The 57,671-nt window shown below is 69.7% G+C and carries 40 protein-coding genes and 2 tRNA genes (1 of these 42 running past the window's edge); 25 read left to right on the top strand and 17 right to left on the bottom strand.

Features of this window, described 5'->3' with window-relative positions; all coding sequences use genetic code 11:
- Nucleotides 1-82 carry the final stretch of a type 1 glutamine amidotransferase domain-containing protein gene (locus ACEZHJ_RS06435; RefSeq protein WP_163143046.1) on the top strand. 608 nt of this gene lie to the left of the window's left edge, so 82 of the gene's 690 nt are visible here — the last part of the coding sequence; its start codon lies beyond the left edge, outside the window; its stop codon occupies nt 80-82.
- Between the two features lie 103 nt (nt 83-185).
- Nucleotides 186-494, top strand: a complete 309-nt coding sequence (locus ACEZHJ_RS06430) for a hypothetical protein (protein ID WP_163143044.1) — start codon at nt 186-188, stop codon at nt 492-494.
- Nucleotides 495-506: 12 nt separating this feature from the next.
- On the opposite strand, the gene recQ is transcribed toward ACEZHJ_RS06430, so the two are convergent.
- Nucleotides 507-2,321 (bottom strand): DNA helicase RecQ, encoded by a 1,815-nt coding sequence (recQ, locus tag ACEZHJ_RS06425; protein WP_375036351.1) that lies wholly within the window; start codon nt 2,319-2,321, stop codon nt 507-509.
- A gap of 87 nt (nt 2,322-2,408) precedes the next feature.
- Here recQ and ACEZHJ_RS06420 point away from each other — a divergent pair, with 87 nt between their 5' ends.
- The gene (locus tag ACEZHJ_RS06420) at nt 2,409-2,822 is read left to right on the top strand and encodes a CoA-binding protein (RefSeq protein ID WP_375036350.1); all 414 of its coding nucleotides are present in this window, start codon (nt 2,409-2,411) and stop codon (nt 2,820-2,822) included.
- A gap of 6 nt (nt 2,823-2,828) precedes the next feature.
- Here ACEZHJ_RS06420 and thiM read toward each other — a convergent pair whose 3' ends face one another.
- Together thiM and mltF are read right to left on the bottom strand one after the other, a co-directional pair.
- Nucleotides 2,829-3,650: a hydroxyethylthiazole kinase gene (gene thiM, locus ACEZHJ_RS06415; RefSeq protein WP_375036349.1), complete on the bottom strand. Its 822-nt coding sequence runs from the start codon at nt 3,648-3,650 to the stop codon at nt 2,829-2,831.
- A 34-nt stretch (nt 3,651-3,684) separates the two neighbouring features.
- Nucleotides 3,685-5,133: a membrane-bound lytic murein transglycosylase MltF gene (mltF, locus tag ACEZHJ_RS06410; protein ID WP_375036348.1), complete on the bottom strand. Its 1,449-nt coding sequence runs from the start codon at nt 5,131-5,133 to the stop codon at nt 3,685-3,687.
- Between the two features lie 74 nt (nt 5,134-5,207).
- Here mltF and ACEZHJ_RS06405 point away from each other — a divergent pair.
- The 3 genes from ACEZHJ_RS06405 to ACEZHJ_RS06395 all read left to right on the top strand — a co-directional run bounded on the left by ACEZHJ_RS06405 (nt 5,208) and on the right by ACEZHJ_RS06395 (nt 7,956).
- Nucleotides 5,208-5,297: transfer RNA gene (locus tag ACEZHJ_RS06405), tRNA-Ser, on the top strand.
- Between the two features lie 222 nt (nt 5,298-5,519).
- Nucleotides 5,520-6,362: a DUF3883 domain-containing protein gene (locus ACEZHJ_RS06400; RefSeq protein WP_018717086.1), complete on the top strand. Its 843-nt coding sequence runs from the start codon at nt 5,520-5,522 to the stop codon at nt 6,360-6,362.
- 142 nt (nt 6,363-6,504) lie between these two features.
- The gene (locus tag ACEZHJ_RS06395) at nt 6,505-7,956 is read left to right on the top strand and encodes a catalase (RefSeq protein ID WP_375036347.1); all 1,452 of its coding nucleotides are present in this window, start codon (nt 6,505-6,507) and stop codon (nt 7,954-7,956) included.
- A gap of 142 nt (nt 7,957-8,098) precedes the next feature.
- Here ACEZHJ_RS06395 and ACEZHJ_RS06390 read toward each other — a convergent pair whose 3' ends face one another.
- The gene (locus ACEZHJ_RS06390; RefSeq protein WP_259203324.1) at nt 8,099-8,437 is read right to left on the bottom strand and encodes a YkvA family protein; all 339 of its coding nucleotides are present in this window, start codon (nt 8,435-8,437) and stop codon (nt 8,099-8,101) included.
- Nucleotides 8,438-8,539: 102 nt separating this feature from the next.
- Here ACEZHJ_RS06390 and ACEZHJ_RS06385 point away from each other — a divergent pair, with 102 nt between their 5' ends.
- The 5 genes from ACEZHJ_RS06385 to ACEZHJ_RS06365 all read left to right on the top strand — a co-directional run bounded on the left by ACEZHJ_RS06385 (nt 8,540) and on the right by ACEZHJ_RS06365 (nt 12,008).
- Nucleotides 8,540-9,175 carry a TetR/AcrR family transcriptional regulator gene (locus tag ACEZHJ_RS06385; protein WP_375036346.1) on the top strand — a complete coding sequence of 212 codons (636 nt, stop codon included), beginning with the start codon at nt 8,540-8,542 and terminating at the stop codon, nt 9,173-9,175.
- Nucleotides 9,176-9,219: 44 nt separating this feature from the next.
- A complete protein-coding gene (locus tag ACEZHJ_RS06380; RefSeq protein WP_259203319.1) occupies nt 9,220-10,203 on the top strand; it encodes an MDR family oxidoreductase in 984 nt (327 codons plus the stop codon).
- Nucleotides 10,204-10,291: 88 nt separating this feature from the next.
- Nucleotides 10,292-10,762 (top strand): MarR family winged helix-turn-helix transcriptional regulator, encoded by a 471-nt coding sequence (locus tag ACEZHJ_RS06375; protein WP_375036345.1) that lies wholly within the window; start codon nt 10,292-10,294, stop codon nt 10,760-10,762.
- Nucleotides 10,759-11,214, top strand: coding sequence for a hypothetical protein (locus ACEZHJ_RS06370; RefSeq protein ID WP_018717080.1), 456 nt, complete (start codon nt 10,759-10,761; stop codon nt 11,212-11,214). Before ACEZHJ_RS06375 ends, ACEZHJ_RS06370 begins: the two co-directional genes overlap by 4 nt.
- Before the next feature lie 119 nt (nt 11,215-11,333).
- Entirely contained in the window at nt 11,334-12,008 is a 675-nt protein-coding gene (locus ACEZHJ_RS06365) for a TVP38/TMEM64 family protein (protein WP_018717079.1), read from the top strand.
- Nucleotides 12,009-12,041: 33 nt separating this feature from the next.
- On the opposite strand, the gene ACEZHJ_RS06360 is transcribed toward ACEZHJ_RS06365, so the two are convergent.
- Nucleotides 12,042-13,385: a DegQ family serine endoprotease gene (locus tag ACEZHJ_RS06360; RefSeq protein WP_163139248.1), complete on the bottom strand. Its 1,344-nt coding sequence runs from the start codon at nt 13,383-13,385 to the stop codon at nt 12,042-12,044.
- Nucleotides 13,386-13,639: 254 nt separating this feature from the next.
- Here ACEZHJ_RS06360 and ACEZHJ_RS06355 point away from each other — a divergent pair, with 254 nt between their 5' ends.
- The 5 genes from ACEZHJ_RS06355 to ACEZHJ_RS06335 all read left to right on the top strand — a co-directional run bounded on the left by ACEZHJ_RS06355 (nt 13,640) and on the right by ACEZHJ_RS06335 (nt 18,449).
- Nucleotides 13,640-14,989, top strand: a complete 1,350-nt coding sequence (locus ACEZHJ_RS06355) for an aspartate aminotransferase family protein (protein ID WP_018717077.1) — start codon at nt 13,640-13,642, stop codon at nt 14,987-14,989.
- A 76-nt stretch (nt 14,990-15,065) separates the two neighbouring features.
- On the top strand, nt 15,066-15,761 hold the full coding sequence (locus ACEZHJ_RS06350; protein ID WP_018717076.1) for an SDR family oxidoreductase: 696 nt from the start codon (nt 15,066-15,068) through the stop codon (nt 15,759-15,761).
- Nucleotides 15,758-16,762, top strand: a complete 1,005-nt coding sequence (locus tag ACEZHJ_RS06345; RefSeq protein WP_375036344.1) for an LLM class flavin-dependent oxidoreductase — start codon at nt 15,758-15,760, stop codon at nt 16,760-16,762. Before ACEZHJ_RS06350 ends, ACEZHJ_RS06345 begins: the two co-directional genes overlap by 4 nt.
- A 169-nt stretch (nt 16,763-16,931) precedes the next feature.
- Nucleotides 16,932-17,008 (top strand) — tRNA-Arg (locus ACEZHJ_RS06340).
- 565 nt (nt 17,009-17,573) lie between these two features.
- Nucleotides 17,574-18,449 carry an ABC transporter substrate-binding protein gene (locus ACEZHJ_RS06335; RefSeq protein ID WP_240466139.1) on the top strand — a complete coding sequence of 292 codons (876 nt, stop codon included), beginning with the start codon at nt 17,574-17,576 and terminating at the stop codon, nt 18,447-18,449.
- 281 nt (nt 18,450-18,730) lie between these two features.
- On the opposite strand, the gene ACEZHJ_RS06330 is transcribed toward ACEZHJ_RS06335, so the two are convergent.
- A complete protein-coding gene (locus ACEZHJ_RS06330) occupies nt 18,731-19,726 on the bottom strand; it encodes a GlxA family transcriptional regulator (RefSeq protein WP_163139244.1) in 996 nt (331 codons plus the stop codon).
- A 343-nt stretch (nt 19,727-20,069) separates the two neighbouring features.
- On the opposite strand from ACEZHJ_RS06330, the gene ACEZHJ_RS06325 reads away from it, so the two are divergent.
- Complete coding sequence (locus ACEZHJ_RS06325) at nt 20,070-20,711, top strand: class I SAM-dependent methyltransferase (protein ID WP_018717069.1); 642 nt, start codon at nt 20,070-20,072, stop codon at nt 20,709-20,711.
- A 216-nt stretch (nt 20,712-20,927) separates the two neighbouring features.
- Here the strand turns inward: ACEZHJ_RS06325 and ACEZHJ_RS06320 are convergent, their stop codons facing one another.
- The 7 genes from ACEZHJ_RS06320 to ACEZHJ_RS06290 all read right to left on the bottom strand — a co-directional run bounded on the left by ACEZHJ_RS06320 (nt 20,928) and on the right by ACEZHJ_RS06290 (nt 40,802).
- Nucleotides 20,928-21,797, bottom strand: a complete 870-nt coding sequence (locus ACEZHJ_RS06320) for a formate/nitrite transporter family protein (RefSeq protein WP_018717068.1) — start codon at nt 21,795-21,797, stop codon at nt 20,928-20,930.
- A gap of 97 nt (nt 21,798-21,894) precedes the next feature.
- Entirely contained in the window at nt 21,895-24,138 is a 2,244-nt protein-coding gene (locus ACEZHJ_RS06315) for a transglycosylase domain-containing protein (protein ID WP_163139243.1), read from the bottom strand.
- Between the two features lie 6 nt (nt 24,139-24,144).
- Nucleotides 24,145-29,955 (bottom strand): alpha-2-macroglobulin, encoded by a 5,811-nt coding sequence (locus ACEZHJ_RS06310; protein WP_375036343.1) that lies wholly within the window; start codon nt 29,953-29,955, stop codon nt 24,145-24,147.
- On the bottom strand, nt 29,952-34,985 hold the full coding sequence (locus tag ACEZHJ_RS06305; protein WP_163139241.1) for a hypothetical protein: 5,034 nt from the start codon (nt 34,983-34,985) through the stop codon (nt 29,952-29,954). Before ACEZHJ_RS06305 ends, ACEZHJ_RS06310 begins: the two co-directional genes overlap by 4 nt.
- Before the next feature lie 339 nt (nt 34,986-35,324).
- Entirely contained in the window at nt 35,325-37,841 is a 2,517-nt protein-coding gene (locus ACEZHJ_RS06300) for an EAL domain-containing protein (RefSeq protein ID WP_240466138.1), read from the bottom strand.
- Nucleotides 37,842-37,989: 148 nt separating this feature from the next.
- The gene (locus ACEZHJ_RS06295; RefSeq protein WP_018717063.1) at nt 37,990-39,468 is read right to left on the bottom strand and encodes an ABC transporter substrate-binding protein; all 1,479 of its coding nucleotides are present in this window, start codon (nt 39,466-39,468) and stop codon (nt 37,990-37,992) included.
- Nucleotides 39,465-40,802, bottom strand: coding sequence for a diguanylate cyclase (locus ACEZHJ_RS06290; RefSeq protein WP_163139240.1), 1,338 nt, complete (start codon nt 40,800-40,802; stop codon nt 39,465-39,467). The genes ACEZHJ_RS06295 and ACEZHJ_RS06290 overlap by 4 nt, the downstream gene beginning before the upstream one ends.
- A gap of 389 nt (nt 40,803-41,191) precedes the next feature.
- Between ACEZHJ_RS06290 and ACEZHJ_RS06285 the strand changes: the two genes are divergently transcribed.
- From ACEZHJ_RS06285 to ACEZHJ_RS06250, 8 genes are all read left to right on the top strand, one after another.
- Nucleotides 41,192-41,635, top strand: coding sequence for an OsmC family protein (locus ACEZHJ_RS06285; RefSeq protein WP_163139239.1), 444 nt, complete (start codon nt 41,192-41,194; stop codon nt 41,633-41,635).
- Between the two features lie 358 nt (nt 41,636-41,993).
- Nucleotides 41,994-45,206: an autotransporter domain-containing protein gene (locus ACEZHJ_RS06280; RefSeq protein WP_163139238.1), complete on the top strand. Its 3,213-nt coding sequence runs from the start codon at nt 41,994-41,996 to the stop codon at nt 45,204-45,206.
- A 312-nt stretch (nt 45,207-45,518) separates the two neighbouring features.
- Nucleotides 45,519-46,589 (top strand): HlyD family efflux transporter periplasmic adaptor subunit, encoded by a 1,071-nt coding sequence (locus ACEZHJ_RS06275; RefSeq protein ID WP_163139237.1) that lies wholly within the window; start codon nt 45,519-45,521, stop codon nt 46,587-46,589.
- Nucleotides 46,586-49,333: an ABC transporter ATP-binding protein/permease gene (rbbA, locus tag ACEZHJ_RS06270; RefSeq protein ID WP_375036342.1), complete on the top strand. Its 2,748-nt coding sequence runs from the start codon at nt 46,586-46,588 to the stop codon at nt 49,331-49,333. The genes ACEZHJ_RS06275 and rbbA overlap by 4 nt, the downstream gene beginning before the upstream one ends.
- A gap of 2 nt (nt 49,334-49,335) precedes the next feature.
- On the top strand, nt 49,336-50,457 hold the full coding sequence (locus tag ACEZHJ_RS06265) for an ABC transporter permease (protein ID WP_375036341.1): 1,122 nt from the start codon (nt 49,336-49,338) through the stop codon (nt 50,455-50,457).
- Nucleotides 50,458-50,623: 166 nt separating this feature from the next.
- Nucleotides 50,624-52,234: a tetrathionate reductase family octaheme c-type cytochrome gene (locus ACEZHJ_RS06260; protein ID WP_163143191.1), complete on the top strand. Its 1,611-nt coding sequence runs from the start codon at nt 50,624-50,626 to the stop codon at nt 52,232-52,234.
- Nucleotides 52,231-52,827 (top strand): cytochrome b/b6 domain-containing protein, encoded by a 597-nt coding sequence (locus ACEZHJ_RS06255; protein ID WP_375036340.1) that lies wholly within the window; start codon nt 52,231-52,233, stop codon nt 52,825-52,827. Before ACEZHJ_RS06260 ends, ACEZHJ_RS06255 begins: the two co-directional genes overlap by 4 nt.
- Before the next feature lie 49 nt (nt 52,828-52,876).
- Nucleotides 52,877-53,365 carry a DUF6858 family protein gene (locus tag ACEZHJ_RS06250; protein WP_375036339.1) on the top strand — a complete coding sequence of 163 codons (489 nt, stop codon included), beginning with the start codon at nt 52,877-52,879 and terminating at the stop codon, nt 53,363-53,365.
- Nucleotide 53,366: 1 nt separating this feature from the next.
- Here the strand turns inward: ACEZHJ_RS06250 and ACEZHJ_RS06245 are convergent, their stop codons facing one another.
- The 4 genes from ACEZHJ_RS06245 to ACEZHJ_RS06230 form a co-directional block, all read right to left on the bottom strand.
- Entirely contained in the window at nt 53,367-53,591 is a 225-nt protein-coding gene (locus ACEZHJ_RS06245) for a formate dehydrogenase subunit delta (RefSeq protein ID WP_018717050.1), read from the bottom strand.
- Nucleotides 53,584-54,459 (bottom strand): formate dehydrogenase accessory sulfurtransferase FdhD, encoded by an 876-nt coding sequence (gene fdhD, locus ACEZHJ_RS06240; RefSeq protein WP_375036338.1) that lies wholly within the window; start codon nt 54,457-54,459, stop codon nt 53,584-53,586. Before fdhD ends, ACEZHJ_RS06245 begins: the two co-directional genes overlap by 8 nt.
- Nucleotides 54,446-57,316, bottom strand: a complete 2,871-nt coding sequence (gene fdhF / locus ACEZHJ_RS06235; RefSeq protein ID WP_375036337.1) for a molybdopterin oxidoreductase family protein — start codon at nt 57,314-57,316, stop codon at nt 54,446-54,448. Before fdhF ends, fdhD begins: the two co-directional genes overlap by 14 nt.
- Nucleotides 57,317-57,334: 18 nt before the next feature.
- Nucleotides 57,335-57,671 (bottom strand): NADH-ubiquinone oxidoreductase-F iron-sulfur binding region domain-containing protein (locus ACEZHJ_RS06230; RefSeq protein WP_375036336.1); only part of this gene is annotated, 337 nt, incomplete at its 5' end.

Raw genomic sequence — 57,671 nt, 5'->3', positions numbered from 1 at the left:
GCGTGACGGGCGGCTTATCACCGGCCAGAATCCGCCGTCCTCCAAGGGCACCGCCGAGGCGCTGATCGAGGTGCTGAACTAATGCCTGCCGATGGCCGCGCCCGACGGGCGCGGCCGTCACGTCCGTGTAACGCGGCTTCGCCACACTGCCCGCCCGGTTCATGGGGTACAGGGAGTGAGACCCGATGCGCATCACCATTCACGCCGCCGGCTATCCACTGACGCGGAGCAGCTACCGGCTGATCCGCCGGCGCATAAAGGCCTGCCTGACGGACCCGGACTGGCCGGGCCGGCTGTGGGTGCATCCGGTCCAGGTCGGGGCGCGGGTGTCCTGCCGGCTGATGCTGGAGCGCCGCGGTGGCGGACTGCTGCGTTGCGAGGCCAGCGGGGCCACCCTCGGTTCGGCGCTGGACGCCTGCCTGCGGGCGCTGCGGGACTGGGCGCCGGGCGTGCTCGACGGTGCGCCCGCGGGGGATGTGCGTCCGGCGGTGTGAGTCGGCGGGATATCAGGACGCCCTGGCGAGGGCCTGCAGGAACGCCTCGCCGTACTTCTCCAGCTTGTGCCGGCCCACGCCGCTGACGCCCGCGAGCTCCTCCAGCGTGCCCGGGCGCTGCCAGAGCATCTCCATCAGCGTGGCATCGTGGAAGACGACGTAGGGCGGCACGCCCTCGGCCTCGGCAATCTCCCGCCGGCACTGGCGCAGCGCATCCCAGCGCTCCCGGTCGGCGGGCTGGATCTGGGCGCTGCTGCCGCGTTCGGCACTGCGGCGTTGGGGCCGCGCCGGATCCCGCCGCGCGACGAAGTGCTGCTCGCCGCGTAGCAGTGGCCGGCAGGCCTCGGCCAGGCGCAGGCCGCCGTGGCCCTCCGGGTCCGGCTGCACCAGCCCCTGGGCGAGCATCTGCCGGATCAGCGACTGCCACGTGCCCCGGGCGAGGTCGCGGCCGATGCCGTAGGTGGAGAGGCGGTCGTGGCCGAGCTCGCCGATGCGTGCGGCGGTGCCCCCGGTGAGCACCTCGATGATGTGATTGGCGCCGAAGCGCTGGCCCGTGCGGTAGATGCAGGAGAGCAGCTTCTGCGCGGCCTCGGTGGCGTCCCAGGTCTCCGGCGGGTCGAGGCAGTTGTCGCAGTTGCCGCACTCGCCCGGATGGCGCTCGTCGAACCAGCCGAGCAGGGCCTGGCGCCGGCAGCCGGTGTGCTCGCAGAAGCCGAGCAGCGCCTCCAGCCGCTGGCCCTCCAGGCGCTTGTGGCGCTCGTCCGCCTCGGAGTCCTCGAGCATGGCGCGCAGGCGGTAGACGTCGCGGGTGCCGTAGAGCAGCAGCGCCTCCGCGGGCAGGCCGTCGCGCCCGGCGCGGCCGGTCTCCTGGTAGTACGCCTCCAGGCTCTTGGGCAGGTCCATGTGCACCACGAAACGCACGTCCGGCTTGTCGATGCCCATGCCGAAGGCGACGGTCGCCACCATCACGATGCCGTCCTCGCGCAGGAACCGTCGCTGGTGCGTCTCGCGCAGGCTGGCGGGCAGGCCGGCGTGGTAGGGCAGGGCGTTAACGTCCCGGGCCATCAGCCACTCGGCGACGTCCTCGGTGGCGCGGCGGCTCATGCAGTAGATGATGCCGGACTCGCCGGGATGGGCGTCGCGGATGAATTCCAGGATCTGCTGGCGCGCCCGCTCCTTGGTGCGGACGCGGTAGCGGATGTTGGGCCGGTCGAAGCTCGCGACGAAGGTCTCCGCCCCGTCGGGCAGGAGATTGCGCTCGATCTCGCCGCGGGTGCGGGCGTCCGCCGTGGCGGTGAGGGCCACCAGCGGCACGTCCGGGAAGCGCTCGGCGATGCGGCCGAGCTGGAGATATTCCGGGCGGAAGTCGTGGCCCCACTGGGAGACGCAGTGGGCCTCGTCGATGGCGAACAGCGCGATGCGCTGGCGCTCCAGCCGCGGCAGCAGGCCACCGCCGAGCAGGCGCTCCGGGGCGACGTAGAGCAGGTCCAGCTCGCCGGCTGCGAGGTCGCGCTCGCAGCGCTCGCGCTCGTCCGGGGCCAGCCCGGAGTGCAGGCAGGCGGCGCGCACGCCGTAGTGGCGCAGGGCCTCGACCTGGTCCTGCATCAGCGCGATCAGCGGCGAGACCACCACGCCCGTGCCCTCGCGCAGCAGCGCGGGGATCTGGTAGCACAGGGACTTGCCGCCGCCGGTGGGCATGAGCGCGAGCGCCGAGTGGCCGCCGGCGACGGCGTCGATGATCTCGCGCTGGCGGCCGCGGAAGTCCTCGTAGCCGAAGGTCTCGCGCAGGATGGCGAGCGCCGCATCCGTGTCCGGGGCTGTCTGCATGATCGCGCGGGCTGGTGCCGAAAGGGTCCGCTAATCTATCGTATTCCGCCGAGAGTGTCCGCCCCCGCGGAACCGCAAGGAGGCCGAATGACCGATACCGACACGTCGCTGCGGGCGTTGCTGCAGCACACACACACCATCGCCGTGGTGGGGCTCTCGCCGAAGCCGCAGCGGCCGAGCCACGGCGTCGCGCAGTACCTGCAGGCCCACGGCTACCGCATCATTCCGGTGAACCCGGGGCACGAGACCATCCTCGGCGAGACCAGCTATCCGGACCTGCGCTCGATCCCGGAGCCGGTGGACATGGTCGACGTCTTCCGCCGTCCGGACCAGGTGGCGGCGGTGGTGGAAGACGCCATCGCCATCGGCGCGCCCTCGCTGTGGCTGCAGCTCGGCGTGATCGACGAGGCGGCGGCGCAGCGCGCCCGCGACGCCGGCCTCACCGTGGTGATGGACCGCTGCCTGAAGATCGAGCACGCCCGCCTGATCGGCGACGGCTGAGGCCGCTCAGCCCCGGGGCCGGTCCGCCCGGATGTGCGCCCCGGCGTCCAGCGTGGCCGGGTCGAGGGCGTATAGCGCGTCGATGAAGTGCACCGCGAAGCTGCCAGGGCCGGCGGCGCGCTCCCCGGCGTTTTCCCCGGCGACGGCGAAGCCGGCGAGGGCGGCGGCGGTATCCTCCAGGGGCATGCCGCCGGCGGCCACGAAGGCCGCCACCACGCCGGTGAGTGCACAGCCCATGGCGGTGACCCGCGGCATCATCGCGTGGCCGTTGGCGATGCGCAGGGCACGGACGCCGTTGGTGACGTAGTCCTCCGGGCCGGTGACGGCGACCACCGCGCCGGTGTGGCGGGCGAGGGCGTCGGCCCCTGCCTCCGCGGCGGTGACGGTGTCGCCGGTGTCGACGCCGCGGCCGGCGGCGTCCGCGCCGGCCAGGGTCAGGATCTCGGAGGCGTTGCCGCGGATCACCGTGGGGCCCAGCTCGACGAGCCGGGCGCCCAGCTCGCGGCGAAAGGCCGTGGCGCCCACGGCCACCGGGTCGAGCACCCAGGGCGTGTCCGCGCTGCGGGCCGCGTCCACCGCCGTTTCCATCGCCGCCGCCTGGGGCGCGGTGACCGTACCAATATTGATCGCGAGGGCATCCGCCAGCGCCGCGAATTCGCCGGCCTCCTCGTACGCCTGCACCATCGCCGGCGAGGCGCCGACGGCCAGCAGGACGTTGGCGAGGAAGTTCATCGATACATCGTTGGTGATGTTGTGCACCAGCGGCGCCGCCTCGCGCATGTGCGCGAGACGATCGCCGGGGCGGAAGGGGCTAGGCGTATCCGTCATGTCCGTCTCCGCTCGTGTCGCGTCCGCCGGGTTTTCAGAGAATGGACTCCAGGGGGGCCGGGATGCGCAGCGGCGCCGGCATCATCGACTCCCGTGTGACCTCCGGGGGCGAGGGCTGGCCGAGCTTTGTCACCCGGCGCAACAGTTCGTAGTAGCGGCGGATATTGGCGACGTAGCGCACCGGCTCCCAGCCACGGGCGTAGCCGTGCTGGACACGGCTGTACCAGCGCTCCTTGGCCAGCAGGGGCAGGTTGTCGCGCACGTCCAGCCATTTATCCGGGTCGCCGCCGCGCATCTCCGTGATCCGCCGGGCGTCCTCCAGATGACCGAGGCCGACGTTGTACGCCGCCAGCGTGAACCAGGTGCGGTTCGGCTCCTCGATGTCGTCAGGCAGGCGCCCGCGCAGGGAGTTGAAGTAGGCCGCGCCGCCGCTGATGCTCTGGGCCGGGTCGCGGCGGTTGTCGATGCCGACGAACTGCGCGGTGTCCTGCGTGAGCATCATCACCCCGCGCACCCCGGTGGGGGATACCGCGTCCGGGTTCCAGTGGGACTCCTGGTAGCCGATGGCGGCGAGCAGCCGCCAGTCCAGATTCTCCTTGTCCGCCGCCTGCCGGAAGGCCTGGCGAAGCGCCGGCAGCCGCTGGGTGATGTGGCGGAGGAAGGTGCGGGTGCCGACGTAGTCGAACTCGCTCAGGTGGCCGAAATACTCGTCGCGCAGCACCGCGAGCATGCCGGCATCGCGGACCGCGGCGAGGCGTTCGTTGATCGCGTCGCGCAGGGCGCCGTCACTCGCGCGCATCATGAACGCCAGCTCCCGCGGGGCGCCGAGCTTCATCCCCGCGCGCAGCTCCGGGTAGAACGGGCGGTTCAGCGCCAGGCGCAGCTTGTCCGTCACCGCATAGTCCGAGCGTTCGCGCCAGACGCGGTAGAGCAGGTCCTCCGCCGTGTGGTTGGCGAGGGGCGTCCATTCGATGCCCGGGTGCTCCGCCGCCAGCTCGGCGAGGCGCTCGGCATGCACGGAGTGGGCGATGGCCTCGATGTGCCGGCCCGACAGGTCGTCGATGGACTCCGGCGCCTTCGCGCCCTGGCGATAGATCACCCGGGGCTGGGTCTGGAGGTAGCTGTCACTGAAGATGAATCGCCGTCGGCGCTCCTGCGTCGGGCTCATCGTCGCGGCGACCAGGTCCACGCCACCGTTCTCCAGCAGCGCCGTCGCCTCCGCGGGGGTGGTGACGGGCTGGATCTCGAGCTTGACGTCGAGCCCGCTGGCGATGTCCTTGAGCAGCTCGTACTCGAAGCCGCTGGGCTCGTCTCCCGCGGCCGGGGCATAGGAGGCCGGGCCCACGCGCATGGCGACCGAGAGCACGCCGCCGTCGCGTATCCGGTCCAGGCGGTCGGGGCCGTCGAACCCGCCCGCTCCGGTGAGCGCGAGCAGGGCGAGCAGCGTCGTGGCGATCGCGAGATGTGGCGCGAGTCTCGACATGTGGTCCAGGGGTGTTCGCCAGCGAAGGCTTTATTGTAGACTACGCCACTCGTCGGGCGCAGACGTGACGGCACGGAGAGGTGGCTGAGTGGTCGAAAGCGCCGCACTCGAAATGCGGTGACCCTTTACGGGGTCCGGGGGTTCGAATCCCTCCCTCTCCGCCAGATTCCTCAAGCCCGCCGTTCGGCGGGTTTATCCTTCCCGACTAGCTCGTTGCATAGCCCTCGGCAGGCCGCCCGTACCACGCCGGAGTGGCAGAGTAACTGGCGCCCGTTGCCGGCGGAGGTGACGGCGGCGTGCTGCACCCTCTAACCTGGTCATTACGTACTGTGCGATCGGGTGTATGCCCTGTTCGTGACCGTGATCTGGCAAGGGGTTTGGGGGCAATGACGGACAGCTGGTCCCGTGCGGAGGTGGCCGCGACGGTAGCGGATTACCTGGATATGCTCGAGGCCGAGCTCTCGGGGGTGCGCTACAACAAGACGGCGCATCGGCAGCGGCTTCTCCCCCGCCTGAACGGCCGTTCGGCACAGGCGGTGGAGTACAAGCACGCGAATATCAGTGCCGCGCTCATCGATCTCGGCTTCCCGTTCATCGCGGGCTACAAGCGTCGCAGCAACTACCAGGGCGCGCTTCTCGAGGAGGTCTCGGAGCAGCTTGCGACGCGGGAGCGACTGCTGGAGATCGCGGCGGATAGCGCGGATCGGCGGGTCACCGTGCCGGAGGTCGACGACATCCTCGCCGTCCTGACAGAACGGCCGAAAGGCCGGACACGACAGCCTCGGGTCGCGGAGGCACCGGTGCGCCGGCCGCCGTTCAGCGTGAATTACCTGGAGCGCGAGGCGCGGAATCGATCCCTGGGCGAGGCCGGCGAGCGGTTCGTCATCAACTACGAGTGCGCCCGGCTCATTCAGGCGGGCAGGGAACCGCTGGCGGCACGCATAGAGCATGTCGCCAGGACCCGTGGCGACGGAGCGGGTTACGATGTCCTGTCCTTCGAGTCCTCCGGTGCCCCCCGGCTGATCGAGGTGAAGACTACCAAGTACGGCCAGGACACGCCGTTCTTCCTCTCCCGCAACGAGGTGGATGTCTCTGCGGAGGCGCAGGGGCAATATCACCTCTACCGGTTGTTCGATTTCGCGGCAGCGCCGCGGCTGTTCATCCTCGAGGGCCAGCTTTCCGGAACCTGTCATCTGTCTGCATCGACGTTCATCGCTACCGCCGCGTGAGCCGCGTATCGTCCCGCTTTTTCCCGGTTCGTCAATGGCTTTTCGCCTTGTCGACGTCCTGCGTCTGAACCATGCTGCAAGTGGTGTAGAGGATATCCCCAGGATGGTGTAGCCGCGGACAGCGGCATCAGGAGGATTCGCCATGGCTGATAAAGGAAAGCCCACGACAACGGATGCTGGCATCCCTGTCTCCAGCGATGAACACTCCCTTACGGTCGGACCGAACGGGCCGATCGTGCTGCACGATCACTACCTGATCGAGCAGATGGCGAACTTCAACCGGGAGCGGATCCCGGAGCGCCAGCCGCATGCCAAGGGGGGAGGGGCGTTCGGGCGCTTCGAGGTGACCAGCGATGTCAGTCGCTATACCAAGGCGGCGCTGTTCCAGCCGGGGGCGAAGACGGACGTGCTGATCCGCTTCTCCACCGTTGCCGGCGAGCGGGGCAGCCCGGACACCTGGCGCGATCCGCGGGGCTTCGCGGTGAAGTTCTACACCCCCGAGGGCAACTTCGACATGGTGGGGAACAACACACCGGTGTTCTTCCTCCGCGATCCGATGAAGTTCCAGCACTTCATCCGCTCGCAGAAGCGCCGTGCCGACACCAACCTCCGCGACCATGACATGCAGTGGGACTTCTGGACGCTCTCGCCGGAGTCCGCCCACCAGGTGGCCTGGCTGATGGGCGACCGGGGGATCCCGAAGACCTGGCGCCACATGAACGGCTACTCCAGCCACACGTACATGTGGGTGAACGCCCAGGGCGAGAAGTTCTGGGTGAAGTATCACTTCAAGACCGACCAGGGCATCGAGTGCCTCACCCAGGAGGAGGCGGACCAGCTCGCCGGTTCGGACGGCGACTACCACACCCGCGACCTCTACGAGGCGATCCGGCGCGGCAACTACCCGAGCTGGACGCTGTACATGCAGATCATGCCGTTCGAGGATGCGGAGACCTACCGCTTCAACCCCTTCGACCTCACCAAGGTCTGGCCGCACGAGGACTACCCACTGATCGAGGTCGGCCGGCTGACCCTGGACCGCAATCCGACCGACTACCACACCGAGATCGAGCAGGCGGCGTTCGAGCCCAACAACATGGTGCCCGGCACCGGCGTCAGTCCGGACAAGATGCTGCTCGCGCGGGTGTTCTCCTACGCCGACGCCCACCGGGCCCGGCTCGGGGTGAACTACAAGCAGATCCCGGTGAACGCGCCGCAGTGCCCGGTGCACAGCTACTCCAAGGACGGGGCGATGCGGGTGCAGAAGGTCTCGGACCCGGTCTACGCGCCCAACTCCAAGGGCGGGCCCGCCGCGGATCCGGAGCGATACCCGGAGGCGGCGACCTGGGAGGCCAGCGGTGATTTCGTCCGCCAGGCCTATACCCTGCGCAGGGACGACGACGACTTCGGCCAGGCCGGCACCCTGGTCCGCGAGGTGATGGACGAGGCCGCCCGCGAGCGGCTGGTCAGCAACGTTGTCGGCCACCTCAAGGGCGGCGTCTCGGAGCCGGTGCTCGAGCGGGCGTTCGAGTACTGGCGCAACGTCGACCCGGCGATCGGCAAGCGCATCGAGAAGGGCGTCCGCGGTGGCTGACGCGGCCTGAATCCCGGGCATGCCGGTCCGCCCGGCGTGCCCGGTATGCCCGACTTACGGTGCGACCGCGCCACGATCCCGCGGGCGGCCGTCCTTTTGCGTGACGGGGGCGGCTCGTGGCGCCGTCCGGAGACCCTCCGCCTCAGCCGCGCCTGCGCGGTCCACGCGTCAGCGCCTGCCCGTGTTCATGCCCTTTCTGCGACGCAGTTTTCCGCCGTGCCACCGCCCGGGCATCCCGAACAACGTCCCCCGGCACGAGCCAGAGGGCCAGTGCGATGAGGCCGGGGACGACGAGCACATCGTCGAGATGGCCGATCACCGGTATGAAATCCGGGATCAGGTCGATGGGCGAGAGCATGTAGCCCACGGCGACGGCGATCAGGGCGCGGGAGGCAACAGGCGTATTTGGGTGCCGCGCGATCGCCCGGTAGGTGGCGACCTCCAGTCTGATGCCCGCTGCGAATGCCCGCCATCGTCCCATCGCGACCTCCGGCCGGGTTCCCGGCGCCTTATCTCTGGCGCATATCGTGCCTTTCATGGGGGCGTTTGGGTATTTATAGACGATCGGTCTATAATTAACGGCATGAACACGACAGCCACGCCGAAACGCCGCCGCGGGCGGCCGCCGAAGGTGCCGAGGGCGTATGCGGATACGCGAGAGGCGCTTATCCGCAGCGGCACGGCGGTGCTCACGGAGCAGGGCTTCACCGCCACGGGGATCGACGGGATCCTCCGCCGCGTCGGCGTGCCCAAGGGCTCGTTCTATCACTACTTCGACAGCAAGGAGGCCTTCGGCCGCGCGGTGCTGGCGGACTACGCGGCGTACTTCGCCGGCAAGCTCGACCGCTGGCTGCTGGATGGGTCGACCCCGCCGCTGGACCGGCTCGCCGCCTTCGTGGACGACGCCAAGGCCGGTATGGCCCGGCACGGTTTCCGCCGCGGGTGCCTGGTGGGCAACCTCGGGCAGGAGGTGGGAACGCTGCCCGAGGGTTTCCGCGAGCAGCTCCTCGCCACGCTGGCGGACTGGCAGGCGCGGGTGGCGCGCTGCCTGGGCGCGGCGCGGGAGGCCGGGGAGATCGCGCCGACGGCGGACTGCCGGGCTCTGGCGGAGTGTTTCTGGATCGGCTGGGAGGGGGCGGTGATGCGTGCGCGCCTGACGCGTACCGGGCGCCCCCTCGACGTCTTCTTCGCCGGCTTCATGGCGGGCCTGCCCCGATGAGTGGCGGCGATCCATCGGCAATGCAGATCCCAGGAGGAGCACGCATGTTCAAGGGCATCCTCATCGAGAAGGACGGCGACGACTACAGCGCCCGGGTGGCGGAGCTGGATGACGGCCAGCTGCCGGAGGGGGACACGACCGTCCGGGTCGATTACAGCACCATCAACTACAAGGACGCGCTCGCGATCACCGGCAAGGGCCCGGTGGTGCGTAAGTTCCCGATGGTCCCGGGCATCGACCTTGCCGGCACCGTCGAGGAGACGACCACCCCGGGGCTATCGGTCGGTGACCGGGTCGTGCTCAACGGCTGGGGCGTGGGCGAGACCCACTGGGGCGGTCTCGCGCAGCGGGCGCGACTCGAGGGCGAGTGGCTGATTCCGCTGCCGGAGCGTTTCTCCACCCGGGATGCAATGGCCATCGGCACCGCCGGCTACACCGCGATGCTCTGCGTGATGGCGCTGGAGCGCAACGGGATGACGCCGGAGCGCGGGGACGTGCTCGTCACCGGCGCCGGCGGTGGTGTCGGCGGCTTCGCCATCGCGCTGCTCTCGCGCCTGGGCTATCGCGTCGTCGCGGCCACCGGGCGCACGCAGGAGACGGACTACCTCCACGGCCTGGGCGCCGCGGAGATCATCGACCGCGCCGAGCTCTCCGGGGCGGGGAAGCCGCTCGGCAAGGAGCGCTGGGCCGGCGCGGTGGACACCGCCGGTAGCCACACGCTCGCGAACGTCTGCGCCGGCACGCGCTACGGCGGTACGGTGGCCGCCTGCGGCCTCGCCCAGGGCATGGACCTGCCTGCGACGGTGGCGCCGTTCATCCTGCGGGGTGTGACTCTCGCGGGGGTGGACAGCGTGATGCGTCCTCGTGAGGACCGCCTGGAGGCGTGGGGCCGGCTCGCGGACAGCCTCGACGAGGGTGTTCTGGAGACCATCGCCGGGGAGATCGGTCTGGAGGCCGTGATTCCCGGGGCGTCGGCACTTATGGCCGGCGAGGTCCGCGGCCGGCGGGTCGTCGACGTGAACCGCTGACCGAGCCCGCCGTTGCCGACCGGCGGCATTTGACAACCGGTTGTCAATAACTGACGATCGACCCCATGGTCCCTACCGGAGTAACGCCATGCCCGGGTCGAGTGTCGAGCGAATCACTGAGACGGTGCTCGCCGTCTTCCGCGCCCACGGGCGCCTGATCGAGTGGGGCGACAGCTTCGTCGCCCCGCTGGGTCTCACCAGCGCGCGCTGGCAGATGCTGGGGGCGCTCGCCCTCGCGGGCGAGGCGTTGACCACACCCCGCATCGCGGATGCCATGGGCGTCAGCCGGCAGGGGGCGCGCAAGCAGCTCCAGCGGCTGGCGGCGGAGGGACTGGTGGTCGAGCGGCCCAACCCCGGCCACCGGCGCTCGCCGCTGTATGCGCTCACGCCCCGCGGCGAGTCCGCCTATGCCGCGGCGGAGGCGCAGTGGCGCGAGCATGCCGCGCGCCTCGCCGGTCACCTGGACGAGGCGGATCTCCGCGCGGCGTTGCGCGTGCTCAGCCTTCTTGAGACGGCCCACGGGCCGGCGGCGACCGCCGTCGGGGCGGGTGGGTCGTGAGCGCGCGCGTTCATGCCGGGGCGGGTGTGCTCGCCCTGGCCCTCATCGCGATCTTCTGGATGTCCACGGTGATCTCCGAGCTCTGGCTCGGGGAGGCCGCGGTGGTACGCGTCAAGACGGACATCCTCTGGGCCATGACAGTGCTGATTCCGGCGCTGATGGCGACCGCCGCCAGCGGCTCGCGTATGGCCCGCGGACGTGGCGGCGCGCTACTCGGGAGGAAACGTCGGCGGATGCCGGTCATCGCGGCCAACGGGGTGCTGGTGCTCGTGCCCTGTGCCGTGTTCCTGCAGATGCGGGCTTCGGTGGGAATGCTGGACGGGACCTTCTTTGCCGTACAGGCGCTGGAACTCCTCGCCGGGGCGGTGAATCTCACGCTCATGGGGCTCAACATGCGCGACGGGCTTCGCCTGGCCGGCCGGCCGCGTCCGGCGTGCCGCCGTGCGACGTGAGAGAATCCGCCGTGTGGTCAGCGGACGCCGCTGCCAGGGTCGCGTCCGCCGCCGTGAACGTCGGGCGCCGGCGCGCCGGGTGACGGCTGCACCGTGCCCGTGGACAAGGGAGATGTGTCTTGCCGAGACGACTGTGGCTGGTCCTGGCGTTTTTGCTGACGCTGGGGTTGCTTGCCGGACTCTGGCAGTGGCTCGCGCTGAAGGAGGTCATCACCGTAGCGGTCCTGGAGGACTGGCTGCGCTGGGTCACCGCCCTCGGTGACAGCCGCTGGATGCCGCCGCTGGTGCTGCTTGCCTACGTGCTGGCCTCGCTCGTGGTGTTTCCGCTGAGCGTTATGGTGACGGCTACCGGGCTTATCTTCGGGGCGTTCACGGGGTCCTTCTACGCCGTTGCGGGCACGCTGCTCGCCGCGGCGGCGACCTACTGGATCGGGCGCTACATGGGCCGCGAGGCGGTGGTGCGCCACGGCGGCCGGCGGCTCAATGCGCTGGCCTCGGCGCTGTCGGCCCGGGGCGTGCGTACGATGATCGTCATCTCGCTGTTGCCGCTGGCGCCGTTCACGGTGACCAACATGGTCGCCGGTGCCTTTCACCTGCGCTTCCGCGACTACATGCTGGGCACGCTGGTCGGCATCCTGCCCGGGGTGCTGGCGATGACGGTGCTGGGCAGCCAGCTCGCCTCGCTGGTGCGTGCAGAGAGCTTCAGTGGGGTGGCGTGGACGCTGGGCGGGATCGCCCTGGCGCTGGGCGTGATCGCGGCGCTGCGCGTGGCCGTGGCGCGCTACCGCGGATAACCGGGGCCGCCGGCGGCGGCCCCGGTGGCGTCGTCAGCGCAGCACGACGAACAGTGCGGCGTTGCCACGGCGCACGTGCAGCAGGAGTTTGTCCTTGCCCGACGCGGCGCGGTTGAACTCCGCCACGGAGGTCACCGGCTGACGATTCACGGAGGTGATGACGTCGCCGGGCTGCAGCGTGCCGGCGGCGGGGGCGTCGCGGCTGACGCCGGTGACGAGAACGCCCTCGACCTGACCGTAGAGCTTGGAGCGCTCGTCCAGCTCGCCGACCTGGATGCCCTCCAGCGGACCACCCTCGACGGTGGCCTGCGTCGCCTCATCGGGGCGCTTGCCCACCTTGGCCTTGATGGTCTGGGTCTCGCCGTCGCGCACGACGGTCAGCTTCACCTGCTCGCCGACCTCGCGCAGGCCGATGACCTTGGCGAGTTCCGCGGCGTCACCAATGGGCTTGCCGTCCACCTCGGTGACCACGTCACCGGCCTTCAGACCGGCCTTCTCGGCGGCGGAGTCCGGGCTGACCTGGGAGATCAGCGCACCGTGACGGTCATCGAGCCCCATCGCCTCGGCGATGTCCGGCGTGACGTCCTGCACGCGCACGCCGAGCACACCGCGGTGGACCTCGCCGTACTTGATGAGCTGGTCCATGACCTGGCTGGCCAGGTTGATCGGGACGGCGAAGCCGATGCCGATGTTGCCGCCGCTACGCGAGAGGATGGCGGTGTTGATGCCGACCAGCTCGCCCTTGAGGTTGACCAGTGCGCCGCCGGAGTTGCCGGGGTTGATCGAGGCGTCCGTCTGGATGAAGTCCTGGATGCGGGTGTCGCGGATCTGCCCGGACAGGCTGCGGCCGAGGCCGCTGACGATGCCGCTGGTCACCGTGTGTTCCAGGCCGAATGGGTTACCCAGCGCGACGACGTAGTCGCCGGTGCGCAGTGTGCTGGAGTCGCCCATCTTCACCTGGGTGAGGTTGTCGGCGTCGATCTGGATGACGGCGATATCCGTCTCCGGGTCCGCGCCGATGACCTTGGCCTTGAACTGGCGGTCGTCGGTGGTGCCCACGGTGATCTCGTCCGCATTGGCGATCACGTGGTTATTGGTGAGGATGTAGCCCTTATCCGCGTTGACGATCACGCCCGAGCCCAGGGCGCGGACCTCGCGCTGCTGCTGGGGCATCTGGTCGCCGAAGAAACGGCGGAAGAAGGGGTCCTGCATCAGGGGGTTCTGTTCGGTCTCGATCGTGCCCCGGGTGGAGACGTTCACCACGGCGGGCGAGACCTTCTGCACGAGCGGGGCGAGGGTGGGCATGCCGGATTCGCTGCCACCCGCATCGGGCAGGGCGGCGAACGCGGGCTGCATGACCACGGTGGCCACGCCCATAAGTAGTGCGGCAGTGAGTGTTTTGAGTCGCTTCATGGGTACGCCTCTGTTGCGTTTGTTGCCGAGAGACCTGGGTCGACGTCGGTCCGTCCGTGCCGTGCACGGGCGGGCGCAACATGTACGTGGACCGGCGAACCGGGGCTCTTGTTCCCCGCCCTTCCCTTCGTTCGCTCCCCCGAGGGTGCCCCGATCGCCGATGAGGTCTAACATGCGGGAGTAATCCGATCCCAGACAGACAACAGTGAGGGTATTGCATGGCTACCGACGGCAACGCTGCGCTCATCGAGCGCGATCTCGCCCACCTGGTTCATCCGCTGCAGCACAACGCCGCCCATCAGGGCGGGCGCGTGTGGGTGAGCGGCGAGGGCGCCTGGCTCACGGACGCGGACGGCCGGCGCTTCATCGACGGCCTCTCCGGGCTGTGGAACGTCTCCGCGGGGCATGGCCGCCGGGAGCTGGTGGATGCCGCGAGCGCACAGATGATGCGCCTGCCCTATGCGTCCGGCTACTCCGGGAGCACCAACGAGCGGGCCATCGAGCTGGGTGAGCGCCTCGCCGGCATCACCGCCGAGGGTATCAACCGCTTCTTCTTCACCTCCGGCGGGGGCGAGGCGAGCGACAGCAACTTCAAGATGGCGCGCTCGTACTGGAAGATGAAGGGTCGACCGGAGAAGACCAAGGTGATCGCCCGCCAGTGGGGCTATCATGGTGTGACCCTGGCGGCCATGTCCGCCACCGGCATGGCGCCGTACTGGGGCCTGTTCGAGCCCCGGGTGCCGGGCTTCGTGCACATCCCCTCGCCGTACCCCTACTTCTACGACGCCCCCGCGGGTGTCTCTCCGGGGGTGGCCGCGGCCAACGAGCTGGAGCAGGCGATCCTGCGCGAGGGCCCGGAGACCGTGGCGATGTTCATCGCCGAGCCGGTGCAGGGCGCCGGCGGCGTGATCGTGCCGCCGGACGACTACTTCCCGCGGATCCGCGAGATCTGCGACGCCTACGACGTGCTGCTGGTCGCCGACGAGGTGATTACCGGCTTCGGGCGCACCGGCCGGATGTTCGGCATGGAGCACTGGGGCGTGAAACCGGACCTTATCCAGTTCGCCAAGGCGGTGACATCGGGCTACTTCCCGCTCGGCGGTATCGGCATTAGCGACGAGATAGCCGCGACCCTCGCCCAGGCGGACACCCCCTGGATGCATGCCTACACCTACAGTGCCCACCCGGTCGGCTGTGCGGTCGCGCTGGCGATGCTCGACATCGTCGAGGGCGAGGATTTCCCCGCCCAGGCGGCGCGCAAGGGCGAGCGCCTGATCGGCGGCCTGCGTGAGGCGATCGGCGATCACCCCAACGTCGGCGAGGTGCGCGGCCTCGGTCTTATGGCGGCGGTGGAGCTGGTCCGCGATCGCGACAGCCGCCAGACCTTCGACCCGGCGGACAAGGTCGGCCCGCGGGTGCTCGGTGAGGTCATGGATCGCGGGCTGTTCACGCGGGTGCGGGGTGACGTGCTCTGTCTCGCGCCGCCGATCGTCACCCGCGACGAGGACATCGACCGGATCGTGGAGATCGTCCACGAGTCGGTGACGGCGGTCCTCGGGCGCGGCTGACCGGGCGGGGGTTGTGCCGGCGACGGCACGCCCCCATGCCCTGAAAGTCCGAAAACGAACGATTCGGGAGGTAACAATGGCCGATCCGGTATTCCTGATCACCGGGGCATCCAGCGGCATCGGTGAGGAGACCGCCCGCCGCGCCGTCGCCGCGGGCTATCGCGTGGTCCTCGCCGCACGGCGGCGTGAGCGTCTGGACGGGCTCGTGGAGTCGCTGGGCGGTAGCGAACGCGCCCTGGCCGTGGCCTGCGACGTCACCGACGAGGCGCAGCAGAAGGCCATGGTGGATGCGGCGCTGAACGCCTTCGGGCGCATCGACGTGGTGTTCGCCAACGCGGGCATGCGCGGCAGCCCCGGTGGCTTCAGCGGCGCGGACACCTCGGTGTGGCGCGACATGATCCTCACCAATGTCTACGGCGTCGGGCTGACGCTGCAGCATACGCTGCCGGCGCTGCGCGAGAGCCGCGGGCACCTGCTGATCACCGGCTCGGCGGCGGGCCGGACCACGATCCCCGGTTCCATGTACAGCGCCTCCAAGTGGGCCGTGAGCGCCATCGGCTATGGCGTGCGCGAGGAGCTTCGCGGCAGCGGCGTGCGGGTCACGCTGATCGAGCCCGGCATGGTGGATACACCGTTCTTCGACGAGCGTCCGGAGCATGCGCTCGAGGCCGGTGACGTGGCGGAGGCCGTGATGTACGCGGTGAGCCAGCCGCGGCGTGTCGACGTCAACGAGGTACTGGTGCGGCCGACGCCGGAGGAGGAAGCGTCATGAGCCGGCTCGCCGACATCCCGCTGTCCGTGCTCGACCTGGCCACGGTCCCGCGCGGCAGCGCACCGGCGGACGCATTCCGGCGCAGCGTCGCGGCCGCGCAGCGGGTGGAGTCCCTGGGCTTCAACCGCTTCTGGATCGCCGAGCACCACAACCTGGACGGCATTGCCAGTGCCGCCACTACGGTGCTCATCGGCCACGTGGCGGACCGCACCGAGCGCATCCGCGTCGGCGCCGGTGGCATCATGCTGCCGAACCACGCGCCGCTCGCCGTGGCCGAGCAGTTCGGCACCCTGGAGGCCCTGCACCCGGGGCGCATCGACCTCGGCCTCGGCCGGGCACCGGGCACGGACGGCGAGACCGCCCGCGCCCTGCGGGCGCGTTTCGGCCCGGGGGAGCCGGAGTTCGACGTATTGCTGGAGGAGCTGCGCCACTACCTCGCGCCAGCAGAGCCGGGCCAGCGGGTGCGTGCGGTGCCCGGCGCGGGCAGCGACGTCCCGATCTGGCTGCTCGGCTCCGGGCACTACAGCGCCCAGCTTGCCGCCAACCTGGGGCTGCCGTTCGCCTTCGCCAGCCACTTCGCCCCGCAGAACCTGTACGACGCGCTGGCGCTGTACCGCCGCCACTTCCGCCCGTCCCGGTGGCTGGAACGGCCCCACGCGATGGTGGGCGTGAACGTGATCGCCGCAGAGACGGCGGAGCGGGCCGAGTACCTGGCGACGTCGCTGCAGCAGCGTTTCCTCGGCATGATCCGCAACCGGCGCGGGCCGCTGGAGCCGCCGGTGGAGTCGCTGGAGTCCGTCTGCGATGCCCGGGAGGCCGCCATGGTCCGCAACCAGCTTGCCGCCACTGCCATCGGCGACGTCGCCGGCGTGCGCGACTGGCTGGGGGCGTTCGTGGAGGAGACCGGTGCCGACGAGCTCATCGTCAACACCGACACCTACGAGCTCGATGATCGTCTACGCTCCTTCGACTGCCTCGCTGAGGCGTGGCAGGGCGACTGACGGTAAGATGACACTGCGGTTGCGATCCGCCGGTCACTCGCGTAGTATTCGCCTCCGTTGTCGGCATGCCGGCAACGGGGGCGCAACGCGAGGGCCGGTGGCGCCGGCATCAACCAGAGGTTGACGCGCTCGGGCGAAACCGCGAGAATACGCGCTTTCACAAGATATAGCGCCTGTAGCTCAACTGGATAGAGCACCTGACTACGGATCAGGAGGTTGGGGGTTCGAATCCTCCCGGGCGCGCCATATAGCGAGGGCTCCAGAGATGGGGCCCTTTCTTTTTGTATTGCCGGTGTCGGGCGATGGCCGGCCTTCCGCCGTCGTGCGCCGTCCCGGTAACCCCCTTTCCCTTGGTCCGCCCCGGGCATGTTCCCCGTCGGCGCCGCCTGTCGGCGTGCGCGATGTCGTTCGCCGACAGCGTGCAGCCGTCATACTGGCCTGATGGGGTGGTGCGACAGCCAGTCCGTTATCCGTGCGTCATCCCGGCTGCGCCGGCAGTGGGGCGGACGGGCCCCGTGGGGCAACGTCTGCAGAGTGTCTGACGCCGGTCTGAACCGGGAGCGCTGACATCCGGAGGTGGCCACCAATAGGGGGCAAGGGGGCGCATCTGATCAAGTACCCGACGAAAATGATCAGGTTGGTGACGCAAGGCCCCCTGACAATGGATCTGGCGTCGCAATACGCCGGTCCTGACTGACCGATAATAGGGGCCCTCATAGAGAAGGGCGCCACAGACGGAAAGAGGAAAAGTATGCATCGCGTCCGCTGTTGTATCCAGTATTTGTGTCTGGCTGTTTGCCTGGTCTCTTCAGTGGCAGTAGCCAAGAATTCATCCGAAATCCGTTTCGGCGTTCCCACCTGGCCCGGGGTTACCGTGAAAAGCGAGGTCGCTTCCCAGCTCATCGAGGTGATCGGCTATTCCACGATGCAGACAAATGCCAGTCCCGCTTTCTGCATTAACGCACTCAAGAATGATGATCTCGACATCTATCTGGGCGGCTGGATTCCCGCCGAAACGAACCTGATACGCCCTGCGGAGAAAGAGGGAACGGTCGAGGTTCTGACCACGAATATTGCGGGTGCGCACAACGCGATCGCTGTCCCGAAATACGTCTGGGACGCCGGCGTGCGAACCGAGGCGGATCTCGACAAGTATGCCGAGAAATTCGATCATAAAATTTACGGTATTGAGCCCGGAAGTGGCTTTAATTCGAATGTCCAGGACGCCATCAACAACGATCGCCACGGTCTGGGCGATTGGGAGCTGGTCGCCTCCAGCACCAGCGCCATGCTGAGTCAGGTTGGGCGCGCGATCGAGAACAAGGAATGGGTCGTTTTCCTCGGTTGGGAACCCCACTGGATGAACATCACCTACGATATCCGCTATCCCGCGGCCGTGGGCGAATCGAAGATCGCGCCGGCGACCAGCGATGTCCTTACCGTCGTGAATCCGAAACTGGCCGACCGGAGCCCCGAGGTGGTCAAGTTCCTCAACCAGTACGTCGTTGACAAGGACGATCAGTCGAAGTGGGTGCTTGAATACGCGAAGAAGGACCGGGAGCCCTCCGAGGTCGCCTCGGCGTGGATCGCATCCAACCTCGACACCGTCGGGGAGTGGCTCGAGGGCGTGAAAACGGTCGATGGCGGCTCGGCCATGGCGGCCGTGCGCGAGCACTACGCCGACTGACGCGCGAACCTGGGCCGTGCCCGGTATTCCGGCACATGACGCCGGAATGCCGGGCGTTGATCGCGTGCTGCGCGGACTACTACCGCGGCTCCGGTGTCCGGATTTCCGGGCCCCATTTCTCCATACTCCTTCCCGTGTTCGCCCGTGGAATCGCGTTATCCGGCTCCGCCTGACGCGGGTGTGTGCACTGCGCCGGGCGTTGCGTCCGTGTGTTCACCGGGGCCGTCCCGGTCGCGCCGGGACCTCCCGCAACAGGGGCGGGGAGGGGGACGCGCAGCCCGTCAACGACTCGACTGTAGCGGCAGGGCACGGAACTGGAACGGGACCCGGCCCGCCACGCGGTCCTCCCTGGGGCTGATGCGGAAGCGTCTCCGGTAGGCGCGCGAGAAGTGCTCGACGCTCGAGAACCCACATGCCATTGCGATCTCGATAACGCTCATTTCGGTCTGTGTCACGAATGCCCGCCCGCGGTCGAGCCGCATGTCCCGGTAGTACTGCACCGCGGACTGTCTGGTGTAGCGCTGGAACAGCCGGGTCAGGTGGCGCTGGGATATACCGACACGTGCCGCGATATCCGGCACGGACAACGGGGTCTCCAGGTTTTCCTCCATTAACAGGATGGCATCGCGGATGCCCTGGGACGGGGTGTTCCCGAGGGGCTCGTGCGCCGGGTGGTTCTGGCGCTCGTGCGTTGTGCGAATTCGCTGATGAAAAATATAACGCGCGGCCGCATTGGTGAGTGCGTACCCGTGCTGCGCGCCGATAATATGAAGAGCCAGGTCGATCGAGGCTGTTCCGCCGGACGTGGACAGGATGTTCCCGTCCATGACGAATAGATTGTCACTCGCCGTAACCTGTGGGTTCACCTCCATGAGGGAATCGAGGTGCTCATAATGCGTCGTTGCCGAATGGTTTTTCAGCTGTCCCGCGTGAGCAAGGATGAATGCGCCGGTGTCGATTGCGCACAGCGGAATGCCGCGTCGACCCCAGCGTTTTATGCTTTTTATCAGCGTGGCGTCGTCGTAATGCTGCTCCGGTGTCCAGCTCGATGATATGACGGCGAGATCGAGGCACTTCTCATCAATGTCCGGAATGGGACGGGTGTCGATCATCATTCCATTGCTGGCACGCAGTAGCCCGCCGTCACTGGAGAAAAGATCCCAGTGATAGAGCGTTTCATTGTCGAGATAGTTGGCCGCCCGCAGTGGATCGATGAACGCGGTGGTCCCCATCGCGTTGAAATCGTTCGTTACCACGATTGCTATTTCGTAGGTCATTAATGCCGCTTCCGGTCGCTCGTGCTGCGGGCGCCGTATCCATGGCGGATTTCCTCAAGAAGAAGGCGAGTCTCGCAATACGCTAACACACGGAGTCGGCCACTCTTGCGCCGGTTGATGCAACGTGACGGACCAGGTGACCGCCAACGGCCACCGTCATGGGGCACGCTGACACGCGATCCCGGTATGACACGGGCAGGCACGCAGGCCTCTGCCGCCAGTCCGTGGGCCGGCCGTGTCGGCTGGGGCCCCTGACGACCGCGGGATTGAGGGGATGACCTTCCGGACATCGGTAGTCCGGCGGTGGACGATGTACCGGGCCTGGCCAATCAAGGAGTAATGCATGGCGAACGATGCAATAGACCAACGACTTTCCAGGGTGTACGGGAGTGGTTCCCGGGAAGAGCTTGCGGCCATTTATCGCGATTGGGCCGAGACCTACGAGGACGATCTGACGGGCGCGGGCTATTCGCACCCGGTGGTCTGCCTCCCGTTGATCACGCGCTATGTCGCGTCGGGCGACACCCCGCTCCTTGATGCCGGCTGCGGGACCGGCATGATCGGCCCGTGGCTGCGGCAACTCGGCTACTCCCATGTGGAGGGCCTCGACGCCTCGGACGACATGCTGGAGGTTGCCGGCAGGAAGGAGGCCTATGCGGTGCTGCGCAAGGCGTTTCTCGGCGAGGACATCCCGTTCGCGGATGACGGTTTCGGGGCGGCTGTCTGCATGGGCGTGTTCACCCGGGGCCACGTGGGTCCCGAGGGCCTCGACGACCTCGTTCGGGTGGTCCGGCCCAACGGCGTGATCGTGTTCACGGTGAACGAGGCGATGTTCGAGCGCGACGGGTTCCGCGACCGGATCGAAAAGCTTGTTGAAGCCGGTACCTGCACGGAGATCGAGACTGTCGGTCCGTATGTCCCGACGCCCGGGGAGTCCGCCGAGGATCCGACGTACTGCCGAGCGATTGTGCTCCGCGTTCACTGAGTCTGGTGCGGGCGCCGGCGACGATGGTGCCGGAAGGCTTCCGCCTGGCTGACCCCCGGTCCGGCAGCCATCGTCGCGCCGGTGCGGCATGATCGATGGCACGGGGAGGCCGGGGGCCGGTGCTTCGGGCGCCATACCGGCCCCACGGTGCCCCGCTGCCGCTTGTCATCCGCCTCGCGGCGGTGGATCCCCGGTGCTGCGGGAAGGTGGTGGCGCTCAGACCCGGCCGGGCCGCAGGTAGACGAACCAGTAGGCCAGCGCGACGAGCACGCCGCCTCCCATGACGTTGCCCAGTGTCACCGGGAGCAGCACCCGGAGGAACCCGCCGGGCGTGATCGCGGGCGGCGCCTGCGGCACCATGGTCCAGAAGCCGGGCTCGGCGAGGACACCGATGAAGGCGGCGCAGGGCAGGTAGAACATCACCGCCACGGCGTGTTCCAGGCCGAGCGCATAGAAGGCCGCGACCGGCGGGATCAGGGCCAGGATCCGGTCCGTGGTCGAGCGTGCGCTGTAGGTCAGCCAGACCCCGAGACACAGGAGCGTGTTGCCCAGGATCCCGAGGAACAGGGCCTCGACGAAGCCGAGGGCATTCAGCCGGGCCGCGGATTCGAGGAGCGAGGTGCCCACGGCGCCGGCGGACTCGGCATGCTGTCCGGCGACGATAAGCATGCCACCGGTGGCGGCGGCCCCGATGAAGTTGCCGACGAACACGATACCCCACGCACGCAGCAGCCACCCGGTCGGCAGCCGCCCGTGTGCCCACGCCATGACCATGAGGTTGTTGGTGGTGAACAGCTCGGCACCGCCAACGATCGCGAGCACGTAGGCGAGGGAAAAGGCCAGTCCGCCCAGCATGTTACCGAGCCCGATCGGGAATTCGCCGTCGAAACCGGCGGACACCGAGGCCGCAAACGTCGCGCCGAACGCGATATAGGCACCCGCCATCGCCGCCAGCGCCAGCAGGCTCAGTCCGTCCTGTTCGGCCTTCTCCGCGCCCGCGCGTTCCGCGCGCTTGGCCATGTCCTTCGGCAGGACCGCGTCCATCACCCCGAAGCGTTCGGCGTCGTCGTCCCTGTCCCCTTTCATGCTCCCTCCGACGGCGCTCGTATCAAGTCTTGCGCGTATTTGATCAGATCCGGCCGGCGCGCGCCGAGCCCGTGGGGCCACGCCGGCGGCTCGCGGCTCACCGTACCGTGAGCACCAGCGGCGGCGAGCGCTCCGGTCGGTAGGGGAGGCGGACCTGGAAGACGTGGCGGCCGCCGTCCAGGGGCCACAGAAACGGCTCGTCGGCGCGCTGCACCACCTGCGGGCGGCCGTCCACGTACCACACGACCTGCATCCCCCGGGGCTCGGCGTCCACCGTCAGGCGCAGGCGGTTCAGATCGTCCGGTGTCTCCGGGTTGCGGATGACCGTGGTACCGGGCGGCGGCGAGCTGATCCGCAACGTCGCCGACGCCTGCCGTGCGGTCGTTCGGGCCAGTGCCGTTACCGTGTCGGCGGACGTGGTGTTTCCAGCGGCCGTGGGCACCCACTCCGTCAGCTTACGGGGACACTGGCTGGCGGACCTCGACGGGCGGGCACTGCACAGCGACTCGCGTCGGTAGTGCACGGGTGCCGGGAACGGCTCAGGGCGGTCGGCTGTGCCCGGCAGCCGGTAGAGGCCGGTCAGCACGTCGTGGGCGAGGCCGGCCGGGCCGGACGCGCCGCTGACTCCCTTCATGGGGCCGCCGTCGGCGCGCCCCATCCACACGCCGACGATGTAGTCCCGGGTATAGACGACGTTCCAGGCGTCGGCGTAGCTCTGGCTGGTGCCGGTCTTGGTGGCGACGGGGAAGTCGTACTCCTGGTAGCCCATGCGCGAGAACACCGGCAGTCGGGCCATCGGGTCCGAGAGGAAGGCGGTGACCAGCCGTGTCGCGTCCGCGCCGAGCACACGCTTGCCGGGCGCGGTGGGCTGCGCCGCGTGCCAGCGCAGCGGGCGGTAGAGGCCGTCGTTGGCCAGTGCGCCGTAGGCGGCGACGACGTCGCGCAGGCGCACCGGCAGCGTGCCGATGGCGAGGCCGATGCCGTAGTGCCGCGACGGCCGGCGGTCGGCGTGCAGGCCCAGGCGCTCCAGGTGGGCGTAGGTGGTCTCCAGCCCGACGGTGCGCACCAGGTTGGTGGCCGGGACGTTGCGGGAGTTGGCCAGGGCGCGGCGGGGCAGCATGGGGCCGAGGTAGGTCCGGTCCGAATTGTCGATGCCGGCGGACAGGCCGCGCCGGTCCCAGAGCACCGTGTCCGGGCGGATGACGCCCCGGTCCAGGGCCAGGGCGTAGACGAAGGGCTTGAGTACCGAGCCCGGCGAGCGCCGGACCGCGGTGTAGTCGAGGGCCCCGGCGTCCTCGTCGAAGAAGCCGGCGGAGCCCACCAGCGCCCGCACCGCCATGTCGTCGCGGTCGACGACGAGGATGGCGGCGTGCTGCACGCCCCGGGGTGCCAGGCGGGACAGCCAGCGGTGGAGGTGACGGTTCGCCATCCGCTGGGCGTTCAGGTCGAGCGTCGCGGCGATCGTGCGCGAGGATGTCTCCGGCAGCGGCGCGATCCGGTCCGCCAGCGCCATGATGGCGTGCATCGCCATGGCTGGTCGTGGCGGCCGTCGGTGTACGTGGAGGGCGCCGATCTGGCGCCGGGCGAGGTCGAGCTGGCCGGCATCGATCACGCCCATCTCCGCCAGGGCGTCGAGGATGCGCCGGCCCCGGGCCGCTGCGCGGCGGCGGCCGTCGTGGGTGAGCGGGTCGAGGCGTTCCGGTGCGTGGGGGATACCCGAGAGGAAGGCGATCTCCGCCCAGCTGAGGTCCGCGGCCGGCTTGTCCAGGTAGACGCGCGCGGCGTGGGCGATGCCGTGACTGCCATTGCCGAAGGGCACCAGCCGGAGATACTGCCGGAGCACCGCGTCCCGGCCGTGGCGCAGGGTCATGAACACCGCGGTGACGGCCTCCATTGCCTTGTTCGGGAGTGTCCGCGGGGCGGGATTCTGCATCCGCGCGACCTGCATGGCGATGGTGGAGGCGCCGGAGACGACGCGCCCGCTGCGCAGGTTCTGCCACAGGGCACGGGCGACAGCGACCGGGTCCACTCCGGGGTGGTAGCGGAAACGCCGATCCTCCAGGGCGACGGTGGCCGCGGCGATGCGCGGCGGGACGTCCGCGAGCGGCCAGTAGCCGTAGCGGCCGGGCTCCGGGCCGCCGACCTCCGCGAGGTAGTGTCCGTACCGGTCGGTTACCAGGTGGCTGGCGGCGGGGGCCTTCAGCGCGGAGCGCTTCCAAGCCGTGTGCAGGACGCCGCCAAGCAGCACCACGACGGCGAGCAGTAGCACCGTGTACAGGACCCGCCGGTGCGCGAATGCCCGGCCGGAGCGTCCCGCCAATGCCCGTGCCGTCGTTCTCACGGCGTGCTATCCGCCGTCGGGCCGCCGGATACGGATCAGCGCGCCGTTACCGTGTCCCCGCACCTCCTCCTGGTACATCATCTCCGCGTAGGCGGCGGGCTGGACGAACTGTCCCGGGACCTGGGGCCGGAGCCGGAAGGCGAACTCGTAGGTGCCCTTGGGCAGGGTCTCGTAGTAGAACGCCACGCGGTCGTCCAGGCGCGCCACGTGGGCCGGCGCCAGTGTCAGTGGCCGGCCGGGCGTGGCCTCCGGCGGGGCGGTGTCCAGCTCGGGGTTCAGCGGTTCCATGCCCGCGGCGAGGGGGACGACCACCGCCACGTGGTGACGCTCCTCCGGGTTGACCAGCGTGAGTCGGTCTTCCACGACGTCGCCCACGGTGAAGTCGACGGCCGTCCCGGCGGTGTCCAGTGCGACCCGTCGGTCGGCGGTGTCGTCGCCGCCCACCCGTACGAGGCTGCGCTCCACCACGAAGCCGTGGCTCTGCGCGGCCACCCGGTCGCCGCGTTGGAGGGGCACGTACCGGCTCTGCGCCATCACGGCCAGGCTGCGCCCGTCACCCAGCGCGGGGGCGCTCAGGCTCACTTGTCCGGGCGAGGGCAGCGGCGTCGCAGTGACGGGGCGGTTGCCGCCCACGCGGATCGTCCTGCTGGTGTTATCCCACTGCGCGGAGACCGTGACCGGCCGGGTCGCCGATTCCCCGGCGAGGAGGAAGTCGTTCAGGGCGAGGATGGCCTCGGCATTGGCGTTGGTAGTGCCCCAGCCGTCGTCCCGTCCCAGGGTGACCAGGGCATCGGCCAGGATCCGCTCGCGCTCGCCGCTGCCGGGCACGGCGCTGGCGGCACGCAGGGTCTGCGCGACGGTGCGCGTCTCCGAGGGCAGGATCAGCGGCGAGTCCTGGGTCTGGCGGTCCTTGAGCCCGGCGTAGACGGTGTTGCCGTGACGCAGCTTGAAGATCAGCCCGTCCCACAGGGTCTCCTCCAGGCGCTTCAGCACCGCCGGGCTCGGATCCTGTTCGCCGGCCAGCGCCCGGGTGACGTGGGCGAGCGCCTCCTGGGGCAGGAACTGGGTGCGCCGCGCCAGCTCGGCGGCGTAGCCGGCGTCCAGGTCGCCGCCCCGGGCGAGGGCGGTCAGCGCCATCGAGCGCTCGGTGTAGCTGTCGAGGAAGTGGCTGTAGTCCCCGCGCAGGGCGCGTCGCAGGGCGCTGCGCACGCGCTCGCGCAGGGCCGGTTCCACGCGGTAGCCGGCATCGTCCGCCTCCAGCAGGAACAGGTAGGTCCACGCGGTGAGGCCCACCTGGCCGTCACCGCTGCCGGGCCAGAAGGTGACGTAGCCGTCCTCGCGGACCACCTCGTCCAGGTAGGCCAGGGTATTGCGCACGTGCCGGTCGATCAGTGTGGTCGCGGTGTCCGGGCGCAGCAGGCCTAGCAGCTCGTTCGCCGCCAGCAGGCCGCGGGCGCGGCTGATCCGCTGCTCGGTGCAGGCATGGGGGTAGGCAAGCAGGTAATCGAGCCCCGCGGCCATGCGCACCAGCCCGGGCCGGTCGGCGAGTACCAGCGTGCGGCGCAGGCTGCCCGGGCGGACCGGGGTCCCGAGTGCCGGGACGTCGAAGGCGGCCCCGCCGCCGAGCTCGCCGGTCTGGCGAACGGTCAGGGGGCGCCGGTCCGGGCGGACGGGCAGGTCCACCTGGAAGCCGTCGCCGACGCCGTCGGCCGCCCGTTCCACGCCGAGGGTGACGTGCGCGCCGGGCACGTCGCCGGGGTCGTCCGGCCAGCGCTCAGGCAGGGGTACGGCGACGTCGTAGCTCAGTCGCCGGGTGCCGGTGTCCGGCCAGGTAAAGGTCTGCGACGCGGGGCCGTCCAGGCGCAGGCCGTCCACGTCGAGCGCGGCACGTCCCTCGCCGGCCTCGCCCTCGACGATGCGGGCAACGGCGGACAGGGCGAAGCGGTCACCGTAGCGCACGAAACGCGGAAGTGCCGGCTGGACGATAACGGGCAGACGCACGGAGATCCGGCCAGTGCCGTGGCCGAAACGGTCGCCGTCGCCGACGGCCTCGGCGCGCACCATGAAGTTGGTGAGGTTGTCCGGCAGCTCGATGCGCACCGTCGCCGTGCCGCCCTTGCCCACCCGCAGCGTGGGCTCGAAGTAGGGCACGCTGCGGAAGTCCTTGCGGAGGCTGACCCGGTCCAGCAGCTTGCGCGCGCTCGCGGCCTCCCGGCCCGCCTCGCCGCCGCCGGGCGTCTCGCGGAAGGGCAGGTAGCCGACCACCCGGTTGCGGGTGTCGCGGATGGCGGTGCGCACCGGTCGTTCGCGGATGAACGCGGGGAGGGGGTCCAGGGGCTGCTCCTCGCCCAGGGCCAGCACGGCCTGGTCCACGAGCCACAGGGTCACCTCGCCGGAGACCGGGTCGCCGTCGCGGTCCGTGAGCCTGACGGTCATCTCTACGGTGTCCCCCGGCCGGGCGTTGTCGGGATGATCCAGTGCCACGTCGATGCGGTGGTCGGCGGTGGAGACGTCCACCCGGGTGGTCGCCGCCATCATGACCGGTTTGCCGAGATCCAGGCCCGCCCGGTCGAACCGCGGCGCGCCGTCGAGACGGCCGCGCATGAGCACGAAGTGGACCGGGATGCCGGGCATGAAGGTCCGCTGAATGGGCAGCTCGTAGGTGCCCTTGCCGTTGTGGACGGGCACCCAGTCGTAGCGGTTGCGGCCGTCGGGCAGCTCGACGACGGCGAGTGCGCGGGCCTCGGCGAACGGGCTCTCCAGCACCAGGGTGGCGGTCTCGCCGGGGGCGTAGCTGTCGCTGGCCGTGCGTACCGTGAACGTCTCCGACGGGGCCTGTGGCCAGGTAGCGCGCTCGCTGCCGTCGTTGAAGAGATCGAGACGGACCGTCTGCAGCCGCCCGAGGGTGTCCCGGGCGGAGAGCTCCACGATGTAGACGCCGGTGTCGTCGAGCGGCAGGTCGAAGTCCGTCGGTGCCTCGCCGCTGGTGAACGTGCGTTCCAGCAGGGTCTCGTCGATGACCTCGGTCTCGTATTCGGGCTCGCCGCTGGTGAAGTCGCTGGCCTGCAGGTGCGCCGCCCAGCGGCGCTTGATCAGCCGCAGCGTGACGTCCCTGCCGGCGAGCAGGTCGCCGTCCGCTCCCGCGACCAGGAAGGCGCCCTTCAGGCGCTCGGCGTCCTCCAGATAGCGCGGTGCCTTCAGGCCCAGGGCGAAGGGGGGCAGGGCCAGGACGTCGGCGGTGTCGGTCACGGTCTGGTCGTCGGCGCCCACCACGGTGGCCTCGACGACGTAGCGCCGCGGCTGGGCACTCGGCTCCAGCGCCGGGTCCACCTGGATGCTGGCGAAGCCCTTGTCGTCGGTGGTGCCTTCCCGCGTCAGCGTGGGCCGGGACCGGAACTCGCCGATGCCCGAGAAGCGCGCGTCGGTGGAGTAGACGAAGCCCTCCCGCTCCGCGGGCGTCCAGCGGTAGGGGAACTGCGTGACCCGCCAGTGCACCGGGCGCTGGCGGGCGACACCGCCAGCGTAGTACTCGGCAACGAGGTCGACTTTGAACGGCCGGTCCAGCGGGGCTTTGCCGGGGGCGCTGGCACGCACCTCGAAGCGCGGAATCCGGTAGGCCTCCTTGCGCACCGTGACCTCGGCGCAGCGCCGCGCCCGCTCGCCGGGGGGCTGGAGCTCGGCGGCGATGCGGTATGCCCCGGTGGCCTCGGTCTTCTCGTTGAAGCGGTGATAGAAGCCGCCGGCCGGCGTGCGCCCGGGGTGGTAGCGCCATTCGCTGCCGTCGGGCCCGGTGACCACCAGCGTTACCGCCGCATCCCGGTTCTCGATCCGGCCGCGGTGCACCCGGCGCATGAAGCCCTTGATGTGAACGGGTTCGTCCGGGCGGTAAACGGGGCGTTCGGTGAACAGGTGGCAGCGCCACTGGGGCTCGGGCCGGCGACGACTGGCGTGGCCGGTCCAGGACAGCCAGTTCCGGTCGGTGCCGAAGTGGTTGTCGAAATAGCGCTTCGGCGGATCGGCACGGGGGTCGATGACCAGGGTATCGTCGCCGTTGGAGACGATCAGCCGCTGTGGCGGGCCGTACAGCCGGCTCGGGCGGGGAGACCAGTCGAGGGCGCCGTCCCCGTCGGTGCGGCCGTCCACCACCGTGTCCAGCAGCCGGTCGTCGCCGCGGGCGCGGGTCTGCACGCGAACCCGGGCGCCGGGCACGGGCTTGCCGGAGTCCAGCGAGGTGACCACGAAGTGCACGCGGTCCTCGGCCTCCACCACCGTGAGCGAGAGGTCGGTGACCTGGACGCGCACCCACTGGCGCTCGCTGCCCGCACCCAGCCGCCGGACGCCCACCAGGTAGGTGCCCGGACCCGTCTCGCCGGCGAGACGGCGCAGCCGGGGCTGGAGGTCGAGGCCGAAGCGGGCGGCCGGGTCGCCGTGCTCGAGAGGCAGGTCGACGATCTCGGAGATGCTGGGCGAGCCCAGGGTCGCGATCTGCGCGGCGACGTCGTTGCCCCGCAGGCGCGGGCCCCGGGCCGGCGCCTCGCCCGGGCCGGGGGGCATGGCGTCGTCGTCGACGCTGACCGGGCGGTCGCTGTAGGGCCAGAACTGCAGGTCCAGCGGGTCGATGGCGTGGATGCGCAGGTCGACGCGGGTGTCGCCGCGGCCGCGCAGGGGCAGCATCCGCGGCCCCTGGCGCTCCATGACCGCGCGTCCCTCGCCACGGTTGACGCGCAGAAAGTCCTCGCGGGCCGGGAACGCCAGGTACAGGCTGTTCACGCCGGTGGCCTGCAGCGGCCGTCCGTGGGTGTCCCGGAGATCGCCGGGGAGCAGGCTCAGGCGGTAGCGCGTGTCGGCGGCGAAGTCGCCGGTGATGCGCAGCTGCCGGCCGGCGAGGTGGTACTCCAGGTTGTCCACCGCGGGTTCGAAGCGCACGAGGTTGCGTCCCAGCACGGGGCCCACGTCCCGGGGTTCCGCGGTGAAGCCGATCTCGATGGTCCGGTTGCCGGGGGCGCAGACCAGCGGATCGGAGGCGGCGTAGGTCACCCCGCCGGCGGTGGCCGCCCGCTGCTGGCCGGCGCAGCCGAGGCTCGCCGGGCGGAACGACTGGCGGGTGGAGAAGGTGACGGTCTGCATCGCCTGGTCGGGGCGGTCGTCCAGGGACAGGCGCAGCCGCACCAGCGCCTTGCGCCCGGCGGGGATGGGTTCGCGGAGGCGCAGCACGTAGTCCACCGGCGCGTCGCGCCCGGCCCGTTCGGTGCGTTTGATGGTGAAGTCGTCCGCGCCCAGCGTGCGCAGCGGCTCCGGCTCGATACCCGGCAGGGCTCGCACCTCGATGGAGACCATCTGCTCCAGGGCGTCGATGTCCACCGGATCGCGGAAGCGCAGCGACAGGGTATCCACCGGCGCAAGGTCGTCGCTGCCATCCGTGGGCCGGGTCTCGATGGCCGGGGCCATGAGCGTCGCCAGGCGGTGGCTGTCGCCCTCGAAGCGCCAGGTGAACGCCGAGAGGGCGGGCCAGGGCTCCGCGGGGCGGAACTGGAGGGTGTGTGCGTCCAGCCAGGTGTAGGCTCCCGGGTGCGCCGGGGAGACGGTGACGTACTCGCCCGGGTGGGCCTCCGGGCCGCCGTCCTCCGGCCCGCGGGCGGCGTCGAAGAACAGGGTGACCGGGTCCCAGCGGCGCAGGAAGTCCCCGGGCACGATCACGGCGCCGTCGGGTCTGGCGGGTGGTGCGGCCGCGGCCGGGGCCAGCGCCTGGCAGATCAGCAGCGCGGCCAGTGCCAGAAACAGCCGGTCGCGCCAACGTCGGTTCGCCGTAGTGCTCATTCCTTGCCTGCCAGTTGTCTGTAGCGTTCCCTGACCCGTTCCGGTGGGCCGTCGTCGGGCAGCTGCGTGCCCACCAGCGCCGAGCGCACCAGTGCCGGGGATTCGTCCCGGGGCAGATGGGCGATCAGGTAGTAGCGCCCGGGCCCGAGCCGGTGCATTTGCGCGATGCCGTCGCCGAGCTGCCGGCCCCGGGCGTCGACCAGGGTGCCGCGGATCGACTCACGGTCGGTCTTGAGACCGAGCCCCACGGTGCGTGGCTGCCGGAGCTCGAAGGTGAAGGCCCGGCTCTCCCCGGGGCCCAGCCGCACGGGCGCTCCCAGCCCGGCGGGCATCGGCGTGGGAGTGGTCAGCCACCGCTCCGGCGCGGTGCCCATGGCGCGCAGTCGCGTTTCGCCGGCCGGGAGCAGGGCGTCGATGCCGGCCGTCGTGTCGAGCCAGTGCAGGCGGGTACGGCCATCCGGCCGTTCCAGGGCGAGCAGTGTCGGGCGGCTGGCGCGCAGGCTCAGCAGCGACGGCGCCCGCGGCGCCAGCCGTTCGGTGTGCCGCCAGCCCGTCAGGCTGCCGTCGGGGGCGGTCAGCCAGACCCCGAACGGCGCATCCGCGTGGGTCACCTGTAGCGTGCCCGGGCCGGCGACCGTGACGCTGCCCGGGCCGTCGACGGCGGGGCCGGTGCGGCCGTCGTCGCGGACGAAGCGGGCGCCGCGCACCGCGCCGTGCACCTGAACCCGGCCTTCGGCGCCCGCCAGTAGCGTGACCGGCAGAGACAGGGTGCCGCTGAAGGTGGGGCCCAGGCGCAGGTAGTCGCCCGGGGCCAGCTGCCGGTCGCCGGCCGCGGACGCCCAGCGGAGTGCGACCGTTTCGGCCTCGTCGCCGGGATTGGCCAGCCAGATTGTGCCGACGTTGCTCCGGGTGTGGCGCGTGCCGGCGTTGTCACCGGTCCACAGGAGCCGCTCGATGGCCCCGTCGCGGGCAAGGATGCCGGCGATACCGGCGGGCGCGGTGAGCGCGATGTCGGCGGCACCGGCGGGGCCGGTCACCTTCACCGCCGTGCCGGCCGGCAGCGTGAGCTGGGTGCTGCCCGGCGTCACAGTGGCCGGATCGCCGGTGGCGAGGGCGTGCGCGCTGACGGTCACGGGGGCGTCGCCTCTGCCGTCCGCCAGGCGCAGGGCCAGCCCGCGGTCGCCGGGTGTCGCGCCGGGGAGCGCCACGGTCAGGGCGCTGCGGCCACTCGCGGTGGCGGCGACGGTGCGACCGGGTGAATACGCCCGCAGCTCCGGCGTGTGCGCCGCGCTCACGGCGGTCCAGATCCTGAGCCGTTCCGCCCCGGCCGTGCCGACGGGCAGCGGCAGGGAGGTGTCCGAGGAGGCGGGGATGGTCCGCACTGTCGCCGGCACCAGCGATACCGGTTCGGCGTCGAGGGTTCCGGCGCCCGGCGGCGCCAGCAGCCATACCGGACGATCCCGGGCCGGGATCCAGCCCTCCCGGACCTCCCGGAAGGTACCACCAGGGCCGGCCCACAGGAGACCGTCCCGGCGCTCCGCGGTGTGTAACGGCCCCGGATGTGCCGCGAGCGCTAGCCCCAGCGCCGCGTTGGTGCCGTCCAGCGGCGTGAGCCGCCAGTCGCGCGGGTCGCTGCCATCCGGGGCGTCGCTGTCCCGTGCGTCCAGGCGCAGGGCCACGTCGACACCCGCCGCCGCTGTCTCCAGGGTCCATACCCGGAGGCGGTAATCGTGGTCGAGGTCGCCCGCGGTGAGCACGGCGCCGCCACGGACCGTCCTGCCGGTGCGCGTGGCGACGGTCCGCCACGTATCGTCTTCCCGGCGTTCCAGCGCGACGCCGTGGGTGGCGCCGGACCGGCTTGCGAACACCAGCGGCAGGCCGTGGCGTGGCGCCGCGTCCGGCCCGGGCAGGTCGAGCGGGTAGACGTGAACGTCGCCGTCGGCGACGGTGAGGTCCGTGTCGGGGGTGCGGGCGTCTTCCGTGACCTCGCGGGGGGCATCCAGGGTCACCGTCGTCCGGTTGGCGTCGCCGGGGGCGGTGACGGCCAGCGCGTAGCGGCCGGCGGGGAGCTGGCGGCTTATCAGGAAGTTCCAGTCGTCGGGGCGGTCGTCGCCGAAGGCGATTCTGTTGCCGTCTGCGTCCAGCAGGGTGGCGGCCACGTCGCCCTCGCCGAGGGAGCCGATCTTCACGAGGCGGTCGCCGCCGAGGACGAACGGGACTGTGCCGGGCACGCCGATGTCGCGCTGCTGGCCCAGGGGCAGCTCCTGCGTGGCGAGGCGCACGCGGTAGTCGAGACGGTTGTCCGGGCGGCGGCTGCGTACCTCCAGCCGGTAGGCACCGGCGTCGAGCGCCAGCCAGCCCTCCCGGGACCCGTTGATGTCGGCCTGCGCCGGCCACCAGTCGCCGTCATCGCCGCGGCGGAGGAGGGCGGCGTCCATCTCTGCGGGTAGATCCAGGCGGACGTGCATGGCTGCCGCGAGGTCGAACCGCCACCGGTCCGGCGTCCGCGGCGCGGCCTCGTCCGCCGGCTCCATCCACGTGTGTTCCCGGGGCCGGTTCAGGGGTAGCGGGTGCGGGCCGTGTCCGGTCAGCGGCGGTGCCGGCCGGTCCGTGCGCTCGACGGTGACCACGGCGCGGGAGGGTACGCTCTGGGGCAGCACGGTGAGGGTGTGCTGGCCCGGGTGAAGGGTGAGCGACAGTGGGGTCTGCCGGCCGGGCCGGATCACGGGCCAGCCGTCCGGGCCGGCGAGCTGGACGGCGAAGGGGCGTTTCAGCCCGCGGGCGCGAATGCGGTACTGGCCGGTTTCCGGGACGTCGAGGCGGTAGCGCACCGCTTCGCCCGGCGCCACGGTGGTGCGCACGGCCCCGGTCAGCGGGATCGCGCCGGCGTCGCGCAGCGGGGCGCGTTCCAGGGACACGCCCAGGGCCCCGGCACTGCGGCCAGTGGCGTTCACGGTGAGCTGGTAGTCGCCGCTGCCGAGATAGCGCTGAATGAGGAAGTTGCGGCCGATGCCGTTCTCGCGGCCGGCGGCGAGCCGCGTGACCGTGCGGGTCCGGAGCTCGCCGGCGGTGGCGAGGAGTCCGGTGGTCTCCAGCCGGTACAGGGCCGGGGTATCCACGGCCAGCCGGTAGATGGCCTGCTGCCGGCGATCGAGGGTGAGCCGCGCCGTCCGGCCGGGCGCCAGGGCCGGGAAGTCCGGCAACTGGCGCGCCACCGCGGCGCCGCTGACCGGTTTCAGCGGCGGCGGCGGGAGCTCGGGTCCCGGGGCCCAGCGCAGTAGGTAACGCACCGGCTCCGCGCCATCGTTGGTGATGTAGGCCGTTGTCCGGCCGTTCACCGTCAGGGACGGCTTCCCGGGGCCGTTCTCCGTGGTGGACAGGGGCAGGCGCTCGCCGGCGGGTGTCTCGGCGATGAGCGTCCGGCCGCGGCCGTCGGCCACCCGGAAGCGCCGCGTGCGGCCGGCGGACTGGGTCACCGGCAGGGGACTCTCCAGCGTGAGCGGCCAGGGCCGCACCGTGAGGCCGGAGCGGCCGTAATTGTAGCGGTTGGCCAGGACGTGGTCGTGGCGGCTCAGGGCGATGCCCTCGAACACGGCGCTCGCCTGTCGCGGCACCAGCTCGGGGGCGCCGAGGCTGTCCGGCGGAGCGGCGGTGTGGTGGAGCGAGACCTCGGCGATGCCGGCGTCGCCGTGGCGCGGGCGCATGGAGATGCGGTAGAAGCCCTTGACCAGGTCCCAGCGCGCCTCGGAGGCGACGTCCCAGCGGCTGCGGAAGTTGCGGGCGGCGGTGCGGTCGAGGGGCTCGACCCGCAGCTCCACGCTGGCCTTGGAATCCTCGTCGATCGTCGCGACGTAGGTGCCGTCCTCCTCGATCTCCACGAGGAGGTCTACGGTGTCCAGCAGGTTGAACCGGCGGCGCCACGCCTTCCTGGAGGACAGCTCGACCGCCCGTGCCGCCTTGACCTCCGGCCGGCCGCCCGGCGGGTCGTGGACGATGACCGCGGTGGCGTCTACGGCGTCCCGCGGGTCGCCGAGCGCCAGCGTGCCTACCCAGGCGCTGTCGGTGTCCCGGGGGATGGCATAGCGCGGCGCGTTGCGCAGGTAGGCGAGGTGGTACTCGGTGCCGGGGGCGCGCTCCACCATCACCAGCACATCCCGTGAACGGCCCGGGCCAGCATCGCCGGTGCGCACCGTGGTCTCCGGGTTCCGGCTGTCTGTGTCGATCCGTCCGCCGGTGCCGGGTCCGGGCTCATACGGCGAGCGGGCGTCGTCGTAGGCACTCACCCGCAGGCTGGCGGGCCGGGCCTCCGGCAGCTCGAGCTGGAAGACGTTGGCGTCCGTATGCAGGCGGTAGCGATCGATGCCGAAGGGGCTGGCTTGCCGTGTCGACCAGGCGCCGGCGGGCAGCTCAGGGATGCCCATGCGCAGGTAAAGCGGCTCGGCGTCGGCATTGGTGGACCACGGGTTGCCGGGCCCGCCGTATGCCGTCAGCCGGTACAGCCCCGGGGTCAGGCGCGTGTGGATGCGGCGCACCTCCAGCGGCTGCCCCGTAACGGGCTCGCGTACCGCCGCTGTCGGCTCGGCCGCCACCAGCCAGCGGCCTTCGCGCCACAGCCTGAGGTCCGCCAGGTAGCGGCCGCCCGCCTCCACGTTGATGGTGCGCGGCTCCGCGACCTTGATCCAGTAGGAACGGCGCTGGTAGTCCCGCAGCCGGGTCTCCACCAGGCGGCGTTCCGGCAGCCGCGGCAGGTCCGCACCGTTCTGCTCGTGGAAGGGGTGGACGGTGAGCCTGATCTCGCCGGTGCCGTTTTCCGCCCCGTTCAGGACGGCCTTGACGGTGCCGCGGTCGAGGAAGCGGTCGGCCCGTCCGGTCCGGGCGGGACCGGGGCCGGCCATTCGGTCGACCAGGCGTATCCCGACGGGCTGTTCACCGGTGGCCTCGAAGGCGTACCGGCCGAAGTGGTCGAGGTCGATGACCTGCTCGATCCGGGGCGAATGCGGATATGTCCGGCTGACCGGCTGGTCGCCCATGGACAGGTTCCGCTGTCCGTCAGCGGGTGCCGCAGACAGCACTGGCAGCACTGTCGCCAGCATGACCGCCGCCATGCCGGGGGCGGCGCGCCGCCGCGCCGGTGCCTTTACCCGGGGGACCCGCCGGTGCCGCCACCCGGGTCGCGTGCGATCTGCCTCTCCCACCCGTACGTCCCCTGTCGTGGTGTATTCATCCCGCCCCCGGTAGCCGAATATACACGAACTGCTCTACGTATCGTGGCGTTGGCGGTATGTCGCGTGAACGTGCCCTACGCCACGTGACCAGACAGGGAGGCGTCCGGCCTGATCGGAGGGCGTTGCCCGGACGGTAACGTCACGTCAGGAGGGGGCGACGGGGAGCAGCACGCGCGGGCCGCGCGCGATCGCCTCCAGCGGCCGGGGTGGCGAGAACAGAAAACCCTGCAGCAGACCGCAGCCGAAGCGTTGCAGTGCTTCATGCTGGGCCGTGGTTTCGACGCCTTCAGCGACCACCTCTATGCCGAGGTGCCGGGCCATGTGGGCGACGGCCTCGACGATGGCGGCATTGCCCCGGCTTTCGTTGATGTCACGGATGAAGCCGCGGTCGAGCTTGACCTTGGTGATGGGCAGGTCACGCAGGTAGCTCAGGCTGGAGTAGCCGGTGCCGAAGTCGTCTATGGCCACGCGCACGCCCATCGCGCGCAGCTCGTCCAGCAGCGCTATGGCCTGATCGGCACCGGAGAGCAGCACGCTCTCGGTGACCTCGACCTCCAGCGCTTCGCCCTCGATGCCGTTATCGGCCAGCGCCGTGCGCACCATGTCCAGGAATCCCGTGCGCCGGAACTGGATCGGTGAGAGGTTCACCGCGACCGGGACGTCGAGCCCGCCGTTCCGCCGCTGCCCGGCCAGGTCGCGGCATGCCTGGCGCAGCACCCAGGTGCCGATGTCCACGATCTGGCCGGTGGTCTCTGCCAGCGGAATGAACTCGCCGGGACCGAGCAGGCCCCGTTCGGGATGACGCCAGCGCACCAGTGCTTCGAGACTGCGGACTTCGCCGGTATCCGCGGCGACGATGGGCTGGTAGTGGAGTTCCAGCTGGTCCTCCGCGATGGCCTGCTGGAGCTCGCGGCGGAGAACCACATAGTCGCGAACCGGCGAGGCCACTTCCGCCGAGTACCATTGCCATGTATTGCGGCCGATCTGTTTGGCCTCGCGCATCGCGGCTTCGGCGTTGCCGAGCAGCGCTTCCTTGTCCTCGCCGCTGTAGTCCGTGGATGCGGCGCCGATGCTCGCGCTGATCTGCAGCGGATGGCCGGTGATGTTCTCGAAGGGGGTGGCGAGTGCGTCGAGCAGCCTTTCGATCAGGCGTATGCCCACACGGGTGCTGTTCCTGCCCGGGACCGCGATCGCGAAGCCGTCGCCGGACAGGCGGGCGATCATGGCGTTCACGTCCGCTATTTCACCCAACCGCTGCGAGACGGAGAGGAGCAGCCGGTTGCCGGCCTCGTAGCCGGCGCCGGCGTTTACCTGGCTGAACCCGTCCAGGTCGATGTGCAGCAGCAGGGCATGGTCCAGACGGGACAGCTCCTGGATCAGGGCCTCACGGGTGAGTAGTCCGGTCAGGCGGTCGTGCGTGGCCTGGTAGGCGAGCTGAGCCCGGCTTTCCCGCTCTCGTGTGACGTCCTGCTGGATGCCGATGAAATGGGTGCAGCGCTGCTGTTCATCGAAGACGGCCGTCAGCGACAGGCGGTTCCAGAAGGCCTGTCCCCCCTTGCGGTAGTTGCGCAAGGTGATCTGGACGTCCCGGTGCGTGGACAGGGCGTCGCGTATCCGTTCGATGTCCGCCGGGTCGGTGTCCGCACCCTGCAGAAACCGGCAGTTGTGGCCGATGGCCTCGTCGCGGGTGTACCCGGTGATGTGGGTGAAGGCCGGGTTTACGTAGACCATCGGCAGCCCGGGGCTTTGCGCGTCGACCATGACGACACCGTTCGAGCTGGCCTCGATGCCGCGCTGAAGCAGCCGGAGCTCCTCGTCCCGGGCCCGGCGTTCGGTAATGTCGCGGCAGATTCCGTAGACCCCGACGACGTTGCCGTCGACGACAATGGGCAGGTTGGTCATTTCAACCGGGTACTGGCGGCCGTCGGGGTGCATGCCGCTGGTTTCGTAGTGCTGGCTGACGCCGCGGGCGGCCAGGTCGAAGTGCCGTTCGGTGAGCGCACGGTATTCCGGGGTCACGAATTCGTTGAAATGACGGCCGACCAGACCCGCCCGGCGAAAGCCGGTGATGTGCTCCATGGCGGCGTTGCAGTGGAGGAAATTACCGTCGAGGTCGAATTCGCATACGCCGTCGGGATGGTGGAAGAACAGCGACTGGTGACGCTGCTCCGTGGCCTGGTGCCGCCGCCGGTCGTCGTGGCGCGCCATTGCCAGTGCCACCAGCCTCGCCGCGCGCTCGATCTCCCGGCGCGCGGTCCGGGAGGGGGATCGGGGACGGTCGTAGTAGACGGCGAAGGTGCCGATCAGTGTGCCGTCGTCGCCCAGAATCGGCACCGACCAGCAGGCCTGCAGGCCGGCCTGGCGGGCGACGTGGCGGTAGCCAGTCCAGGCGGGGTCCGTGTCGATGTCCCGGGTGATGACGGTTTCACGCAGGTAGGCGGCACGGCCGCAGGTTCCGGTATCCGGGGCAACCGGGAGATGGTTCAGGGCGGCCTCGCACCACTGCGGAAACGGCGACTGCCCGGTCAGGCTGAGCGTGTTCGAGTCCGGGTCGTAACGCATGATGGACACCCGGGCCCCGGGCAACGCCTCCTCGGCCATGGCCACGATGGCGGTAAAGATCTGTTCAAGCGGGGCCTGCTCCGCGATGCGGTCATGCACGGCCTGTCGGAGGTCAAGCGTCGAGGACACTCGGGGCACGGTGATGATCCATCAATGTCGACATTGGACGTATTTTATACAATACGTGACTGATGTCACATAAGTTGCGGGATTATACCTCCAACCAAGCGTGGGTAGGTCTGTTTCCTCATTCCCAGTACAGATCCTCGACGACTATTGCCGGGATCGGAGCGTCCCGCCATACCCCCCTGAGGCCGCGCCGGTGTATCGAGTGCTGCGGCTTCATGTACAGGAAGACGTTCACGGCGTCGTCGGCGAGCATTCGCTGGGCGCGTGCGAGTAATGCGTCGCGTGCGGCCGTTTCCTGGGTGCGCTGGACCTGGCGCCACAGGGCGCGGAATTCAGGGTTGTCATAATTGAAATAGTAGTCACGGCGGGCGTAGATGCCGATGTCCATGGGCTCGACGTGGGAGACCAGCGTGAGGTCGTAGTTGGCGTCCTGGAAGACCTGCTCCAGCCACTCCCCCCAGCTCAGCCGCTCAACGGTGATGTTGATTCCCACGGCCTCCAGGTTGCTCGCGATGTGCAGCCCGCCGCGTTCGGCATAGATCGGCGGGGGGAGCCGCAGCGTGAGTGACAGGCCGTCGGCGTAGCCGGCATCGGCAAGCAGTTCGCGGGCGCGTTGCGGGTCGTAGGGGTAGCGGCCGGTCAGATCGATGTATGCCGGGTGGCGCGGCGAGAAGTGGCTGCCGATGGGCGTCGGCGAGACCCCGCGGTAGATGGACAGGAGCTCGTCCTTGTCGATGGCGTGGGAGATCGCCCGCCGCACCCGCCGGTCGGCCAGTGCGGGGTTGGCGTGGTTCATCGCGAGAATGACCTCGCCCTCGCTCTCGCCCTTCAGGACTTCGTAGTCGCCCCTTAGCGCGAGCTGCACATGGATGGGCAGCGGGCTGACGTCGGAGTGCAGGTCGACGCGTCCCTCGCTGAGGCTGTTCTCCAGCTCCAGACGGTTGGCGGTGAAGGTGAAGGTCGCCCGCCTCATCGGTGGCTGATCGCCCCAGTAGCCGTCGAAGCGCTGTAGCTCCACCGCACCCCCGTCCCAGGGCATGACGCGGTAGGGGCCGGTACCGACGGGTGCGGTCAGGTTGGAGTGGACGCTGTCCGGATGGACGATGACCGCGGCGGCCAGTCCCAGGCGGAAGGGCAGCAGTGAGTCCGGATAGCGCAGATGCAGGCGGACGCGGTACGGCCCGGCGGTCTCCACACGCTCGATGGCCTGGTAGAGCTGGCGCTGCGGGTTGCCGGCCTCGGGATCGAGCAGCCGGTTCAGGCTGTAGCGTACGACCTCGGAGTCGAAGTGGCTTCCGTCGTGGAAGCGCACGCCCTTGCGCAGACGCAATAGCAGCTCCCGCCCGTCGTCGCTGACGCGCCATGCGGTCGCGAGGCAGGGTTTCACCTCGCCGTGGCGGTTGATCCGGGTGAGTCCCTGGAAGACGTTGAGGTGCGTGACCTCCGCGGTACTGGCCGAGGCGGTTCGGGTGGGATCGAGGTGTGGCGGTCGGAGCTGGCGGTCGATCGTCACACTGTCCGGCGGACCCGCGCTGCCGGCAGTGATGTGGCCGAATGCCAGCACCACGGCGAACAGCACGTAATGGGGCCATTTCATTGCGTTGTCTCCTGGTCGTCCGCACGGAGCGGGCGTATGACGGTCCGGTTGCGTCCGGCGCGCTTGGCGGCATAGAGGGATTCGTCCGCCGCCTTGAGCGTCCGGGCGGCGTCTCCGCCGGGGAGCCGGGGGGCGATGCCGACACTGATAGTGAGCTCGACCGTATCGTCGCCGACGTGCACGGGTTGCGCGGCGAGCTGCCGGCGCAGACGCTCGAGCAGGGAACGGGTGTGTTCCGGAGACAGCCCTGAGGCGAGGACGGCGAACTCCTCGCCGCCATAACGCGCGAGGTACATCGACTCGGGGAGCAGGTACCGCATCTGCTCGGCGACGTGGATGAGGACACGGTCGCCGGTGTCGTGGCCGTGGGTGTCGTTCACCTCCTTGAAGTGATCGATATCGATCATCGCCAGACACAGCGGTGCTGCGGGATCGCGCTCGAAGGTCTCGTAGAGCGCGTGCTCGAAGTGCCGGCGGTTGTGGAGTCCGGTGAGCGCGTCCCGTGTCGCGTGGAACTGGAGTTCCTCGTTCATCTGCGTGATGCGCCGCTCGTTGGCGGTGATGCGCTCGACGTACCGCCGCACGGCAAGCCCCATGCTGGCGATCTCGTCGTGTCCGCGGATGACGATGTCCTGCGGGGTCGGCCTTGGCAGACGCATGACCCGCTGCATTCGCGTCAACCGTCCCACGACGGAATACTGGACGAAGGTGACGATCAGGACGAGCACAACCATGACCACCGCCGCCGCGATCATCAGCCAGCGCTCGTGGCGGACGACGTCCGCATTCAGTGCCTTGACGGTCTGGCGCATCTCTTCGCGGATGGCGGCGACATGGTAGGCCACGGCGACCTCGAGATGGCGTGAGAGCGCCCGGTTCTCCTGGAGCACATCGGCGAGTCTGGATTCCACCTCGCCGAGCCGGCGAAGCACCGCGGGGGACGGGGTTTCGCTATTCCTTACGCGGTTCCAGAGCTCGATCCGCTGGGCGACGAGACGGTCCAGCGTGCTCAGGTTCTCCTGCAGCTGTCCGCGGTTGTGCCGGATATCGGCGAGTTGCCGGGCGGAGGGACGCAACGCATAGAGCTCGGTGGTGAGACGGCCGATCCACTCGACCCGGTCCTGGATCTCGAACATTGCCTGACGGCGCCGGAACTGGCTGTCCGCGAGCAGCAGCATGGCCCCACTCGCGACGAGGCTCTCCGCCTGCTGCTGCAGCAGGTTCGCCGTCATCAGCCCCTCGGTCTTCTCCTGGGCGAGGGCCGATACCGTGCGCCGGTATTCGGAGAACGCGTTCAGGGCCAGTGCCACGGCACCCACAGTCGCCACCGCCATGACCACACTCAACGCCAGGGAGCGGGCAGTCAGCCCGCCCCAGCGCCATCCTGGCGGATTCCGGGGGCGCGGCGCCCTCGGGCTGGATTCCTCCTCCCCCAATCCCTTGCCCCTTTGTTCTCATTTATACTGCTTGAGTGTAACCATATTCGTGCAAGGCATTGTAGACATCGTCTCCCGCGACGGTATCCCGCCCATACGCGCTATGTCCCCTGGATGTTGTGACATATCCCGCACGGGGTCGAGTCCTGCCGGTCGGGTACACCCGGGGTGTCGCAGTGGGGAAAGCGGCGGCGGCACTGCGGCCGCGGCTCGGATGACGCAGGTCAACCTCATCACCGCGGGCGCGGGTATGCTTCGGGGGGAACATCGGCCATCGGGAGATACGCATGCAGTCGCTGCCGCATCATTACCTGGTTCGTTCCTCCGGCGAGGCGGAGGGGACCGTCGCTGTTTCCGCTGAGGGGCTCGGGACCATTCCCACCGCGCCGCCGGAGGAGTTCGGCGGGCCCGGCGGATACTGGACGCCGGAGCACCTGTTCGTGGCGTCGATCGCGGACTGCTTCGTCCTGTCGTTCCGTGCCGTCGCCCGTGCGTCGCGGCTGGAGTGGCGGCATCTGGCCTGCGACGTGGACGCGGAGCTCGATCGCCCGGACCGCGCCCTGCGCTTCACGCGGGTGACGTTGCGTCCGCGGCTCGAGATCGCCGATGACGGCAACCGCAATGCGGCGCTGCGATGCCTCGAGAAGGCCGAGCGCGCGTGCCTGATCACCAATTCCCTCGACTGCGAGGTCACGCTGGAGCCCCGGGTCGACGTGCAGACCGGCGCCTAGGCCATGAGGGCGGTCGGGCGGGTCGCCCGGGGCCCTTCATATCCGAACCAGGCCGGGTGTGTCCCACGGCACGCCCCGGTCGTGCGTGGTTCGCGCTGATCATCCCCGTCGTCATTCTTATCACCCGTGCTGGCTGGCGTCCGGGGGCGGCAATACCTACGAGCAGTGTGGTTCCCCGATCCGGGCTGTCGGACCAACACTTTGTGATCTTAATCACAGAGTGTTGACGGAATGCGTCGGTCGAGGTGAAATTACATACATCAAATAAATAAACAAGAAAGCCCACCCGGGGTAGTTGGTGCGCGCCGCCATCGTCTCGTGCCCGATCCTCCCCACCGAACCGGACTGACGACACGACATGAGCTACAACCTCCCTTCGGGCGTTCCACGTCCGCACGGCCGGAGACTGAACCGGTACGGCGATAACGGTGTGTCCGGTGACAGCCGGAGTCCCTGCCGGCTGGAAGAGGCCCGAGCGGACTGCCTCAGCCTGGCGGCCCGGGTGTGCCCGGGCCGCCGTTTCGCGACGATCGGCCTGGTTGCGATCGCGTTGGGCGTCTCTGCCGGTGCCTATGGCGCCGGCGGTCACGGCGGTGCCGGCGCGGGAAGCTCTCCGATTCCCGGCGGAGCAGGTGGAACCTACGAGTCGCCGGCTGGTGCCGATGGGCATGTAGGTCACTGGCGCAATACCGGTGGTGGGGGCGGCGGTGGGGGCGGCCCCGGAGGCGGTTTGGGAGGGGCCGGAGCCAGCGGCGATGGCGGCAGTGGAGGTGACGGCGGTGACGGTGGCGTCCATGCGTATTCCGGGGCTGGCGCCGTTCCGGACGGGGACCTGACAGGCGGCGACGGCACCGATGGGCAAAACGGCAGCGGCGCCGGCGGCGGCGGTGGTGGTGGAGCCGGCGGTTACGGGATCGAGTATATCGGTAGCGGGGCCATTGCCGTGGATACCGGTCAGGACATACGTGGCGGAGACGGTGGAGACGGCGGCAATGGCGCGGGCGGTGGTAACGGCGGTGATGGAGGCATCGGGGTTCATCTGTCGACGGGGACCGTTCTCACCAATTCGGGCGCCATACGGGGCGGTGACGGCGGGATCCGGGGCAGAAGTTACTGGGGATACAACCGGGTCAACGGTGCCGGCGGTGCAGGCGTTGCCGGCAGCGGCATTGGCGTCGTCAATACCGGCACGATCTCCGGTGGCTCCGGTAAAGGCGCGCAGACCGCGGTGCGGTTCTCCGCGGGTACCAATGCCCTGGAGTTGCAGCAGGGCTCGCAGATCAACGGCGATGTCGTTGCGGACGGTGTCGACGACACGCTCATCCTCGGTGGTGGCGCTGACAGCACCTTCGACGTGGGCCAACTGGGCAGTGGCCGGCAATACCGGGGATTCGAACACCTGCGCAAGGAGGGTGGTGGTACCTGGACGCTTGCCGGCAGCAACGCCTTTACCGGCGACGTGACCGTGGCAGCGGGTGCGCTTGCCGGTGACACCGACACCTTAACGGGCGACATCACCAACAATGCCAGGGTGATCTTCGAACAGGGTGCCAATGGGTCCTATGCCGGTGACATGAGTGGTGGCGGCTCGCTGGAAAAGCGGGGCGCGGGCACGCTGACGCTTACCGGCGGCAACGCATACGCTGGTGGAACCACGGTTTCGGACGGACGCCTCGTCATGGGGTCGGCGGATAGCCTGGCCGACGCCACGGCCTATGTGGTCAACGGCGGCACGCTGGACCTCAGCGGCCATGATCTGACGGCGTCATCACTGACGGGGACTGACGGAACCGTCGCGGTGAGCAGCGCTACCCTCACCGTCGATCAGGTGGTGGACACCGTGTACGCGGGGACGATCACCGGCAACGGCGGTCTGCACAAGGCCGGTACCGGCGTGCTGACCCTGAGTGGTGACAGCACCCATACGGGTACCGCCGTGGTGAGCGATGGCCGTCTGGTGGTTAACGGCCGCATTCCGGGCGCGAAGACGACGGTGGAGCAGGGCGGCACGCTCGCCGGCTCCGGCACCGTCGGCACAACGTCGGTCGCGGACGGCGGGACCATGGCGCCGGGCAATTCCATTGGCGCACTGTCCGTCGACGGTGACTTCCACATTGCCGGTGGCGGCGTCTACAGCGTGGAAACCGACGCCGCGGGTAATGGCGACCGGCTCGTGATCAGCGGTACCGCGGCACTTGACGGCCGGCTGGTGATACGCCCCGGCGGCGGGGGCTATGGCGTGGCCACGGAGTATACGATCCTTACCGCGGATGGGGGCGTGCGCGGTACCTTCAACAGGGTCGACTCGACGCTCGCGTTCCTGACACCAGAGGTGCGCTACGGCGAGAATGATGTCGGACTCTCCCTCCTGCGCAACGACATCACGCTCTCCGACGTCGCGCGCACGGATAACCAGCGTGCCGTCAGCCGGGCGCTGGAGAGACAGGCCGGGCGTGCCGGTGGTGTGACCCCTATCATCGGCGCGGTCTATGGCATGAACGCCAGTGGCGCCCGCAAGGCGTATCGGGTGCTGAACGGTGTGCAGTACACCGCCCCCCAGATGGTAGCGCTACAGCAGGCCCAGCAGTTCAACGGTGTCGTCTCCGCGCGCATGAACGGTGCGGGTATGCTGGCGCCTGACCCCGGCATGGACATGCAGCCCTCCCTCGCCGGGGGCATGCCCTCGTGGGTGTTGCGCGAGAGCGCGGCGAATGCCCCGGCGGGTACCGGCGGGCCGGCGTCACGCGGTCTGTGGGCCCGGACCACCGGCAGCCGGGGCTATATCGACGGCACTGCCGAGGCGCCGGCCGCGGACTATCGGGCCAGGGCGCTCACCGTGGGCGCGGACACCCGGTGGAGCCCGACGGTCGTGCTCGGCATGGCGAGTGGCTATGCCCGCACCGACACGGATACGGAAGACGCTGGTTTCGATACCGACAGCGTTCACGTCGCCGGTTACGGCCGCTGGTCCCGGGGCATGGCCTATGTTGACGGTGTGGCGGGCGTGGCGCGCCATCGCACGGACGCCACCCGACAGGTGAATCTGGCCGGTGCGGGCGGCAGTGCGACGGCCGACTACGACGCGATCCAGTGGAGCGCTTCCGTGGAGGCCGGCCACAGGTTCGTCCAGCCGGGCGGAACAGCGGCGACGCCTTACGTGGGCCTCGGTTACGACCGCACCGATCGTGATGCCTTTACCGAAAGCGGTGCGGGAACGGCTAACCTCCGCGTCGAGGAGGAGGCCTTCACGTCCGTTCGCTCGCGGCTGGGTATCCGGATCAACGGCTCGTTTGACACCGATGGCGGGACATCGGTCACTCCGGCGTTCGGGCTCGGTTGGAGCCACGAATTCGGTGAGCGTAGTGCGGTCATGACGGCAAGCTTCGAGCGTGCTCCCGGAACGAGCTTCGCCGTTGAAGGCACGGAGCTCGAGCGCGACCGCCTGCTCGTTCACGGCGGGATCGGGGCGGACTACGCCAACGGCTCGTCGCTCAGGCTCCAGTACATGGGCAGCATCTCCGGCAGCGACCGGCATCACAGCCTTTCACTGACCTACCGCCTGCGCTGGTGAGTCCCCGGGGCGCGGCGGTGTCGGGGCTATGGAGCAGCGGGGTTGCGTCGGATACGATGAACCGGTGCATGGCGGAGCGCAGGGGGCGCTGAGCGGCATGCCAGGGACGGGGAGGTCGTGAGGCGGTGTTCCAAGGCCGTGACGCTCCGCTGTAGCCCGGGTTGGCGCCTTCGCGCGCCGTGTGGGTATCCGTCACCCGGCATGCCTGCCCCCGTGTCGCCGGGTCAGTGTCTCTCACTTCCGGATTTCCGTGCGTGACGTCCGCCGTGGGCGATACGTGGATGGCAGTCGATTACAGGGATGGTGCAGGGCATGAAGGGGTACTGGAGATGGATGGCCGCGGTAGTGATCGCCGCGGCCGTGGCGGGCCTGCTCGCCTGGCAGTGGTGGCAGGCGAATCACGATGCACTGCCCGCCGGCTTTGCAGGTGGTAACGGCCGCATCGAGGCGGTGGAGATCAACGTCGCCACCAAAACCGCCGGGCGGGTTCGCGAGATCGGCGCGGACGAGGGCGATTTCGTGACCAGCGGGGCGGTGCTTGCGCGCATGGACACGGCCACCCTCGAGGCGCAGCTCGGTGAGGCGCAGGCGCAATTGCGGCGCGCACGGGTGGGTGTCGAGACCGCCGGTAATCTGGTGAAGCAGCGCCGCGCCGAGCGCAGCGCGGCCGAAGCGGTCGTCGCACAGCGGCGTGCCGAGCAGGACGCCGCGAGACTGCGGCTTGGCCGTTCCGAGAACCTCGCCCCCAGGGGGGCCGTCCCCCAGGAGCGGCTCGATGACGACCGGGCCTCGTTCCAGGCGGCACGGGCCGCCGTGGCTGCCGCCGAGGCCCAGGTTGCCGCGGCGGAGGCGGCCGTGGGCGCCGCCGAGTCCGGCGTCATCGACGCCGAGGCGGCGGTCTCGGCAGCGCAGGCCACGGTCCAGCGTATCCGGGCCGATATCGACGACAGTGTGCTGACGTCCCCCACGGACGGCCGTATCCAGTATCGTGTCGCCGAGCCGGGCGAGGTTCTTGGGGCCGGCGGGCGGGTGCTCAACCTCGTCGACCTGACCAACGTGTACATGACCTTCTTCCTGCCCACCGCCGAGGCGGGCCGGGTGGCGATCGGGGCGGAGGCGCGTCTGGTGCTCGACGCCGCACCCCAGTACGTGATTCCCGCCACGGTCACGTTCGTGGCCGACGTGGCGCAGTTCACTCCCAAGACCGTCGAGACCGCAGAGGAACGCCAGAAGCTGATGTTCCGGGTCAAGGCGAGGATCGACCCGGAGCTCCTCCGTCAGCACATCACCCAGGTAAAGACCGGCCTGCCGGGCATGGCCTACGTGCGTCTGGATTCCGGTGCGGAGTGGCCTGCGCGGCTGCAGGCCGGGAGCCGTGAGTGAACACGCCGGATGACGGGTTCGCCGCGGCGGCCCGGCTGAGCGGCGTCAGCCTGCGCTACGGCGCCGTGACGGCGCTGGACGGTATCGATCTGACGCTGCCGGCCGGTGGCATGGCCGGCATCATCGGCCCGGACGGCGTGGGCAAGTCCAGTCTGCTGGCGCTCGTCGCCGGGGCCCGCCGGATCCAGCAGGGCCGGGTCGAGGTGCTGGGGGGCGATATCGCCGACGCCGCCTACCGCCGGGCCATGGGGCCGCGCATCGCGTATATGCCCCAGGGCCTGGGCAGAAACCTCTACCCCACGCTCTCGGTATTCGAAAACATCGACTTCTTCGGCCGCCTCTTCGGGCACGCCGGGAGCGAGCGCGAGCGCCGGATCGGCGAGCTGGTGTCGGGCATGGGCCTCGCGCCGTTCGTGAACCGGCCGGCGGGCAAGCTCTCCGGCGGCATGAAGCAGAAGCTCAGCCTGTGCTGTGCGCTGATACACGATCCGGACCTGCTCGTGCTCGACGAGCCCACCACCGGCGTCGACCCGCTGTCGCGCCGCCAGTTCTGGGAGCTGATCGACAGCATCCGCGGCGGGCGTCCCGGTATGAGCGTGATCGTCGCGACGGCGTACATGGAGGAAGCGGCCCGGTTCGACTGGCTCGCGGCGATGGACGCCGGCCGTGTTCTGGCCACCGGTGTCCCTCGGGAGCTGCTTTCAAGCACCGGTGCGGACACACTGGAGGAGGCGTTTATCGCGCTGCTGCCGGCGGAGCGGCGGCGTGGCCACCGGGCGGTCGAGATCCCGCCGCGGACCGCCGGCGACGACGATACGGTCGCGATCGAGGCGCAGGCACTGACCAAGCGTTTCGGTGGTTTCGTGGCCGTGGACCACGTGGATTTCCGCATTCACCGCGGCGAGATCTTCGGGTTCCTCGGCTCGAACGGCTGCGGCAAGACCACGACGATGAAGATGCTCACGGGCCTGCTGCCGGTCAGTGAGGGGCGCGCGTGGCTGTTCGGCCGCGGGGTTGACCCGCACGACATGGAGACCCGGCGCCGCGTGGGCTACATGTCCCAGAGCTTTTCGCTCTATACCGAGCTCACGGTGTGCCAGAATCTGGATCTGCACGCCCGGCTGTTCCGCCTCCCGCCGGAGACGGTGCCGGCCCGGATTGCCGAAATGCTGGAGCGCTTCGGGCTTGATGCTGTCGCCGACGTTCTCCCGGACCGTTTGCCGCTCGGGCAGCGCCAGCGCCTGTCGCTGGCAGTGGCGATGATCCACCGCCCGGAGATGCTGATCCTTGATGAACCCACCTCCGGGGTCGACCCGGTGGCCCGCGACGCGTTCTGGCGGGCACTCGTCGAGCTCTCCCGCCGGGACGGTGTGACTATCTTCATCTCCACGCATTTCATGAACGAGGCCGCGCGCTGCGACCGCATCTCGCTGATGCACGCGGGCCGCGTTCTGGTCAGCGATACGCCGGCGAACCTCCTTCGCGAACGGGGCACGGAGTCGCTGGAACAGGCGTTCATCGACTACCTGGAAGCGGCGGGTGGCGCCGGGGCGGAGGAGGCGTCCACCCCGGCGGAGTCGCCGTCGCCCGTCACCCAAGGCGGGCCATCCGGACAACGGGCCTTCGACCTGCAGCGCCTGTTCAGCTATGCGCGCCGGGAGAGCCTGGAGCTCCTGCGTGATCCCATACGCCTGATGCTCGCGGGGCTGGGCACCGTGATCCTCATGTTCGTGATGGGCTACGGCATCACCATGGATGTCGAGGACCTCAGTTTCGCGGTGCTGGACCGGGACCAGACCACGACGAGCCGTGATTACGCCCTCAACCTCTCGGGGTCGCGGTATTTCGTGGAGAAGGCGCCGATCGCCAGCTACGACGAGCTGGACCGGCGCATGCGCGACGGTGAGCTGAGCCTGGCGATCGAGATACCGCCGGGGTTCGCGCGTGACATCGCCCGGGGCAGGGATGTGCAGGTCGGTGCGTGGATCGACGGTGCCATGCCGTCCCGGGCGGAGACGGTACGCGGCTACGTGCAGGGCATGCATGCGGACTGGCTTGCCCGCAGGTCGGCGGCGTTCGGCGGTGATGCGGCATCCGGGCAGTTCGGTATCGAGACGCGCTATCGCTATAATCCGGACGTGAAAAGCCTGGTGGCGATGGTGCCGGCGATGATCCCGCTGCTGCTGATACTCATCCCGGCGATGCTGACGGCACTGAGCGTCGTCCGGGAGAAGGAGCTCGGCTCGATCGTCAACCTGTACGTGACGCCGGTGACCCGCCTGGAGTTCCTGCTCGGCAAGCAGCTTCCCTATATCGCGCTGGCGATGCTCAATTTTCTGCTGCTCACGCTGCTGGCCGAGGCCGTTTTCGGCGTGACACTGACCGGCAGCTTCCTGACCCTCGCGGTGGCGACGCTGGTGTACGTCACCGCCACGACCGCCATGGGCCTGGTGATATCCACCTTCATGCGCAGCCAGATCGCGGCGTTGTTCGGCACCGCGATCCTGACCATGCTACCGGCCGTGCAGTTCTCCGGGCTCATGGATCCGGTGTCCTCGCTGCAGGGACTGGGTGCGGTGATCGGGCACGCCTATCCGATGACGCACTACCTCACCATTGCCCGGGGGACGTTTTCCAAGGCACTGGATTTCACGGACCTTGGCGGTTCGTTCGTGCCCCTGCTCGTGGCCGTGCCGGTGCTTATCGGGCTGGCGACGGCGTTTCTGCGCAAGCAGGAGCGCTGAGCATGCGCGCCGCGAACGTCTTCCGCCTCGGGATCAAGGAGCTGCGCAGTCTCGCGCGCGACCCGATCATGCTGGCGCTGATCGGCTATGCGTTCACGCTGGCGATCTATACCGCGGCCACGGCCATGCCGGAGACCCTCAACAAGGCGAGCATCGCGGTGGTGGACGAGGACCGCTCGCCGCTGTCGGCGCGGATCGTGGACGCCCTCTACCCGCCGTATTTTCTGCCGCCGGAGCTCATCACCCAGGCGGAGATGGACGAGAGGATGGACACCGGGCTCGACACCTTTGCGCTGGACATCCCGCCGGGTTTCCAGCGGGACGTACTGGCCGGACGCTCGCCGTCGGTACAGCTCAACGTCGACGCCACGCGGATCAGCCAGGCATTCACCGGCACCGGTTATATCCAGGAGATCGTGGCCGATGAGGTCGACGCCTTCATGCAGCGATACCGCTCGGATACCTCCGACCGGGTCGGGCTGGCGCTCCGTGCCCGTTTCAACCCCGAGCTCAACGAGTCGTGGTTCGGTGCGGTCATGGAGGTGATCAACAACGTCACGATGCTCTCCATCGTGCTCACCGGCGCGGCGTTGATCCGGGAGCGCGAGCACGGGACCATCGAGCACCTGCTGGTGATGCCGGTCACGCCGCTGGAGATCATGGCGAGCAAGGTATGGGCCATGGCGCTGGTCGTGCTCCTGGCCTGCAGCTTTTCGCTCGTCACGGTGGTTCAGGGGCTGCTGGCGGTGCCCATCGAGGGCTCGGTACTGTTGTTCCTGGCGGGGGCGACGCTGCACCTGTTCGCGACGACGTCGATCGGAATATTCCTGGGTACGGTTGCACGGTCGATGCCACAGTTCGGGCTGTTATTGATGCTCGTGCTGCTGCCGCTGGAAATGCTCTCCGGCGGGACCACGCCACGGGAGAGCATGCCGGACCTGGTACAGATGCTCATGCTCGCCGCCCCCACGACCCACTTTGTAAGCCTCGCCCAGGCCATCCTCTACCGTGGTGCGGGCCTGGCAACCGTCTGGCCGGAGTTCCTCGCCCTCGGCGTGATAGGCGCCGTGGTGTTTGTCTACTCGCTGTCCCGTTTCCGGGCGACCATCGGCGCGATGGCGTGAGCGCGATCCGCGCTCCGTGGCCCGATCCCGGGCCGCGGCATCTCCCCCGGGGCGGGGCGCTGCCGGTCCGGCATCTTCCGCGCGAATAACCTTATGCGCTATATTTATAACCGAGCGCCGCCCAAGGCGGTCGATCGAAACCGGTCAGGGAAGTGGAGCCGTGAGGGTGGCTACGGAACGGCATTGGGGGATCGTGCTGGGCCTGCTCGTGCTGGGGCTGGCGGTCCGGATCGTCCCCGTGTCCGCGGCGGTGGTCGAGGGCGAGTCCCCCTCGACGGCGGATCACCATGAATTCGAGGCGCTCGACGGCCCGTTCGATTCCGCGATCGAGGTCACTCGGGCGTGTCTGGGATGCCATTCGAAGGCCGCCGAGCAGGTCCGGCGCACCATCCACTGGCGCTGGGAGTTCCGTCACCCGGAGAGCGGGCAGCTCCTCGGCAAGCGTCACGTCATCAACAGCTTCTGCGGGTCGGTGTGGTCCAACGAGCCGCGCTGCACGAGCTGCCACGTCGGCTATGGCTGGACGGACATGCGCAAGCCGCCGCCACGCGCCGACGACCGGGTCGACTGCCTCGTCTGCCACGACACCACCGGTACGTACTGGAAGCTGCCGGCCGGCGCCGGCCACCCGCCGTACGCCGGGATCCGCTCGTCGAAGAGCAGCGGTGCCCCCGGCGAGCCGGTGAACCTCGCCCGTGTCGCCCGCAACGTCGGCCTGAGCGGCCGCGCCAACTGCGGGAGCTGCCACTTCTACGGCGGCGGAGGGGACGGCGTGAAGCACGGCGATCTCGACTCGTCGCTGGTCGACCCGCCGCGTTCGCTGGACGTGCACATGTCGGCGCAGGGGGCGGATTTCCGCTGCGCCGAGTGCCACACGAGCCGGGGCCACCGGATCGCGGGCAGCCGTTACGCCACCAATGCCCGGGACACCCAGGGGATCGACATCCCCGGGCGCACGGACGGCAGCCGCGCGTCCTGCGAGTCCTGTCACGGCCCGCAGCCCCACGGGGCGGCCAAGCTGAACGACCATGTCGACCGCGTCGCCTGCCAGAGTTGCCATGTCCCCGAGTTCGCCCGCGGCGGGGTGGCGACCAAGATGTGGTGGGACTGGTCCAGCGCCGGGCGCCTCGGCGAGGACGGGCAGCCGCTCACGATCCGGGATGCGGCAGGGCACCTGAGCTACCTCTCGACCAAGGGCAGCTTCCGCTACGCCGAGGATGTGGTGCCCGCGTACTACTGGTTCGACGGTGACATGCGTTACACGCTGCGCAGCGAGCCCATCGACGCCGACCATCCCCCGGTGGCGATCAACCGTTTCGGCGGCGGGCCGGATGACGCGGAGGCCCGGATCTGGCCGTTCAAGGTCATGCGCGGCCGCCAGCCCTACGACACGGTCAACCGGACCCTGCTCGTCAACCACGTCTACGGCAACGACGACACCGCGCTGTGGACGAACTTCGACTGGGCCCGCGCCCTCGCCGCGGGCACCGCGTTCGCGGATCAGCCCTACAGCGGTGAGTACGGCTTCGTCGAGACGGTCATGTACTGGCCGATCACACACATGGTCGCGCCGGCCTCGGCGGCCCTGGACTGCGGCGTCTGCCACGCTCGTGACGGCCGCCTCGCCGCCCTCGGCGGTTTCTACCTGCCGGGGCGCGACCGCGGCGTCTGGGTGGAGCGTCTCGGCTGGGGCCTGGTGGTCCTGGTGCTCGTCGCCAGCCTGGGGCACGCGGGCGTGCGGCTCTGGACCCGGGGCCGGCGCGGGAGGCAGGCATGACGCGGGCGATGATCTACACGCGGTTCGAGCGGTTCTGGCACTGGAGCCAGGCCGTGCTGATCCTGAGCCTGCTGTTCACTGGTTTCGAGGTCCACGGCAGCTACAGCGTCCTGGGGTTCGGGGCGGCGGCGCGGGCGCACACGTTCGCGGCCTGGCTCCTGGTCGCGCTCTGGGTGTTCGTGATCTTCTGGTTCGCGGTCACCGGCGAATGGCGTCAGTTCCTGCCGACGACGGACCGGCTCGGCGCCGTGATCCGCTATTACCTGGTGGGGACGTTCACTGGCGAACCGCACCCGTTCCGGCGGACCACCCGGGCGAAGCACAACCCGCTGCAGCGCCTGACCTACCTCGTGCTCAAGCTCGCGATCACGCCGCTGGTGTGGGGCAGCGGCCTGCTCTATCTCTTCTACAACCGCTGGGCCCATACCGGCTTCGCGGGCCTGGAGCTCGGCGCGGTCGCGCTCGTTCACACGGCGGCGGCGTTCCTGATGCTGGCCTTCGTGATCGCCCACGTCTACATGGCGACCATGGGCCGGACGATATTCAGCCTGCTGAAACCGATGATCACCGGCTACGAGGACCCGGAGCGCTGAACCGGGGGATCATCACTGCCGATCCGGAATGACAATAGGAGTGGACCGGATGAAAAAACGTGTCTTTCAGGGCAAGTACCCGATCTACGAGTTCGAGCTGGCGAAGGGCGAGTCGCGCTTCAACAGCGTCTACGAGATCGTTGCCCACCTGAAACAGCGCGTCGAGGAATGCCCGGACGCGACGTTCATCGCGACCTTCGATCATGGTCCGCACACCGCGGCGATGGCACCGGAGGCCGGACACGGCGAGGTGTTGGCGGCATCCCACCTGATCTTCTGTTTCGGGTTCACGCTCACGACCCCGGAGGTGATGGCCGTGCGCCCGCGCTCCATCGCGGTGACGGAGCTTGCGGATCGCTACGTCATCAACTTCCTCGAGGCACCCATCCCCCGGGCGAACGCGACCATGATCGAGTGGGTCGGCGAGATCGCGAGCTCCCGTCAGACGCACCTCAACGACCTGCTGGAGGAGGCCCTGGAGGAGACCTTCCCGGCGAGCGACGCCATCGAGCTGACCCCGCCGGGGCCCGGGCGGTAGCTCAGTCCTGCCCGGCGGGCGCCTCGAGCTGCGCCGCGGCCCAGGCCGCCAGGGGATGCAGGCCGCCGCCGTTGCCGGCGAGGTAGGCGGCGAGGCGGGCACGCTTGTCCGGCGGCCAGAACTTGTGGAGGTGGTCGAGCACGCCCTCGCGGGCGCGTGCCTGCGGGTAGGCCTCGAAGTAGGCCGCGATCTGGTTCGCCTGGTGGACCATCTTGGCGTCATCCATCCCCGGTTGCCTCCGTTGCGGCGATGCGCTGGCCGCCGCAGCCGATGAGGAAGGACCCGCCCCGGGCGAGCGATACCAGGCTCATGTTGGCCCGGCGGGCGAGACGGATCGCGAGGGCCGTTGGGGCCGAGGCGGTGCACAGCAGCGGCACGCCGAAGGCCGCCGATTTCTGCACCATCTCGTAGCTGCAGCGGCTGGAGGTGACGACGAAGCCGGTCGCCGGCGCGACGCCGTCGCGCAGCAGTGCGCCGATGAGCTTGTCCAGTGCGTTGTGGCGACCCACGTCCTCGCGGGCGTGACGGATCGTGCCGTCGGCCGCGGCAAAGGCCGCGACGTGCATGGCCCCGGCGGCGGCGTTGCAGGGCTGCCACTCCGGCAGTGCGGCCATGGCCGCGAATAGCGCCGCGGGGGTGAATACGGGGCCGTCCGCCACCGGCCGGACCGGGCGCAGCGCCTCCTGCAGGCTGCGCACGCCACACAGGCCGCAGCTGCTCATCCCCGGTGTGGCGCGCTCGCGCCGGAGGTGGCCGGGGAGGGCGCCGTGGAGCCGGGCATGGGCGACCACGCCTTCCGGGCGGTCGGTGACCGTTACCGAGTCGACCTCGGCGGTGTCGCGGATGACGCCCTCGGTGAGCAGGAAGCCGTGGACGAAGTCCTCGACGTCCGCCGGGGAGGCCAGCATCACCGCGTAGTCGGTGTCGTTCACCACCACGGCGACGGGTGCCTCCTCCGGGAACACGCCGTCGCCGGAGCCGCGCTCCCCGGCGCTGTAGCGCTCCACCGTCAGCCGGCCGCTCACCCGCTCCACGGGGGGGCGTGGCGCGGCGTGGCGGGCCGGCGGGGGGGCGAGCGGGTCAGGCGCGCTCACGGGCGGCTACCTCCTCGGTCGTGCTTTCCTCGTGGGTGACGCGCTGCTGCCGCTCGCGGGCCTGTGCCTGGCTGTACTGCCATTCGGAAAGGGTGTGGCTCGGCGCCACCTCCACGGCGGTGACCTTGTACTCCGGGCACTCCGTGGCCCAGTCGGAGAATTCCGTGGTGACAACGTTGGTCGCGGTCTCCGGGAAGTGGAAGGTGGTGTAGACCACGCCGGGCATCATCCGCGGGCTGATGTGCGCGTGCAGGGTCGTCTCGCCGATGCGGCTGGCGAGGCGCACGCGCATGCCCTCGCGGATGCCGCGGGTCTCCGCGTCCTCCGGGTGGATTTCGAGGATGTCCTCATCGTGCCACACGCGGTTGTCCGTGCGCCGGGTCTGGGTGCCGACGTTGTACTGCGAGAGGATCCGCCCGGTGGTGAGCAGCAGCGGGAAGCGCCGGTTCGCCCGCTCGTCGGTGGCGACGTAGGGCGTGAGCAGGAACCGGCCGAGCCCGCGGACGAACTCGCCCACGTGCATGACCCGGGTGCCTTCCGGATGGGCCTCGTTGCACGGCCACTGGATGCTGCCGAGCTCGTCGATCTTCTCGAAGCTCACGCCGGCGAAGGTCGGCGTGGTCCGGGCGATCTCGTCCATGATCTCGCCGGGATGGCGGTAGTGCATGGGATAGCCCAGCGCCTGGGCGAGCGCCTGGGTGATCTCCCAGTCCGCCATGCCCGCCGGTGCCTCGGTGATCTTGCGCACCCGGTTGATCCGCCGTTCGGCGTTGGTGAAGGTGCCGTCCTTCTCCAGGAAGGTCGAGCCCGGCAGGAAGACATGCGCGTAACGTGCGGTTTCATTGAGGAAAAGGTCCTGGATGATGACGCACTCCATGCCCTCCAGGCCGGCGGCGATGTGGCGGACGTTGGGGTCGGACTGAAGGATGTCCTCGCCCTGGATGTAGAGCCCCTTGAACGCGTCGCCGGTGGCCGCGTCGATCATGTTGGGGATCCGCATCCCCGGCTCGGTGTCGAGGGTGACGCCCCACTCGCGCTCGAAGATCCCCCGCACGCCTGCGTCGGCGATGTGGCGGTAGCCCGGCAGCTCGTGGGGGAAGGAGCCCATGTCGCAGGAGCCCTGGACGTTGTTCTGCCCGCGCAGCGGGTTCACGCCCACGCCCTCGCGGCCGATGTTGCCGGTGGCCATGGCGAGGTTGGCCATGCCCATGACCATGGTCGAGCCCTGGCTGTGCTCGGTCACCCCGAGGCCGTAGTAGATCGCGGCGTTCCCGCCGGTGGCATAGAGCCGGGCGGCGGCCCGCAGGGTCCCGGCGGGCACGCCGGTGACCTCCTCGACGGCCTCCGGGGCGTTCTCCGGGCGCAGGATGAACTCGCGCCAGGCCGCATACTCGTCCGCCTCGCAGCGGGTCCGGATGAAGCCGGCGTCCTCCAGTCCCTCGGCGATCACGGTGTGGGCGAGGGCGTTCACGAGCGCCACGTTCGTGCCCGGGCGGAGCTGAAGGTGGTAGTCCGCCTCGACGTGGGGCGAGCGCACCAGGTCGATGGCCCGGGGGTCGGCGACGATCAGCCGCGCCCCCGCCCGCAGCCGGCGCTTGAGCTGGGAGGCGAACACGGGGTGGGCGTCGGTGGGGTTAGCGCCGATCACCAGCACCACGTCCGCGCTCTGAATGGAATCGAAGTCCTGGGTGCCGGCGGAGGTGCCAAAGGTGTTCTTCAGCCCGTAGCCGGTGGGCGAGTGGCATACCCGCGCGCAGGTGTCGACGTTGTTGGTGCCGAATACCGCCCGCGCGAGCTTCTGGACCAGGAAGGTCTCCTCGTTGGTGCAGCGCGAGGAGGTGATTGCCCCCAACACCCCCGGGCCGTGGCGCTCGCGCAGCCCGTTCAGCCGTTCGGCGGCGAAGCCGATGGCCTCCTCCCAGCTCACCTCGCGCCAGGCGTCGGTGATGCGCTCGCGGATCATCGGGCTGGTGATCCGGTCGGGGTGGTTGGTATACCCCCAGGCGAAGCGGCCCTTCACGCAGGAGTGGCCGTGGTTCGCCTGGCCGTGCTTGTAGGGGACCATGCGCACGATGCGATCGCCGCGGAGCTCCGCCTGGAAGGAGCAGCCCACGCCGCAGTAGGCGCAGGTGGTGACGACGGCGCGTTCCGGTGCGCCGGCCTCGATGAACGTCTTCTCCTCCAGCGCCTCGGTGGGGCAGGCCTGCACGCAGGCGCCGCAGGAGACGCACTCGGAGCCCAGGAAGTCATCCTCGCCGGTGCCGGCGCTGATCATCGAGGCGAAGCCGCGCCCGTCGATGGTCAGAGCGAAGGTGCCCTGGATCTCGTTACAGGCGCGCACGCAGCGCGAGCATACGATGCAGCGGCTGGGGTCGAAGCGGAAGTACGGGTTCGACTCGTCCACGGCCGCGGCCTGGTGGTTGTGTGCCGACGGATAGCGGCTCGCCTCCACGCCGAGGCGGGCGGCCATGGCCAGGAGCTCGTCGTCGCCGTGGCCCTCGCCGATAACGCTGGTCCCGGGGTGGTCGCTGAGGTAGAGCTCGACGACGTTGCGGCGCACGCGCTGGACGGTGTCGCCGGCGGTGCGCACGACCATGCCTTCCTCCACCGGCGTGGTGCACGAGGCCGGGTAGCCCTTGCGTCCCTCGATCTCCACCAGGCAGAGCCGGCAGGAGCCGAAGGGCTCCAGGCTGTCGGTGGCGCACAGCCGGGGTACGTCCACGCCCGCGGTCATGGCCGCGCGCATGACCGATGTCCCCTCGGGAACGGTGACCGCCTGGCCGTCGATCTCCAGGCTGACGCTAGCCTCCGCGGTCCGTTCCGGGGTGCCGTAGTCGATGGGCCTGATTGCCGCCATTGCCTCCTCCCGGATCCGTCAGGACCCGACGGCCTGCCGGTTGAAGTCGTCGGGGAAGTGGTCGAGGGCGGAGAGCACCGGGTGGGGTGCCATGCCGCCGTGGGCACACAGCGAGCCCTGGATCATCGTCTCGCAGAGCTCGCGCAGCAGCGCCGTGTTCGACTCCCGCGCCTCGCCGTCGACGATACGGTCGATCACCTCCTGGGCGCGGACCGAGCCGATCCGGCACGGAGTGCACTTGCCGCAGGACTCGATGGCGCAGAACTCCATGGCGAAGCGCGCCTGCTCGGCCATGTCCACGGTGTCGTCGAAGACCACGACGCCGCCGTGACCGATCATCCCGCCGCGCTCGGCC

The sequence above is a fragment of the Arhodomonas sp. KWT2 genome, from assembly GCF_041949875.1.
Classification (GTDB): domain Bacteria; phylum Pseudomonadota; class Gammaproteobacteria; order Nitrococcales; family Nitrococcaceae; genus Arhodomonas; species Arhodomonas aquaeolei.
This window is presented reverse-complemented; position numbering and strand designations above follow the sequence as displayed.

What these genes read in the sequence shown, in the direction of transcription:
- ACEZHJ_RS06255 (WP_375036340.1), top strand. Translation starts at nt 52,231, where the DNA reads ATGACGCGGGCGATGATCTACACGCGGTTCGAGCGGTTCTGGCACTGG.
- ACEZHJ_RS06275 (WP_163139237.1), top strand. Translation starts at nt 45,519, where the DNA reads ATGAAGGGGTACTGGAGATGGATGGCCGCGGTAGTGATCGCCGCGGCC.
- ACEZHJ_RS06265 (WP_375036341.1), top strand. Translation starts at nt 49,336, where the DNA reads ATGCGCGCCGCGAACGTCTTCCGCCTCGGGATCAAGGAGCTGCGCAGT.
- ACEZHJ_RS06280 (WP_163139238.1), top strand. Translation starts at nt 41,994, where the DNA reads ATGAGCTACAACCTCCCTTCGGGCGTTCCACGTCCGCACGGCCGGAGA.
- ACEZHJ_RS06395 (WP_375036347.1), top strand. Translation starts at nt 6,505, where the DNA reads ATGGCTGATAAAGGAAAGCCCACGACAACGGATGCTGGCATCCCTGTC.
- ACEZHJ_RS06290 (WP_163139240.1), bottom strand. Translation starts at nt 40,802, where the DNA reads ATGGCGGTGGCGACTGTGGGTGCCGTGGCACTGGCCCTGAACGCGTTC.
- ACEZHJ_RS06375 (WP_375036345.1), top strand. Translation starts at nt 10,292, where the DNA reads ATGCCCGGGTCGAGTGTCGAGCGAATCACTGAGACGGTGCTCGCCGTC.
- fdhF (WP_375036337.1), bottom strand. Translation starts at nt 57,316, where the DNA reads ATGGCGGCAATCAGGCCCATCGACTACGGCACCCCGGAACGGACCGCG.
- ACEZHJ_RS06400 (WP_018717086.1), top strand. Translation starts at nt 5,520, where the DNA reads ATGACGGACAGCTGGTCCCGTGCGGAGGTGGCCGCGACGGTAGCGGAT.
- ACEZHJ_RS06390 (WP_259203324.1), bottom strand. Translation starts at nt 8,437, where the DNA reads ATGGGACGATGGCGGGCATTCGCAGCGGGCATCAGACTGGAGGTCGCC.
- ACEZHJ_RS06320 (WP_018717068.1), bottom strand. Translation starts at nt 21,797, where the DNA reads ATGAAAGGGGACAGGGACGACGACGCCGAACGCTTCGGGGTGATGGAC.
- mltF (WP_375036348.1), bottom strand. Translation starts at nt 5,133, where the DNA reads ATGTCGAGACTCGCGCCACATCTCGCGATCGCCACGACGCTGCTCGCC.
- ACEZHJ_RS06345 (WP_375036344.1), top strand. Translation starts at nt 15,758, where the DNA reads ATGAGCCGGCTCGCCGACATCCCGCTGTCCGTGCTCGACCTGGCCACG.
- ACEZHJ_RS06245 (WP_018717050.1), bottom strand. Translation starts at nt 53,591, where the DNA reads ATGGATGACGCCAAGATGGTCCACCAGGCGAACCAGATCGCGGCCTAC.
- ACEZHJ_RS06330 (WP_163139244.1), bottom strand. Translation starts at nt 19,726, where the DNA reads ATGACCTACGAAATAGCAATCGTGGTAACGAACGATTTCAACGCGATG.
- ACEZHJ_RS06430 (WP_163143044.1), top strand. Translation starts at nt 186, where the DNA reads ATGCGCATCACCATTCACGCCGCCGGCTATCCACTGACGCGGAGCAGC.
- ACEZHJ_RS06295 (WP_018717063.1), bottom strand. Translation starts at nt 39,468, where the DNA reads ATGAAATGGCCCCATTACGTGCTGTTCGCCGTGGTGCTGGCATTCGGC.
- ACEZHJ_RS06285 (WP_163139239.1), top strand. Translation starts at nt 41,192, where the DNA reads ATGCAGTCGCTGCCGCATCATTACCTGGTTCGTTCCTCCGGCGAGGCG.
- thiM (WP_375036349.1), bottom strand. Translation starts at nt 3,650, where the DNA reads ATGACGGATACGCCTAGCCCCTTCCGCCCCGGCGATCGTCTCGCGCAC.
- ACEZHJ_RS06385 (WP_375036346.1), top strand. Translation starts at nt 8,540, where the DNA reads ATGAACACGACAGCCACGCCGAAACGCCGCCGCGGGCGGCCGCCGAAG.
- ACEZHJ_RS06420 (WP_375036350.1), top strand. Translation starts at nt 2,409, where the DNA reads ATGACCGATACCGACACGTCGCTGCGGGCGTTGCTGCAGCACACACAC.
- ACEZHJ_RS06360 (WP_163139248.1), bottom strand. Translation starts at nt 13,385, where the DNA reads ATGGGCGTGGCCACCGTGGTCATGCAGCCCGCGTTCGCCGCCCTGCCC.
- ACEZHJ_RS06355 (WP_018717077.1), top strand. Translation starts at nt 13,640, where the DNA reads ATGGCTACCGACGGCAACGCTGCGCTCATCGAGCGCGATCTCGCCCAC.
- recQ (WP_375036351.1), bottom strand. Translation starts at nt 2,321, where the DNA reads ATGCAGACAGCCCCGGACACGGATGCGGCGCTCGCCATCCTGCGCGAG.
- ACEZHJ_RS06380 (WP_259203319.1), top strand. Translation starts at nt 9,220, where the DNA reads ATGTTCAAGGGCATCCTCATCGAGAAGGACGGCGACGACTACAGCGCC.
- ACEZHJ_RS06325 (WP_018717069.1), top strand. Translation starts at nt 20,070, where the DNA reads ATGGCGAACGATGCAATAGACCAACGACTTTCCAGGGTGTACGGGAGT.
- ACEZHJ_RS06305 (WP_163139241.1), bottom strand. Translation starts at nt 34,985, where the DNA reads ATGGGCGACCAGCCGGTCAGCCGGACATATCCGCATTCGCCCCGGATC.
- ACEZHJ_RS06350 (WP_018717076.1), top strand. Translation starts at nt 15,066, where the DNA reads ATGGCCGATCCGGTATTCCTGATCACCGGGGCATCCAGCGGCATCGGT.
- ACEZHJ_RS06250 (WP_375036339.1), top strand. Translation starts at nt 52,877, where the DNA reads ATGAAAAAACGTGTCTTTCAGGGCAAGTACCCGATCTACGAGTTCGAG.
- ACEZHJ_RS06310 (WP_375036343.1), bottom strand. Translation starts at nt 29,955, where the DNA reads ATGAGCACTACGGCGAACCGACGTTGGCGCGACCGGCTGTTTCTGGCA.